Annotated in this window: 50 protein-coding genes and 3 pseudogenes; 39 read left to right on the top strand and 14 right to left on the bottom strand. The window is 57.2% G+C overall.

The window, feature by feature from the left end:
* The 4 genes from AD948_RS06660 to AD948_RS06645 form a co-directional block, all read right to left on the bottom strand.
* Positions 1-1693: recombinase family protein (locus tag AD948_RS06660; RefSeq protein ID WP_061471220.1), on the bottom strand; the 1693-nt coding region annotated here is incomplete at its 3' end.
* 13 nt (positions 1694-1706) lie between these two features.
* Positions 1707-2087, bottom strand: coding sequence for a helix-turn-helix domain-containing protein (locus AD948_RS06655; protein WP_012553877.1), 381 nt, complete (start codon positions 2085-2087; stop codon positions 1707-1709).
* A complete protein-coding gene (locus AD948_RS06650; RefSeq protein WP_048851140.1) occupies positions 2077-2400 on the bottom strand; it encodes a type II toxin-antitoxin system HigB family toxin in 324 nt (107 codons plus the stop codon). Before AD948_RS06650 ends, AD948_RS06655 begins: the two co-directional genes overlap by 11 nt.
* A gap of 100 nt (positions 2401-2500) precedes the next feature.
* Entirely contained in the window at positions 2501-2731 is a 231-nt protein-coding gene (locus AD948_RS06645; protein WP_211264444.1) for a hypothetical protein, read from the bottom strand.
* A 116-nt stretch (positions 2732-2847) separates the two neighbouring features.
* Here AD948_RS06645 and AD948_RS06640 point away from each other — a divergent pair, with 116 nt between their 5' ends.
* The 5 genes from AD948_RS06640 to AD948_RS06625 all read left to right on the top strand — a co-directional run bounded on the left by AD948_RS06640 (position 2848) and on the right by AD948_RS06625 (position 6787).
* Positions 2848-3564, top strand: a complete 717-nt coding sequence (locus AD948_RS06640) for a DUF2726 domain-containing protein (protein ID WP_211264445.1) — start codon at positions 2848-2850, stop codon at positions 3562-3564.
* A 203-nt stretch (positions 3565-3767) separates the two neighbouring features.
* Positions 3768-4448 (top strand): DNA methyltransferase, encoded by a 681-nt coding sequence (locus AD948_RS06635; protein WP_061471217.1) that lies wholly within the window; start codon positions 3768-3770, stop codon positions 4446-4448.
* Between the two features lie 315 nt (positions 4449-4763).
* Positions 4764-5018, top strand: a complete 255-nt coding sequence (locus tag AD948_RS18960) for a transcriptional regulator domain-containing protein (protein ID WP_082782339.1) — start codon at positions 4764-4766, stop codon at positions 5016-5018.
* A 49-nt stretch (positions 5019-5067) separates the two neighbouring features.
* A complete protein-coding gene (locus AD948_RS06630) occupies positions 5068-5553 on the top strand; it encodes a DUF2285 domain-containing protein (protein ID WP_061471225.1) in 486 nt (161 codons plus the stop codon).
* Between the two features lie 328 nt (positions 5554-5881).
* Entirely contained in the window at positions 5882-6787 is a 906-nt protein-coding gene (locus tag AD948_RS06625) for a DNA-methyltransferase (RefSeq protein ID WP_061471216.1), read from the top strand.
* Between the two features lie 10 nt (positions 6788-6797).
* Here AD948_RS06625 and AD948_RS17630 read toward each other — a convergent pair whose 3' ends face one another.
* Both AD948_RS17630 and AD948_RS17625 read right to left on the bottom strand, forming a co-directional pair.
* A complete protein-coding gene (locus AD948_RS17630) occupies positions 6798-7361 on the bottom strand; it encodes a hypothetical protein (protein WP_211264443.1) in 564 nt (187 codons plus the stop codon).
* Positions 7351-7575, bottom strand: a complete 225-nt coding sequence (locus AD948_RS17625; protein WP_082782336.1) for a helix-turn-helix domain-containing protein — start codon at positions 7573-7575, stop codon at positions 7351-7353. Before AD948_RS17625 ends, AD948_RS17630 begins: the two co-directional genes overlap by 11 nt.
* Before the next feature lie 361 nt (positions 7576-7936).
* Between AD948_RS17625 and AD948_RS06620 the strand changes: the two genes are divergently transcribed.
* The 7 genes from AD948_RS06620 to AD948_RS06590 all read left to right on the top strand — a co-directional run bounded on the left by AD948_RS06620 (position 7937) and on the right by AD948_RS06590 (position 13706).
* Positions 7937-8206 (top strand): helix-turn-helix transcriptional regulator, encoded by a 270-nt coding sequence (locus AD948_RS06620; protein ID WP_061471215.1) that lies wholly within the window; start codon positions 7937-7939, stop codon positions 8204-8206.
* Complete coding sequence (locus AD948_RS06615) at positions 8207-9325, top strand: replication initiator protein A (RefSeq protein WP_082782335.1); 1119 nt, start codon at positions 8207-8209, stop codon at positions 9323-9325.
* The gene (locus AD948_RS06610) at positions 9322-9837 is read left to right on the top strand and encodes a DUF2840 domain-containing protein (RefSeq protein WP_061471214.1); all 516 of its coding nucleotides are present in this window, start codon (positions 9322-9324) and stop codon (positions 9835-9837) included. The genes AD948_RS06615 and AD948_RS06610 overlap by 4 nt, the downstream gene beginning before the upstream one ends.
* The gene (locus AD948_RS06605) at positions 9834-10439 is read left to right on the top strand and encodes a S26 family signal peptidase (RefSeq protein ID WP_061471213.1); all 606 of its coding nucleotides are present in this window, start codon (positions 9834-9836) and stop codon (positions 10437-10439) included. Before AD948_RS06610 ends, AD948_RS06605 begins: the two co-directional genes overlap by 4 nt.
* A complete protein-coding gene (locus AD948_RS06600; RefSeq protein WP_061471212.1) occupies positions 10423-10758 on the top strand; it encodes a DUF736 domain-containing protein in 336 nt (111 codons plus the stop codon). Before AD948_RS06605 ends, AD948_RS06600 begins: the two co-directional genes overlap by 17 nt.
* A 4-nt stretch (positions 10759-10762) precedes the next feature.
* The gene (locus tag AD948_RS06595; RefSeq protein ID WP_061471211.1) at positions 10763-11416 is read left to right on the top strand and encodes a lytic transglycosylase domain-containing protein; all 654 of its coding nucleotides are present in this window, start codon (positions 10763-10765) and stop codon (positions 11414-11416) included.
* Between the two features lie 238 nt (positions 11417-11654).
* Complete coding sequence (locus tag AD948_RS06590) at positions 11655-13706, top strand: relaxase/mobilization nuclease domain-containing protein (RefSeq protein ID WP_061471210.1); 2052 nt, start codon at positions 11655-11657, stop codon at positions 13704-13706.
* A gap of 20 nt (positions 13707-13726) precedes the next feature.
* Here AD948_RS06590 and AD948_RS06585 read toward each other — a convergent pair whose 3' ends face one another.
* Positions 13727-14308 (bottom strand): TetR/AcrR family transcriptional regulator, encoded by a 582-nt coding sequence (locus AD948_RS06585; RefSeq protein ID WP_061471223.1) that lies wholly within the window; start codon positions 14306-14308, stop codon positions 13727-13729.
* Between the two features lie 96 nt (positions 14309-14404).
* On the opposite strand from AD948_RS06585, the gene AD948_RS17620 reads away from it, so the two are divergent.
* On the top strand, positions 14405-15472 hold the full coding sequence (locus AD948_RS17620) for a zinc-binding dehydrogenase (RefSeq protein ID WP_169797391.1): 1068 nt from the start codon (positions 14405-14407) through the stop codon (positions 15470-15472).
* A 57-nt stretch (positions 15473-15529) separates the two neighbouring features.
* On the opposite strand, the gene AD948_RS06570 is transcribed toward AD948_RS17620, so the two are convergent.
* Complete coding sequence (locus AD948_RS06570) at positions 15530-15976, bottom strand: winged helix-turn-helix transcriptional regulator (RefSeq protein ID WP_061471207.1); 447 nt, start codon at positions 15974-15976, stop codon at positions 15530-15532.
* A gap of 93 nt (positions 15977-16069) precedes the next feature.
* Between AD948_RS06570 and AD948_RS06565 the strand changes: the two genes are divergently transcribed.
* The 3 genes from AD948_RS06565 (at position 16070) to AD948_RS06555 (ending at position 19029) form a co-directional block, all read left to right on the top strand.
* Positions 16070-17293 (top strand): MFS transporter, encoded by a 1224-nt coding sequence (locus AD948_RS06565; RefSeq protein WP_061471206.1) that lies wholly within the window; start codon positions 16070-16072, stop codon positions 17291-17293.
* A 123-nt stretch (positions 17294-17416) separates the two neighbouring features.
* Positions 17417-18379, top strand: a complete 963-nt coding sequence (locus tag AD948_RS06560) for a LysR family transcriptional regulator (protein WP_082782340.1) — start codon at positions 17417-17419, stop codon at positions 18377-18379.
* Positions 18380-18426: 47 nt separating this feature from the next.
* Entirely contained in the window at positions 18427-19029 is a 603-nt protein-coding gene (locus AD948_RS06555) for an isochorismatase family protein (protein ID WP_061471204.1), read from the top strand.
* A 23-nt stretch (positions 19030-19052) separates the two neighbouring features.
* Here AD948_RS06555 and AD948_RS06550 read toward each other — a convergent pair whose 3' ends face one another.
* Both AD948_RS06550 and AD948_RS06545 read right to left on the bottom strand, forming a co-directional pair.
* Positions 19053-19277: a helix-turn-helix domain-containing protein gene (locus tag AD948_RS06550; RefSeq protein WP_061471203.1), complete on the bottom strand. Its 225-nt coding sequence runs from the start codon at positions 19275-19277 to the stop codon at positions 19053-19055.
* A gap of 49 nt (positions 19278-19326) precedes the next feature.
* Positions 19327-19611 carry a helix-turn-helix domain-containing protein gene (locus AD948_RS06545; protein ID WP_061471222.1) on the bottom strand — a complete coding sequence of 95 codons (285 nt, stop codon included), beginning with the start codon at positions 19609-19611 and terminating at the stop codon, positions 19327-19329.
* 106 nt (positions 19612-19717) lie between these two features.
* Here AD948_RS06545 and AD948_RS06540 point away from each other — a divergent pair, with 106 nt between their 5' ends.
* The 17 genes and pseudogenes from AD948_RS06540 (at position 19718) to AD948_RS06460 (ending at position 38136) form a co-directional block, all read left to right on the top strand.
* Positions 19718-20014, top strand: coding sequence for a DUF2285 domain-containing protein (locus AD948_RS06540; protein WP_061471202.1), 297 nt, complete (start codon positions 19718-19720; stop codon positions 20012-20014).
* A 117-nt stretch (positions 20015-20131) separates the two neighbouring features.
* Positions 20132-22120, top strand: a complete 1989-nt coding sequence (locus AD948_RS06535) for a conjugal transfer protein TraG (RefSeq protein ID WP_061471201.1) — start codon at positions 20132-20134, stop codon at positions 22118-22120.
* A gap of 2 nt (positions 22121-22122) precedes the next feature.
* Positions 22123-22566, top strand: a complete 444-nt coding sequence (locus AD948_RS06530; protein ID WP_427941435.1) for a ribbon-helix-helix domain-containing protein — start codon at positions 22123-22125, stop codon at positions 22564-22566.
* A gap of 172 nt (positions 22567-22738) precedes the next feature.
* Positions 22739-23716: a P-type conjugative transfer ATPase TrbB gene (gene trbB, locus AD948_RS06525; protein WP_061471199.1), complete on the top strand. Its 978-nt coding sequence runs from the start codon at positions 22739-22741 to the stop codon at positions 23714-23716.
* Positions 23713-24045 (top strand): TrbC/VirB2 family protein, encoded by a 333-nt coding sequence (locus tag AD948_RS06520; RefSeq protein WP_061471198.1) that lies wholly within the window; start codon positions 23713-23715, stop codon positions 24043-24045. Before trbB ends, AD948_RS06520 begins: the two co-directional genes overlap by 4 nt.
* Positions 24045-24320: a VirB3 family type IV secretion system protein gene (locus tag AD948_RS06515; RefSeq protein WP_061471197.1), complete on the top strand. Its 276-nt coding sequence runs from the start codon at positions 24045-24047 to the stop codon at positions 24318-24320. The genes AD948_RS06520 and AD948_RS06515 overlap by 1 nt, the downstream gene beginning before the upstream one ends.
* Positions 24321-24333: 13 nt before the next feature.
* Positions 24334-26766 carry a conjugal transfer protein TrbE gene (gene trbE / locus AD948_RS06510; protein ID WP_061471196.1) on the top strand — a complete coding sequence of 811 codons (2433 nt, stop codon included), beginning with the start codon at positions 24334-24336 and terminating at the stop codon, positions 26764-26766.
* The gene (trbJ, locus tag AD948_RS06505; RefSeq protein ID WP_061471195.1) at positions 26763-27536 is read left to right on the top strand and encodes a P-type conjugative transfer protein TrbJ; all 774 of its coding nucleotides are present in this window, start codon (positions 26763-26765) and stop codon (positions 27534-27536) included. The genes trbE and trbJ overlap by 4 nt, the downstream gene beginning before the upstream one ends.
* Before the next feature lie 5 nt (positions 27537-27541).
* Positions 27542-28945 (top strand): P-type conjugative transfer protein TrbL, encoded by a 1404-nt coding sequence (trbL, locus tag AD948_RS06500; protein ID WP_061471194.1) that lies wholly within the window; start codon positions 27542-27544, stop codon positions 28943-28945.
* Entirely contained in the window at positions 28945-29628 is a 684-nt protein-coding gene (trbF, locus tag AD948_RS06495) for a conjugal transfer protein TrbF (protein ID WP_061471193.1), read from the top strand. Before trbL ends, trbF begins: the two co-directional genes overlap by 1 nt.
* Entirely contained in the window at positions 29625-30626 is a 1002-nt protein-coding gene (trbG, locus tag AD948_RS06490; protein ID WP_061471192.1) for a P-type conjugative transfer protein TrbG, read from the top strand. Before trbF ends, trbG begins: the two co-directional genes overlap by 4 nt.
* On the top strand, positions 30623-31810 hold the full coding sequence (locus tag AD948_RS06485) for a TrbI/VirB10 family protein (protein ID WP_061471191.1): 1188 nt from the start codon (positions 30623-30625) through the stop codon (positions 31808-31810). Before trbG ends, AD948_RS06485 begins: the two co-directional genes overlap by 4 nt.
* A complete protein-coding gene (locus AD948_RS06480) occupies positions 31807-32037 on the top strand; it encodes a DUF2274 domain-containing protein (protein ID WP_061471190.1) in 231 nt (76 codons plus the stop codon). Before AD948_RS06485 ends, AD948_RS06480 begins: the two co-directional genes overlap by 4 nt.
* 189 nt (positions 32038-32226) lie before the next feature.
* Entirely contained in the window at positions 32227-33210 is a 984-nt protein-coding gene (locus AD948_RS06475) for an AAA family ATPase (protein WP_061471189.1), read from the top strand.
* A gap of 14 nt (positions 33211-33224) precedes the next feature.
* A complete protein-coding gene (locus tag AD948_RS06470; RefSeq protein ID WP_061471188.1) occupies positions 33225-35687 on the top strand; it encodes a S8 family peptidase in 2463 nt (820 codons plus the stop codon).
* Between the two features lie 347 nt (positions 35688-36034).
* Positions 36035-36394, top strand: a pseudogene (locus tag AD948_RS06465) (hypothetical protein); the annotation flags it as partial.
* A 260-nt stretch (positions 36395-36654) separates the two neighbouring features.
* Positions 36655-38136 (top strand): FAD-dependent monooxygenase, encoded by a 1482-nt coding sequence (locus tag AD948_RS06460; RefSeq protein ID WP_061471186.1) that lies wholly within the window; start codon positions 36655-36657, stop codon positions 38134-38136.
* Positions 38137-38276: 140 nt separating this feature from the next.
* On the opposite strand, the gene AD948_RS18125 is transcribed toward AD948_RS06460, so the two are convergent.
* Together AD948_RS18125 and AD948_RS06455 are read right to left on the bottom strand one after the other, a co-directional pair.
* Positions 38277-39320 (bottom strand): hypothetical protein, encoded by a 1044-nt coding sequence (locus AD948_RS18125; RefSeq protein ID WP_156478969.1) that lies wholly within the window; start codon positions 39318-39320, stop codon positions 38277-38279.
* The gene (locus tag AD948_RS06455; protein ID WP_061471185.1) at positions 39259-40767 is read right to left on the bottom strand and encodes an AAA family ATPase; all 1509 of its coding nucleotides are present in this window, start codon (positions 40765-40767) and stop codon (positions 39259-39261) included. Before AD948_RS06455 ends, AD948_RS18125 begins: the two co-directional genes overlap by 62 nt.
* 468 nt (positions 40768-41235) lie before the next feature.
* Between AD948_RS06455 and AD948_RS06450 the strand changes: the two genes are divergently transcribed.
* Positions 41236-42744 carry an ATP-dependent nuclease gene (locus tag AD948_RS06450; protein ID WP_169797390.1) on the top strand — a complete coding sequence of 503 codons (1509 nt, stop codon included), beginning with the start codon at positions 41236-41238 and terminating at the stop codon, positions 42742-42744.
* 602 nt (positions 42745-43346) lie between these two features.
* Here the strand turns inward: AD948_RS06450 and AD948_RS06445 are convergent.
* Complete coding sequence (locus AD948_RS06445) at positions 43347-44750, bottom strand: aminotransferase-like domain-containing protein (RefSeq protein WP_061471183.1); 1404 nt, start codon at positions 44748-44750, stop codon at positions 43347-43349.
* A gap of 123 nt (positions 44751-44873) precedes the next feature.
* Here AD948_RS06445 and AD948_RS06440 point away from each other — a divergent pair, with 123 nt between their 5' ends.
* Both AD948_RS06440 and AD948_RS06435 read left to right on the top strand, forming a co-directional pair.
* Entirely contained in the window at positions 44874-45308 is a 435-nt protein-coding gene (locus AD948_RS06440) for a UrcA family protein (protein WP_082782333.1), read from the top strand.
* 1 nt (position 45309) lies between these two features.
* Positions 45310-45573: pseudogene (locus AD948_RS06435) on the top strand (PhzF family phenazine biosynthesis protein); the annotation flags it as partial.
* A gap of 47 nt (positions 45574-45620) precedes the next feature.
* On the opposite strand, the pseudogene AD948_RS18650 reads toward AD948_RS06435, so the two are convergent.
* A pseudogene (locus AD948_RS18650) lies at positions 45621-45823 on the bottom strand (transposase); the annotation flags it as partial.
* A gap of 360 nt (positions 45824-46183) precedes the next feature.
* Here AD948_RS18650 and AD948_RS06430 point away from each other — a divergent pair.
* Genes AD948_RS06430 through AD948_RS06420 form a run of 3 tightly spaced genes read left to right on the top strand, consistent with a single transcriptional unit; the run spans position 46184 to position 49573 of the window.
* Positions 46184-47287: an ABC-three component system protein gene (locus AD948_RS06430; RefSeq protein ID WP_211264442.1), complete on the top strand. Its 1104-nt coding sequence runs from the start codon at positions 46184-46186 to the stop codon at positions 47285-47287.
* Complete coding sequence (locus AD948_RS06425) at positions 47280-47765, top strand: ABC-three component system middle component 2 (RefSeq protein ID WP_061471181.1); 486 nt, start codon at positions 47280-47282, stop codon at positions 47763-47765. Before AD948_RS06430 ends, AD948_RS06425 begins: the two co-directional genes overlap by 8 nt.
* On the top strand, positions 47762-49573 hold the full coding sequence (locus tag AD948_RS06420) for a hypothetical protein (protein ID WP_061471180.1): 1812 nt from the start codon (positions 47762-47764) through the stop codon (positions 49571-49573). The genes AD948_RS06425 and AD948_RS06420 overlap by 4 nt, the downstream gene beginning before the upstream one ends.
* Positions 49574-49804 lie beyond the last annotated feature (231 nt).

Raw genomic sequence — 49804 nt, 5'->3', positions numbered from 1 at the left:
ACCTGAAGGCCGCAGGTTCAAATCCTGCCCCCGCAACCACTGATACCGACACTCTCGTGAGCATCGCTCCGTGAGTGTTTCTTTTTTCAGCCTTTCCGATGGCTTGACGCTCGATCCAGGTAAGGATCGTCCCCAGTTCCCCATACAGCATCGCGTCGATCTCGCCCCGGTTCGGGCCGGGCGTCAGCACGACCTTCTCGATCAGCGCCCGCAGTGCCTCGGCAGCTTCCAGCCGTTCCTCGGGCCGGTTGAGGGCGTCGGTCAGGCGTCCGACCTTCCGCGCGTAGACGGCCGAAGCACTTGGCAGCAGGTCCGGCACGTCATCGGGAACGTCGGAGAGTAGCGACGCCAGTTCGGCTTTGCGGGCTTCGAGCGTATCCATCTCCGCCTTCATGCTGGGATGGAACATGCCTTCCTTGATGGCCTCGATGATGCCACGGATCTGTTTCTCGACCTTCACCTGTTCAACCTGCCAGACATCGGCGTTGGACCGACGCTCGCGGTTGAGACGATTGGTCTCTTCGGCATAGGCACGCATCGCCTCGGCCGCGATCTCCGGCGCCATCATCCGGTCCTTCAGGCCGGAGAGCACCCGGCGTTCCAGATCGGGACGGGGGATTGTCCGACTGTTGGTGCAGGAGCCGTTGGTGACATGGCCTGAACAGGCGAAACGGTCTGAACCTCGCAGAGCGTAGGGACCACCGCACAGGCCGCAGAACAGCAGGCCGGATAGCAAGGATTTCGGTCGGCGCGTGCCGTTGAGCCGGTTCCGCTTGTGATGGGCGCGAACAGCCTCGGTGACGTTGACGTATTTCTCGGCGATCTGGCTCTGACGAGCCTTGGTCGCCTGCCAGAGTGCGTCATCGACAATTCGCAGGTCGGGAACCTCTGTTACCACCCATTCTGATTCCGGGTTTAGGCGCGAGACGCGCTTGCCGGTCGACGGGTCTTTGACATAGCGCTGTCGGTTCCAGACCAGCCGCCCGATATACAATTCATTGTTGATAATACCGGTACCACGCTTCAAATGGCCCCGGATGGTGGTGTCACTCCACAGCTTGCCCTCGGGGCCGCCGATGCCCTGGTCGTTCAGGGCTTTGGCGATGGCGCGCGGACCAATGCCGGCCGCAAAGTCGCGGAAGATGCGGCGGATGATCTCCGCCTGATGCGCGTCGATCTCGCGGTCGCCCCGGATCTGTTCGCCTTTGGCGTCGAACTGTCGGACCACGCGATAACCGTAGCACAGCCCGCCGCCGGATTTGCCGTCCTCGACCCGCCCGCGCAGGCCGCGATGGGTCTTGGCGGCGAGGTCTTTGAGGAAGAGGGCGTTCATCGTGCCCTTGAGGCCGACATGCAGTTCGCTGATCTCACCCTCGGCCAGGGTGACGATCGGCACGCCGGCGAATTTCAGGTGCTTGAATAGCGTGGCGACGTCAGCCTGGTCGCGGGAGATGCGGTCCAGCGCTTCGGCCAGCACGATGTCGAACCGCCCGGCCTGGGCGTCCTGCAACAGGGTCTGGATGCCGGGACGCAGGATCATGCTGGCGCCGGAGATACCCGCGTCCTTGTAGGCGCCAATGACTTTCCATTTTTCCCGCTTTGCGTGTTCCCGGCAGATGCGGAACTGGTCCTCGATCGAGGCGTCGCGCTGGTTGTCGGACGAATAGCGGGCATACAGGGCGACGCGGGTCATGGGATGCTCCTTATCAGGCGACCTTGTCCATCCGGCTGGGCCGGATCAGCACCTCGGCCGAGATGCCGAGGCCGTCATGCAACTGGCGGATCATGTCGATCGACAGGCCCCGCTTGCGGTTCAGCACGTCCGCCACCCGGTTGCGTGGACCGATCATCGGCTCCAGATCCTTACGGGTGAGGCCCTGCTGTTCCATACGGAAGCGGATCGCCTCGACCGGATCGGGCGGGTCGATCGGATGGTGCTTCGCCTCATAGGCGTCGATCAGGGTCGCCAGCACGTCAAGTCGGTCGCCGTCCGGCGTGCCGCTTTTGGCACCCCACAGCCGTCCGACCTCGTCGAGGGCCGCGTCGTAGTCCGCCTCGTTGCGGATGGGTTTCAGATCAGCCGTCATGTTCCACCTCCGTCACGTCGATCCTGTCATACGCCTTGTGCGTGCCGATCCATTTGATCCAGACGATGCTCTTCTCGAAATCGACCGCCACGACCAGGCGATAGGCATTGCCCTTGATGTTGAAGACGATCCGCTCCGCGCTGACGATACTGGCCGTCGCATAGAGCCGCTTCACATCGGCGGTGCTCGTCCAGGCGGCCCTGCCGACTTCGGCGAACCAGGCGTCCAGCGCCGCCTTCACGGCCGGCTGGTCCTTCTGGCCTGCCAAGCTGTCGACGAATTCTCTCAGCGTGCGACGGGCGATGATCCTCATTGACTGACCTTATATCACGGGACCATAATGGTCACAAGAACAATGCACGGCTGCCCAGCGACGGGTCTTTCGCCGGGGGAATGCAGCCGGGAAGGGAAGGTTATCGCATGTGGCCGGATCGGTTCTGCCGGGCCTGTTTCCGCTCCAGCGCGCGGGCACGCTCGAACTGCTCTCGGGCCATCTGGCGGCCGATCAGGCGGGCGAGGGATCGGACGGCTTCATCGGACGGGCGGAACGCTTCCTCGGCCGTCTCCGCCTCACTGGTGGGGCCGAACACCTCGATCCTGATCCTGTCGGGTCTGCGTGCCATCCTGTCCACCTTCCGGGTCATGGGGCGACAGGAACGATGAAGGACAGGACAAGAGGATTTGAGAAGACCATGCAACGATTGATGCGGTAATCGGCGGTGATCGCGCAGAAAAGGGAGGCTTATCGACCGTGGAAAAAATGATCATTCTTCTGGCGATTGGATATGCCATTGGATTCTATATCCGGGGGCGTCGTGCGACAGCCGATCTGGCGCAGGCAGGGCAGCAGATTGCCGAGAGGAATGCGCGGCTTCAGAGTCTGGATCGTCAGATCGCTGGACGCGATACAGAACTTTCGTCGTTACGTCGCCGGATTTCCACATTGGAAACACAGGCCGCCGATCAGAAGAAGGATGCAGAGCGTCGGCGGCAATATTTTCAGGACAACGACCTCTCCAATACGCAAAACCAGTTACATTTCATCAGTCAGTGCAGTCTGCGGGCCGTCCGTCCCGTCAATAAAGAGGCTGTGCAGGTGCTCTACGCGCTCGACGAGTGGATCAGGACGTATCAGCCCGACTGGCGTTTCGCCTTCGAGGTTTCGATGGGTGGCTTCATCAGAACGACTTACGACCCGGAAGATCCGCGTCAGAAGCAGGCTTTCAGTTCCTATAGCGGCAAGCGTGTCGATTTCCTGCTGATTGATCGCTATGGACTGCCAGTTCTGGTGATCGAATATCATGGCACAGGCCACGACCTGTCCGGCGATGCGGATGACCGCATGGCGGTGAAGCGTCTGGCCTTGCAGAAGGCCGGTATTCCGCTGCTCGAAATCCCCGAAAAAATGGCCAGGGCGCAAATTATGGCTGCCATTTCCGAGGCCGCCGGGGCGGCTCTCAAGGTAAAAACAGGCTAAGGGCTCCGCCCTCGCGCCGGCAAGGGTGCGCGTCAGCAGGCTGACGCCGCCCGATCGGGTGTCCCCGATCTTCCTGCGCTGCGCTCCGTGCAGACCGGGTGATACCCCTCCCCATCGGTCGCCCTTGCCGTTGCTACCCCGCTGCTCGCCGCGAGGCAGAGGAACAGCGGGGGCTGTTCCTCGCGGAATAAAGGGCAAAGACCATGACCGGTAACACGAACACGGCGACCGATTTCCGTAATACCATCCTCAATGGCGACAGCGTGGAATTGATGCGGACAATGCCGCGCAATACGGTGGATTTCATCCTGACTGATCCGCCTTACCTGGTGAACTATCAGGGGCGTGACGGGCGGAAGGTCCGCAATGACGACAACGCACGCTGGCTTCGTCCGGCGGTTAACCAGATGCATCGTGTTCTGAAATGGGGCGGTCTTGCCGTCAGTTTCTACGGGTGGAACAAGATCGACCTGTTTGCCGAAGCCTGGAAGGCGGTCGGGTTCCGCATGGTCGGGCATATCGTCTTCCGCAAATCCTATGCGTCATCTTCTGGTTTTCTGCGCTACGAGCATGAAAGCGCCTACCTTCTGGCAAAAGGGAGCGTGAGGCGGCCCGGACAGCCGGTGCCGGATGTGATCGACATGCCGTATTCGGGCAATAAACTGCATCCGACGCAAAAGCCGGTGGCCGCGCTCTTGCCCTTGGTGGAAACCTTCTGCCCGGTAGGCGGTCTGGTGCTGGACCCGTTTTGTGGTTCGGGTTCGTCACTGGTGGCGGCGCAGCATCTCGGGCGGGACTGGCTGGGGATGGAACTGGACGCAGACCACGCGGCAACGGCGACCCGGCGCCTGGCCTGGCACGCGGCGAAGAAAATGGCGGCGTAGGGAGTGAACGCCGCAGGGCCGACAATTCGGTTCTGCGGTGCCCGTTTCCTTGGCCTGTCTGTCCGCACAAATTTGCGCCGATCCGACTTCGCGGATCGGCGACGGGAAGATGAAAATAAGCGCCGCTTGCCGGGCGAATGCCCGGCTCGCGGAATATTCTGGCAGACGCGAAGAACGATATAGCGATCGTGATAGCGATCGTGCGATCGTGTTACGAGATCGAAGTATCTCCAAACACAGTCTCCACAAAATCTTCCCATTGCGCATCCTGATTGTGCTGCTGCCAGAAGCAGGCGCAAAAGGAAGGGTAACGCGATGCCGATATCAGATTGGCAGTCGCCGGCCGCTTACGAACACGCAAAAGACATTGCAGCCGCCGGCATGGCCTGGGAATATCTTAGACGTGACGACGAATATCGTCGCGCGTTCCAGCGAACGAAAACGCTTGCGGCTCCGAAGCCAGGGGGCAGCAAAGCCTTTTCCAAACGATGGGGTTTGCGATTTCCCTGTCGATCCGGCGCAGCCTGCCGGCCATACGCCTGTTTTCTGGATACCGGAACTCTCGCCTGACGTGATCGAACTGCGTGAGGCTCTGGCGAATGCGGATGATCCGGCCGTCATGCCGATCAATCTCGCGGAATTATCAGACCTCGTCGCGCGACTGGATGACGGTGATGCGTGGCACGGTTTTTGGCCGTCCAGAGCGTCGGCACATCAGTTCTGGCTTCCGACAAGTCCAGCGAATGGACGCGCCACCTATGTCGTGATCCTGCCGCTCGATAAGCTGCTGGAGCTTCGCGCGGAGGCCGTGCTGCGTTTATGGCGCGCGCTGGTCGGTCGGCCTGAGGGCAGGTGGGCGCATGATTTCCCGCAGCAGACGCGGGACCGGCATATCCTGATGCTCAGGGCGTTGGATGGGAGAGCGGCTGGCGCGAGTTATCGCAAGCTTGCCGAAGTTCTGCTCGGGTTTGGAGGTCGGAAGGGTGACTGGGAAAACGATCCTCGCAAGAATCAGGTTCGGCGCCTTGTTGTCGATGGTCGTTATTATGTTCGTGGTGGTTACCGTGAACTGTTGCGCTATCCGATCCGGTTGTCTGAGCGCTAGACTATGGAAATGCACACCGTTTGGTTAACGACTGCCACACTGGGGGTAACTGCTCACGTGCTTGGCAGAATCGGGCCAAATCGGGCTCCGCACGGCCTCTGGTCTGGGGGGTAGCATATCGATAAGGCGGAACTTACGAACGTTGCAATATCAGAACTAAATCGCGAGCCAGCCAACCATGTAAGCAGTTACCACTGGAGCAGCCTTCCAAGGAAGGCTCAGGGGCTTCGATCATTATAAGGCATCATCAGGGACGGGCTCTCATTGATTGACAATGTGGATAATCCATGTATGATGACTATAAGTATCAAAGGTGGTGTATAATCTAATGCCTGAATCCAGTAGAGTTATTTTTGGTGATGCTGTGGATGCATTAAATGATATTGAGCGCAATTCTATTGCGGCATGCATTACAGATCCTCCGTATAATTATGAGTTCATTGGGCATAAGTGGAATAACGAAGAAATTGAGCGTAGAATGCAGAGGGTGGCTTCTGCAAACAGTAGTACATTAGTGAAAAATATACCTTACGGCAGTCAACTTGCTGGTGGCGTTAGGAACCGGCGTTGGTATGAGCGCGTTCAGGAAAATATTGATGCTTACCAAGAGTGGTGCTTATCTTGGGCCGAGCCGTTGTTTTCATCTTGCATTCCAGGTGCTCCTGTAGCCGTCTTTAATAGTACTCGCACAGCCGCCCACGTTCAAATCGCATTGGAGCGTGCGGGCTTTTATGCAAGAGATATTTTAGTTTATCGAAGGCATAGCGGGATACCAAAAGGATTGAACTTGGGAGCAAAGCTGCGAAAGCAAAATCATCCAGATGCTGAAGAGTGGGACGGTTGGCATAGTTGTTTTCGCAATGAATGGGAGGCTATTGTTCTAGTTCAGAAACCTATTGAAAATAATTACGAGAACAACATAAAAAAATATGGAATTGGTTTGTTTAATACCAAATCTGACGATGGATCATTTTTGTCAAATATAATAGAGGGGGCTTCTTCAAGAAAAAAATCTGTTGAAAAAGCTCTCCATATTAACGAAAAACCTCAAGCACTAATGGATCGATTGATAAAAATGCTTGTTCCTTGCCGTCAGGATCATGTGGTAATAGATCCTTTTTGTGGATCTGGAACTACACTTGTTGCGGCAAAAAAATATGGTGTGAACTATATAGGGATCGACAATGACAAAAAATGCATTGATATTTCTATAGATCGGCTGAATAAAATATAATATTGAATTTTTATATAATAGAAAACGCTCCTTTTTTTAAAAAAAGGTAGTTATATAGATTGAAACCGGTTTCTCTATGAATGAATGCAAACGCAGCTTGTGAATGATAAATATCCCATCCTCCAGATTTGCATGCGGTTATGGCAGCATTTAGATTGTCGCTTCTAACGATTAGGAGGACGGGGGTATATCCAAGCGCTTTTATTCTTGCGCCGTTTTCTCTGAATTTTTTTAGCGTTCCAGCATCTCCCGATCCGATACGGTACTTGGTATCTATAGCATATTGTCCGACAGCTAAATCAAAAGGTTCGTCCGCCCCGATACGAATGGCAGGTTGAAAGTTACTACAGCGCGTTTGACAAAGTGCCGTTACGATTCTTTGCCAGCACATACCTAATTCTCGCCCCCAATATTGTCTATTTTCACGTTTTAATTCTGGTGTAATATTGAAAAGATTCATTATTACGTCGAAATCTTCGTTTCCAGCAGTATGTATTTTGTTTGAGAATGATATTTTATAATTAAAAATTATATTTGAAATGGTAGTATCTAAAATATTTTCATCAAACATCACAAAAAAGTTCCGAAAGTGAGACAGATAAGGCTATAGAAATGCGATGTATATTAACTAGGCTAACATTGCGTTCACCTCGTTCAACTCCCCCAATATACGTCCGATCTAGGTCGCAGGCATCAGCGAGTTCCTCTTGTGACATACCCAAGAGTTTTCTTCGCTTGCGAACACCGTTCCCGAATTTCTTTTGAATCAATGGGGGATCACAATTCATTCCCAAGTGTGATATCTATGATGACCATAAGTCTACGGACTATAAGTATCTTAATTGATGGGTAATCTGAAGGATCACTTAACCTTTCATCCAAATGGTCCTTAAATTTTTATCGCGCGCTCATCTGCCCGCAAGCATCTCATTCTCATCGAGACATCAACGTCCTTTTTTATTTCTGATCATGAAGGGCATTCAACTTATTCTATCACATAGCACTTTATTCTCAATAAATGCCCGCTGCAGGAGTGCTTAAATTAACCCACTTGATTCCGGCACTCTCCAGACCGCCGATCCTCCGCCACGGTTCGCCATGGCCCGCTGTCGTTGCCGACAGTCGCCGAACCCAACCGGAGGCCCGATCATGCTCGATCCCAAGACGGGGTTGCCGCCCCGTTTCCTGCGCACGCCCGATGCGGCGCGCTTCCTAGGCATTTCCATCCGTACGCTGGAAAAGCACCGGACCTACGGCACTGGTCCGACCTATCGCAAGATCGGCGGCCGCATCGTCTATGCCCTCGACGACCTCCAGGGCTGGGCCGCGAATGGTGTCCGCAGGTCTACCACCGATGAGACACCCTGCCGTGTCTTTCCGGCCCGTCCGCTGACCCCGGCCGAGAAGGCGACCCTTTGAATGGCCGGCGTCATGCCACCGCGCGGCCAGCATGCGCGGGAGAGCGAGCGGCTGCGCCTCGACCCCTTCGTGATTGCGGGGGGCGATGCCAGTCCCCGCGACCAGCGCGATTTGATGGAGCGGCCGTTCTTCTCGCTTTCCAAGGCGAAGCGGGTCGCGCCGATCCTCTATGAAGCCGGTGGTCAGCGGGTCGAGATTCACGGCCTGGCCGAGCATGGCATGGCGACGATCTGGGACGCGGACGTGCTGATCTGGGCCGCCAGCCAGATTGTCGAGGCAGAGAATGGCGGCCTCAGGACGTCTCGCTTTCTGCGCTTCACCCCATACCAGCTTCTGACGGCCGTTGGCCGTACCACGGGCGCACGGGACTACCGGCTGCTCAAGGCCGCGTTCGCCCGGCTGCAATCGACCGTGATCCGTACCACCATCCGTAACGGCGAGCATTGGCGCCGGCACCAGTTCTCCTGGATCAACGAATGGGAGGAACGGACGACCCGCGACGGCCGTGTCGAGGGCATGGAGTGCGTTCTGCCGGACTGGTTCTATCGCGGCGTCATCGACCGCTCGCTGGTCCTGACCATCGACCCGGCCTATTTTCGTCTGACCGGTGGTATCGAACGCTGGCTCTACCGCGTCGCCCGTAAACATGCCGGGCATCAGCCGCAGGGCTGGCTGTTCGAGATGGCGCATCTCCATGAAAAATCCGGCAGCCTGGCGCGTGTCTCAGATTTCGCGCTCGACCTGCGTCGCATCGCCGCCCGACAGTCGCTTCCCGGTTATCGCCTCGCGATCCGGTGCGAGGGGCGGCGGAAACTGCTGCATATTCGTCCCGTCAACTTATCCACAGTGCCTGTGGATGACGGTGTGGACGGACACGGGATTTCGGGCGCAGGGACTATCGGGACTTCGGGCGCATCACTATCGGGATTTCAGGCGCACGAACCCCAATTAAGTCTTTGGCCTGAAACGCGGAATCGCGCTCGTAACTTAGAGTCTAACTTAGACTCTAACTTTTTGATGTTGGGGCAACCGGATGCCAACCGTGGTGCCGGTGCCGCCGACAGGCCGGGCGATCCGCACGCGTGTGGTCTTTCTCCCATGCCGGGAGACGGGCCATGATCAGCGCCACAACGGCCCGTGCGCGAGGCCACGCCTTGTTGTTCGCACACGACGCATTGACCCATGTCGAACTGACGCACATCGACAAGCGCGTCGAGAACTGGATCAGGTTCGGTCATGAGGCTCAGGAACAGATCCTCGACCGACGCCGTCGTATCTTCTCCTTCCGGCCTGGCAGCGTTTTCGCCTTTGTCCGCTGGGCGGCCAACGATTTCGGCACGATCGTATCGCGCATCGACATCCTGCGCGCCGTGGCACCGGGAGAACCTTGCCAGACCGTGCCCTTTACCCGGCCCGGCGGTGAAATCCTGCTGCGGGTCGCGGGTTGGCCGAAGGTCGAACAGGTGCTCCGCCATATCGATGCGGTGGAAGACGCCGGCATCGACGCCTGCACGGTTTCGCCCGATTACTGGCGGCATGTCGGCAACCGGCTGAACGCGGGTGAGCAACCGCGCCCCTACACCATGGCACGTCATCGGGCCTGGCTCAGGCGGCGGGAGATCGTGCCATGACCCGCTTCGGCTATGTCATGGTAACGTATTTTGCCGTGATGGGTGTGGCCGTTGCCGCCATCTTCCCCGTGCCGGTGAAGCTGCTATGGAACGCCTCCGCCAGCACGCCCCTCGGCTTCTACGACCTTACCCCGCCGAACGGGCTGAAGGTCGGTGACCTGGTCGCCGTCAGGCCACCGAAACCGCTGGTCGATTTCATGGTCGGGCGCGGCTATATCGGGCGAAATGTGCCGCTGCTGAAGCCTGTCGCGGCGCTGCCGGGGCAACAGGTTTGCCGTGGTGGCCGCACCGTCACCGTGGATGGTGTGCGGCTTGGCGAAGCGCAGGACCGTGACCGGCGGGCGCGCGTGCTGCCGATCTGGCAGGGCTGCCGCCGCATCGCGCCGGATCAGATTTTTCTCATGAACCCGTCTGTCCACGACAGTCTGGACGGCCGCTATTTCGGCCCGCTCCCACGCGCCGCTGTGATCGGTCGGGCGACGCCGCTCTACACCGACGCGCACGGCGACGGTCATTTCGTCTGGCACGGCCTGTTCGCTGACAGGCCGATGGCGTCCTTCCCCAACATCGCTACGGAGACTTCCCATGCCGCAGATCGGTAGCTTCACGCGCGACAAGACCGGCTTTGCCGGACGCATCCAGACCTTCCTCGGTTCCCATGAGATTGCCATCGTGTCGGCCGAGAAATCGGACTCCGACAACGCACCGGATTATCGCATCCATCGCGATGACGAGGATGGTCCGGAGATCGGTGCCGGCTGGAAACGCACGGGCGAGCGTGCCGGTGATTACGTTGCCCTGCTGATCGACGATCCACTCCTGCCGCAACCGTTACGCGCCAATCTGTTCCGTGATGGCGGCAATGGCGGTCTCTGGTCGTTGCACTGGAGCCGCCCCCAAAAGCGCGACGGGCGGGATTGACACCATGCGTAATCAGACCCGGATCGCGTGTCTGCTGGCGGCGGGATGTCTCGTTGTCATGGTGCCGGTCGCTGTATCGGCGCAGCCAATCGATATCCCATATGCCGCCGAGGTCGCTGAGGCTGCGCGGCGTTTCGACATTCCGGCGACGTGGATCAGGGCTGTCATGGGCGCCGAGAGTGCAGACGATCCGGGGGCCGTTTCATCGGCGGGGGCGATGGGGCTGATGCAGATCATGCCCGGTACATGGGCGGAACTGCGCGTTCGGCATCATCTGGGCCGTGATCCCTACGATCCGCGCGACAACATTCTAGCGGGTGCGGCCTATCTCCGCGAATTGCATGACCGCTACGGATCGCCGGGTTTTCTCGCCGCCTATAACGCCGGTCCCGATCGCTACGAAGCGTCTCTGGCGGGGCGTCCGCTACCATCGGAAACGCGCGCTTATGTCGCTTCCGTGGCGCCGCTCATCGGAGGTGGCGGCGATGCTTCCGTCATGATCGCGGCGGCCGATCAGTATGTCTGGACCCGTGCGCCGCTCTTCATCATGCAGCCAGATCGCAGCGCGGCAGGTGCGTCTGCGCGCGATATGTCGGGGATCATGCCGCGATCGGATGGCCTGTTCATGGTGCGTGGCGGTAGGGGATCGCGGCCATGATGACAATGTGCAGGGCAGGGGGTGGAGAGGCGGAAAGAGGGCAGAAGAGGGAGCGCAAGATTAAAGCGGACGGCACCCCATGGGTCCGATCCGCAGGGCAAGCCCTTGTCTGCACATTGTTTTGGGTGGCCCCCCCTTTGAGGGGGTATGGTGCCGCGACAGGCGGCGAAGTTAGTTTCCGCCCCGTTTTTCGCGGCACTCCTGTCTGTTTGTGGCAGTTTCAGGCAGATCAGCGGCCATGAGCGCGGGCGACGACAACCGGTTCCGTCCGAGGCCGGGTCGCATCCGCGCCGACACGCCGAAGGGCGGTCGTGCCAAGAGCTTCCTGACCAGGGTGCGCACGGTCACGCGCCAGCAGCAGGCGGCGACCGGCGGCACCGGACGCCCCCGAGGGGGCAGTCCCGGACGTTCCCCGAAGGGGGAGGGAAGCATCGCGTCCGGGCGTGGTGTGCGACGCGGACGCGGGGCGACGTTCGTGCGTGCCAGGAACCTCTCGAATGGCTGGAGCCATCGTCGGCCGGGCAGCCGCCGCGTCGTCGTCAAATCCCGCTCCGTCCGCGCTGCCGGGCGGAATGGCAAGGCAGCCGCCCATCTTCGCTACATCCAGCGCGACGGCACCGCTCGTGATGGCGAGCGGGGGCAACTCTATTCGGGGACCGAAGACCGCGCCGATGGTGATGCGTTTCTCGATCGCGGCCGCGACGACCGCCACCAGTTCCGGTTCATCGTCTCGCCGGAGGACGCCGGGGATCTTGCCGATCTGACGGGTTACACCCGCGACCTGATGGTGCAGGTCGAAGCCGATCTCGGCACGAAGCTCGATTGGGTGGCCGTCAACCACCACAACACCGGCCATCCGCATGTGCATGTCGTCGTCAACGGCCGCGATGACCTGGGCGAGGATCTGGTGATCAATGGCGATTATCTTGCCAACGGCATCCGCGAACGGGCAAGCGAACTGGTGACGCTGGAACTCGGCCCCGTCACGGAGATCGAGCAGCGCCGTAAGCTGGTTGCCGAGATCGATCAGGATCGTCTCACCCGCATCGACCGGGTGATGCTCGCGGAGGCTGAGGACCGGTTTCTCGATGTGCGCCACGAACCTGACGGTCCGCGCGGCCAGGCGGATCGGACGCTGCGCCTGCGACGGCTCAGCAAGCTGGGCGATATGGGGCTTGCCACGGAACATGCGCCGGGCGTGTGGGAACTGAGCGAGCGGCTGGAGCCGACGCTGCGCGAGATGGGCGAGCGCGGTGACATCATCCGCACGATGCAGAAGGCGCTGTGGGCGGAGGGCGCTGAGCGCGACCCGATGAGCTTTGCGATCCATGATGCGGCACCTGCGACGCCGATTGTCGGCCGCGTCATCGACAAGCATCTGTCCGACGAGCTGGGTGAGGAACTGACGCTGGTGGTCGATGGTGTTGACGGCCGCACGCATCATGTCGCCGGCATCGACCCGGTCCGCGTTGCGGAGGCACGGATCGGCAGCATCGTCGAGATTGGCCCGCCTGATGGCGCCGGGCGCCCCTCCGATCGCGCGATTGCCGGCATCGCCGAGGATGGTGTCTACCGGCCGAGCCGTCATCTCGAACAGGTCCGGTTTGAGGGGCGCGTGCCGGGGGGCGACTATGACGGTTTCGTCGCGTCCCATGTCCGGCGGCTGGAGGCCCTGCGCCGGGCCGGTATCGTCGAGAGGATCGATGCCGACCAGTGGCGTATTCCCGAGGATTTCACTACCCGTGCTGCTGCCCACGATGCGGGGAGGGGCGGTAGGGCAAATATCCGTGTCCTTTCGACCTTCGATCTCGACAGGCAGATCGGCGCGGATGGCGCGACCTGGCTCGACCGGCGGTTGGTCGGAGGTGCTGTGTCCGATCTGGTGCCCGCCGGCTTCGGGGAACAGGTGCGCGAGGCGATGGAGCAGCGGCGAGAGAGGTTGATCGAGCAGGGGGATGCCACCCGCTGGCCGGATGGGCGCGTCAGCTACCGGCGCAACCTGCTCGCCACGCTTCAGGAGCGGGAGGTCGCCCGTGTCGGGGCGGAATTGGCAGCAATGAAGTCCGTGCCGTTTCGGGCAGTCGCGGACGGCGAGATGGTAAGCGGGATGTTCACCGGCACCGCCCAGCTATCCAGCGGGAAGTTTGCCATCGTCGAGAAGTCTCATGAATTCACGCTGGCCCCGTGGCGGCCTGTGATCGAGCGTCACCTCGGTCAGGAGGTGACAGGCGTTGTGCAGGGAGGATCGGTGTCGTGGAACGTGGGACGGCAGAGAGGGATAGAGATTTAATGAAGGCCCGACGAGTTTTACTAGATGCTTCGCATGACTGTGGGAACGATGGCCAGCAATCGCTCTTTCGGCACGCCGTCACGTGCTTGAACAGAAAGGCCGTGGAGAACCGTCGCAAAATAATCTCCAAGAGCCTGCGGATCAGCATCAGGAGGAAGCTCGCCGTCAATAGCGGCTTTCTCCAACCGCTCGACGAGCGAAGCTGTGCGACGGCAGCGAAACGCCGCAAGCCATTCCCGTAATCTGTCATTCTCGCTTGAGCAGTTGGTAGCGGCGGAAACGACCATGCATCCGCGCGGATGATTCGGCTTCGTGTAGGTTTCGATTGCTTCAATCAGGATACGTCGGAATGCGGCCTTTGCCGTAGGCTCTTCAGCAAGCGCTCTTGTGGCGAAACCACCTTCATCTGCGTCATAGAGTGCTATCGCCTGACGGAATAGCGATTCCTTCGATCCGAAGGCGGCATAGATACGTGCCGAAGCCAATCCTAACAGGTTGACTAGATCGGCCATCGAGACGCCTTCATAACCGCGCGACCAAAAAGCGTCGCGTGCCTTCCTTAATGCGGCGTCCCGGTCGAACTCTCTCGGCCGTCCGGCCATGTTGGATCTCCATTGTTGGTCGAACGACAAATAATTTGCTTGACATCGAAAGGCAAGCCTCCATTCTTTGTTGGTCACTAAAGAATGGAGAAAGACATGCGTGCCGCCGTTGTCGAGGAACTGCAAAAACCTCTCGTTGTCCGTTCGATTCCCGACCCTGAATGTCCGCCGGATGGCGCGATTGTCAGGATCGGAGCGAATGGCATCTGCCGTACCGATTGGCATTTATGGACTGACGATTGGGCTTGGCGTGGCCTCTCGATTAAACCGCCTTTTGTCCTCGGGCATGAGTTCGCCGGCATCATTGAGGAGGTTGGTGCTGACGTGCGCCAATGGAAACCTGGAGATCGCGTCGTTTATCCGATGAATCCCGGGTGCGGCACCTGCCTGCAATGCCGAGATGGACAGCAGCATATCTGCGACGAAGGCCATCTTCTTGTTCCTGGCGTGTCTTTCTGGGGAGCGTTCGGAGAGTATTCAATGGTCCGCCACGCAGACGTAAACTTTGTGCGCGTTCCTGAAAGTATGACATTGCTTGCCGCTGCTAGCCTTGGCTGCCGCTATATCGCAGCCTTTCATGCTGTTGTTGATCAGGCGGACGCAAGAGGCGGCGAGTGGGTGGCGATCTATGGATGTGGCGGCATGGGTATATCGGCCGTGCAGATCGCAGCTGCGGTTGGAACTAAGGTCATTGCCGTCGATCCTTCGCCACATGCACGCGATGCCGCCAGAAAGCTTGGCGCGGCCATCGTGATAGATCCTCGTGAAGCGAATCCCGTCGAGGCCATTCGTGAATTGACCGGTGGCGGCGTTCACGTTTCGATTGATGCACTGGGCATTGAGGAAACCTGCCTCAATTCAGTTCTGTCGCTGCGCAAGCGTGGTCGTCATGTGCAGATTGGTCATACGACCCGTGTCGAAGCTGGCTACGTGAGACTTCCGATCGACATCATCCTTCTCAATGAGCTTCGACTTTTTGGTGCTTTCGGGCTTCAGGCACATCGCTATGACACGATGCTCGCCATGTGTGAGGCTGGCGTTCTCGACCCTGGTAAGGTGGTGAGCCAAACCGTGGAGCTTGACGGGATAACCCCGGTCTTGGAGGCAATGGGACGCTACGACACGGTCGGCATCGTCGCTATCGACTTCGCGATCGAGAAATGAGGCATGAATCTATTTCATCGTTTCAATGAAATAGAGGATTCCATCAGTCAATATTTCTCAAGATATTTTCTTTACCAAGGTATCGCGTGCGTCCAGCACTCGGCCGGACGAAGAACGGACACGCAACGGCGCCAGGGATTTTCCAGTTTTGCGTTCTATGAGGATCGAATGAGCCTCTCCCTTCTCATAGCAGAACACCTCGCCCCATTGGCGAAGGGCTACGATCATCGGGAACAGCCCTTCGCCTTTTGGCGTGAGCACGTAATTCTGCCACGCGCTTCCGTCGGAAGCCGGCTCGACAGCGAGAACACCAAATTCCACAAGAGCAAGGAGTCGGCTGGTCAGGATTCCCTTCGAGATGCCGAGACTCTTCTGAAATTCGCCGAAACGGCGCATGCCATCGAACGCATCGCGAACGATCAGCAAGGACCACCAATCGCCGATCACATCAAGAGACCGGGCGACTGGGCAGTCGGCCGCCTTCATGCTGACCCGTTTGACCATGCGGTGCTCCTTTCCGAATTTGGTTCTAAAATAAGACTGGACAGGATTCCATTCAATAGGTTCTATTATAGAACCATCAATGGAGTCCGATTGATGCTCCTGCCCCCTTCAGAACAACCTTTATGCGTCTCCTCTCAGCCTCCTTTGAGCGGGGTGATCGTGCTGTTGCTGGCAGCCGCGTGCGGCTTGAGCGTGGCGAATGTCTATTATTCGGCGCCGCTCCTGGATCAGATTGCTCGGGATTTTCACGTCGCCCCCAGCATGATCGGCAGCGCGATCACGGCGACGCAGATCGGCTATGGATTTGGGTTGCTCGCTGTCGTCCCGCTCGGTGACCTGTTGCCATCTCGTCGTCTCATCCTCTGGCAAGGAGTGGCAGCTTCTATCTCGGTGGCAGGCGTCGCGCTGGCACCATCCTTTGTCTTCCTGCTCATCAGCCTCTTCGCGGTCGGACTGCTCTCCGTTCTCGTGCAGACCTTGGTGGCTTATGCCGCAAACCGGGCGGCTCCCACCGAACGTGGCCGGGTGGTTGGGCAGGTGACGAGCGGCGTCGTGATCGGAATCTTGTGCGCGCGCATCATCGCCGGTGCTCTGACCGATCTCATCGACTGGCGGGCCGTCTATGCGGTTTCTTCCGTGCTGACGGTCGTGATGGCAGTTACACTCACTGCAGTTCTGCCGAAACAGGAGGCTCCAGAGGCACAACTGTCCTACCTCGCGCTGATCCGCTCGACTCTCTCGCTCTACCGCGACATGCCGATCCTGCGAGGGCGCGGAGTCATGGCATTTCTGATCTTCGCGATGTTCAACGCGCTATGGGCGCCGCTCGTCCTGCCGTTGAGCGCGCCGCCGTTCTCCCTTCCCCACACAGAAATCGGGCTGTTCGGCTTTGCCGGGCTGACGGGCGCGCTCGGCGCAGGAAGGGCTGGCGCCTGGGCCGATCATGGATACGCACGGCGCACGACGATCCTATGCTTCCTCCTGGCAGTCGTCTCATGGGTTTTTATCGCGGGACTGCCCTTTTCGATCTGGTCCCTAATCATCGGTGTTCTGCTTTTGGATTTTGCCATTCAGGCGATTCACGTCACCAGCCAGAGTCTCATCCTAGCAAACGCGCGCGGGGTGGGGAGCCGCATCGTCGGCGCATATATGGCTTTCTATTCGCTAGGCAGTGCCATAGGGGCCGTTTTGTCCACAATGATCTATGCTTATGCAGGTTGGATCGGAGTGAGCCTGTTCGGTGGACTTTTGGGCCTAGTCGGCTTCTTCATTGCGGCTTCAAGAAAGTCTGAAAACCGGCAGCAGGGAGAAGGGTAATGCCAAAATCTCCTCCTCATTATGGCAATTCAGGTGCTTTAATTCATTTGGTCTTGAGAAAATAGAATGAGGCGCTGCGAGAGAGCTGAAGCCCGATATACGTCTTTGGGGGCACAGTTTCCTTTGCGTTCTCTTGTTCAGGCTTTGGTCGTCGCGGAGCATCTGAATTTCCGACATGCGGCTAACGCGCTCGGTGTTGCCCAATCGAGCGTAAGCATCCGGATCAAGGCCCTGGAAGAGACATTGGGCATCGTCCTGTTCGAGCGGCGTCATCGCGGTGTCCGGCTGACCGAGGCCGGACACCGTTTCGTCGCAGAGGTTTCCGCAGGGATGGAGCAGATCGATCATGCCGTTAGGACGGCAGGCGCAATTTCTGATGGTACAGTGGGGCGGCTCACGATCGGGCTACACGGTTCGATTGCAACCGGTTTCCTCGCTGATCTGCGCCAGCGCTATCGCGCAGCCCATCCGGCAATTGAACAGAGCATCGTCGAAGGATCGTCTTCACATACTCTTGCCATGATCCGCGAGGGCAAACTCGACGTGGCCTTCATCGTCAATGTTGCCAATGTGCCGGATTGCCATTGCCGACATCTCTGGAACGAGACGCTGGTGATCGCTCTTCCTGCTGCACATCCGCTTGTGAGGCTAGAATCCCTTGCGTGGGCAGATCTTGCGGCAGAGAATTTCCTTGTGCGGCAGGGCGGCGCAGGGCCGCAGGTTCTCGAACATATCGTCCGGCGTGTGGCTGAACATGGACGATCGCTGCGCCTCCATCGGCGCAATGTAGGGCGGGATACGTTGATGCACATGGTTGCCGCAGGAGAGGGGATCACGCTGACCCACGAGGCGGGGAGCTATGTGCCATTTCCCGGTGTCGTCTTCCGTCCGATCGATGACGAAAACGAACAGGCCCGGTTCAGCGCCGTCTGGTCGCCTCAGAACCGCAGCCCTGCGCTGCGTAAGCTTCTGGAGCTTGCCACGCATATGAGTCGCATGGATGGTTGGACCATGCAGGCTCAAACCATGCCATCCTCGTTTCCAGTCAAGACACCGGGACATCACGAAACAGGCGGCGCACCCTGATGAAGCGCCGGCTGTCAAAATAGCTTGTTATCAGGAGGAAAATCCCCATGACCCTCGAAACCTTCCGCCAGATCTACGGTCTCGACGACAGCCCGTCGCCGCTTGACCGGTCGGTGCTGGTCCTGATTGACATCCAGCGCGAATATCGCGACGGACGGGTGCCACTTGCCAATGTCGATGCGGCGGCGGATGAGGCCGGGCGGCTTCTTGCCCTTGCGCGTCGCAATGGCGTGCCGGTCATCCATATTGCCCATGACGCAGGACCAGGTGCTCCCGCCTTCGCCAGCGATAGTCCGTATCGCGATTTCCTGCCCCAGGTGACGCCCCGCGAAGGGGAGACGGTTCTGTTCAAGACCCATGCGAATGCGTTTATCGGCACCGGGCTCGCGGACCGGATCAAGGAGACAGGTCGGAATGAGGTCATCATTGCCGGGGATACGGTGGGTGTCTGCGTGTCCACCACGGCCCGCGCGGCGGCGGAGGAATACGGTCTGCGCGTGACCCTTGTGGCGGACGCCATTGCCGCACGTGATGTCGCTGATCCGCTGGGCGGAACGATCGCGGCCGAAACCGTGCGCCGCGTTGCGCTGGCCGAACTGGCGGATATGTTCGCTGTCGTCGTGAAGGACAGCACCGCGTGGAAGGACTGAGGGCGTTTTTTCCCCTCAGCCGGTCAGCGCGGGCTGGCCAGGACAGCTTTCAATAGCGCCCCCGGTTCCACGTCCAGTGCCTCCGCAATCTTTCCCAGGATCGTAACGCTTGCCGAAACATCCGCGCGTTCGATCGCTCCGATATAGCGGGTGCTCAGGCCGGCGCGATCGGCCAGCTCTTCTTGCGTCATGTCCCTGTCATGACGCATCCGACGCAGGTTGACCGCCATGACCTCCTTGAGGTCCATGCCATCATCGAGACCTGCGTCGGAACGATCATTCCAGGAATGATCGTTCCTATTCGTCCTGGACCGTGGTATCCTTGCCCTCTGGCGGGGGCTTTTCTGCGCCAGGCGCGAGACGAACGAGAAGATCGGCGCCGGAAACGCCAAGGGCGGCTGTTATGTCAGCGAACTCAATGACATCGATTCGTCGCTCGCCATTCTCGTATTTGGCGACGAAGGATTGCGGTTTGCCAAGTGCGGCGGCCAGTTCCGCCTGCGTCATACCCCCGGTCTTGCGCGCTTCTGTAAGAAGCGATTGCAGCAAAAGCTGCCGGGGTGTGCGCAGGGATTTCTTCACGCGGAACAGCTCTCCGACGGGCAAGGGGAGCCGTTCCGATAATCCTGATTTAGGATTATCCCATTTTAGGATATGGTTGACTGCAATCCTGCTGGAGGGCTGTCGGATGACAGCAAGACCCGAACTGGACCCCGATGTCGATGACCTGGCCCCGACCGTGCCGGAGATCACGACCTATGACGAAGTGCATTTCATCACCTATCTCCGCCTGCTCGATGCCGAGGCGGATCGGGCCGACTGGGCGGAGGTGGCGCGGATCGTGCTGCATCGTGATCCGGCGGACGCAGAGCGCACGCGCACTTGCTGGGAAAGCCATCTCGCCCGTGCGCAGTGGATGACGAAGATCGGTTACCGGAAGATTCTCGAGCAGGCCGTGATCGACGCCCGCGCAACCCGGCACTGACCGTCCTTTTTCTACGCCATGGTATCCGGCGGTACGATCGCGACTCATTATATATTGCCTGCCGCTGGGTCGCCCCTTCTCTGATCGGTTTCATTCCCCAAGCCGATTGGAGCCCCGATGTCCGGAAGCCGTGTCCTGTGGGGGCAGGTTGCCCTTGTTCTGCTGATCGTGTTCGTCTCCATCTGGAGTGCCACGGAATGGACAGCCTGGCGTCTCGGCTTTCAGCCCCAGCTTGGCGCTCCTTGGTTCATGGTGGCAGGCTGGCCGTTCTACGATCCGCCGGCCTTCTTCTGGTGGTGGTATTTCTACGACGCCTACGCGCCGTCGATTTTCGTGACGGGCGGATATATCGCGTCGTCCGGTGGAATTATCGGCAGCGTCGTTGCCATCGGCCTGTCCATCCTTCGGGCGCGGGAGGCCCGGAATGTCGCCACGTATGGCTCAGCCCGCTGGGCTGACGTTGGCGAGGTGACGGAAGCCGGGCTGCTCGACCCTGACGGTGTGGTGCTGGGCCGATGGGATCGGGACTATCTCCGGCATAATGGTCCAGAGCATGTCCTGTGCTTTGCGCCGACCCGTTCGGGCAAAGGTGTCGGGCTGGTCGTGCCAACGCTGCTGACCTGGCCGGGCTCGGCCATCGTTCATGACATCAAAGGCGAGAACTGGGGGCTGACCGCCGGATTTCGTGCCCGGTACGGGCGTGTGCTGCTGTTCGACCCGACCGATCCGGCGTCCTCGCCCTACAATCCGCTGCTGGAGGTTCGGCGTGGCGACAAGGAGGTACGCGACGTCCAGAACATCGCCGATATCCTCGTCGATCCCGAAGGCGCGCTGGACCGGCGGAATCATTGGGAGAAGACCTCGCACTCCCTGCTGGTGGGGGCGATCCTGCATGTCCTCTACGCCGAGCGGGACAAGACGCTGGCCGGTGTCGCCAATTTCCTCTCCGATCCGAAGCGGCCGGTGGAGGCGACGTTGCGCGCCATGATGTCCACGCCGCATCTCGGCAAGGCTGGTGTGCATCCGGTCATTGCGTCGTCTGCGCGGGAGTTGCTGAACAAGAGCGACAACGAACGATCGGGCGTCCTGTCCACCGCCATGTCGTTCCTGGGCCTCTATCGCGACCCCGTGGTGGCAAAGGTGACGGCACGATGCGACTGGCGCATCGCGGATCTCGTGTCCGGCCGCCAGTCCGCGAGCCTCTATCTCGTCGTACCGCCATCCGACATTGCCCGCACCAAGCCGCTGATCCGCCTGATCCTGAACCAGATTGGCAGGCGGCTGACGGAGGATCTGCATGTCTCCGCCCATCGGCATCGGTTGCTGCTGATGCTTGATGAGTTTCCCGCCCTCGGTCGGCTGGATTTTTTCGAGAGTGCGCTGGCCTTCATGGCGGGGTATGGGATTAAATCCTTCCTGATCGCGCAGAGCCTCAACCAGATCGAAAAAGCCTACGGCGCGAACAATAGTATTCTCGATAACTGTCATGTCCGTGTTGCCTTCGCCACCAACGACGAACGCACCGCCCGGCGGGTGTCGGACGCGCTCGGCACCGCGACCGAAATGCGTGATTCCACCAATTATGCCGGTCACCGGCTATCGCCCTGGCTCGGGCATCTCATGGTGTCGCGACAGGAAACGGCACGACCGCTGCTGACGCCCGGCGAGGTGATGCAGCTTCCGCCGACCGATGAACTGTTGCTGGTCGCGGGTGTGGCCCCCGTTCGCGCGAAGAAAGCCCGCTATTACGAAGACGCACGGTTCATGGAGCGTGTCCTGCCGCCCCCGGCTACTGGGACGAAACGCCCGTCCGCGCCCCCGTCCGATGACTGGTCTGCGCTGGAGGTAGGGGTTCCATCAGGAGGGCCAGCACCGGATGGCAGTAATAGGGCTGGTGACGATCCGGCCAATTCCGGTATTCGCCGCGAACCGGAATTGCCAGAGCATGAGGACGTCGCGCCGCCCGAGCGGCCGGGTATGCAGGAGTTCGATGTGCTCGACGACGAGCCGGATGTCGATGCGGCCAGGGCGCGCGCCATACGCCAGCAAGCCCGCTCCGTTGCGCGGCAGGCGACGATGGACCCGGCCGACGGTCTCGATCTGTGAGGATGCCCATGTCCAGCAAGACCCGCATGAATGTGTATTTCGAGCCGGAGCTTCTGAAGCAGGTCGAAGCGCTGGCGTTGCGGCGCAACGTCTCGAAGTCAGCGGTGATTGAGGCCGCTGTTGCGTCCTTTCTTTCGGCCGACGCTTCAGAGCGGTTGGAGGCGGTGTTCGCCCGCCGCATGGACAGGATCGACCGCCAGATTGCCGGGATGGACGAGGACCTCGCCATTATGGGCGAGACGCTGGCATTGTTCATTCGCTTCTGGCTGACCGTCACCCCACCGCTGCCCGACAGTGCCCAGGCATCGGCCAGGGCGAAAGGCGTCGAACGGTTCGAGGGTTTCCTGCAATCGCTCGGGCGGAAGCTGGCGACGGGAGATCGCTTTCTCAGGGAACTGTCGCGGGACATCGACACGCGGCGCAATCGTGGGGAAGACCCCCAGTAATCGTCAGATTGCGTGGGGCTGCCAAAAGGATTCGTCAATCCCGCCGATTGCCGCCGTTTCCACGCAATGGCCGCACGGTCCGCAATAGTTGTTGAATCGAGCCGAAATGGCCCTCTTTTAATCATCCCCGTGTGGGGACCATCTGTTCCGGTCCCGTTCGAGCGGGGATTAGATGGCGGTTTCGCACCATAATTCGGAAAGCCAGGCACGCGGCATCTCGATGCTGCGCACGGCGATGGGACCGGCGATCGCGGGGCACCTTGCCGATCCCGCCGTGGTCGAGGTGATGCTCAACCCCGACGGGCGGTTGTGGATTGACCGGTTGTCTGAGGGACTATCCGACACGGGCGAAACCATTACCCCCGCCGATGCCGAGCGCATCGTGCGTCTGGTCGCACACCATGTCGGGGCGGAAGTGCATGACGCAGCGCCACGCGTATCGGCGGAACTGCCGACCGGGGAGCGGTTCGAGGGGCTGTTGCCACCCGTGGTGACGGCCCCGAGTTTCGCCATCCGCAAGCCCGCCGTCGCGGTGTTCACCCTCGACGATTATGTCGCCACCGGGATCATGACGGTGGGGCAGGCGGATTTTCTGCGCCAGGCCGTTGCCGAGAGAAAGAACATCCTGGTCGCCGGCGGGACATCCACGGGCAAGACCACGCTGGTCAACGCCCTGCTGGCCGAAGTCGCGAAAACCGACGATCGCGTCGTGCTGATCGAGGACACGCGCGAACTGCAATGCGCGGCACCCAATCTGGTGTCCCTGCGCACAAAGGACGGCATCGTCACGCTGTCCGAGCTGGTCCGTTCGGCCCTGCGGCTGCGGCCTGATCGTATCCCGATCGGCGAGGTGCGCGGTCCCGAGGCGCTGGATATGCTCAAGGCCTGGGGCACGGGTCATCCCGGTGGGATCGGCACGCTGCATGCCGGCACCGCCATCGGTGCCCTGCATCGCATGGAGCAACTGATCCAGGAGATCGTGGTCACCGTGCCCCGCGCGCTGATCGCCGAGACGATCGACGTGATCGCTGTCCTGTCCGGGCGGGGCACGCGGCGCCGGTTGTCCGAACTCGTCACCGTGGACGGGCTCGATCACGCCACAGGCGCTTATTGCATCCATCCCTTCCAGCATTCGGGAGAATCCCAATGAACCTCACGCTGTTCCGCGTGCGTCGGCACGCGCCGCTCCTTTCCGCCGTGCTGCTACTGTCCATCGCATGGTGCTCCTCGGCCTTGGCGTCCGGTTCGGACATGCCATGGGAAGAACCGCTCAACCAGATCCTGGAATCCGTGCAGGGACCGGTGGCGCGCATCGTGTCGGTGATCATCATCACCGTGACCGGCCTGACCCTGGCCTTTGGCGAAACCTCGGGTGGCTTCCGTCGCCTGATCCAGATCGTCTTTGGCCTGTCCATCGCTTTTGCGGCGTCCAGCTTCTTCCTGTCGTTCTTCTCCTTCTCCGGGGGAGCACTGATCTGATGGCGGGATATGACGATGATGCCGTGCCGGGTTTCCATGTCCCGGTCCATCGGTCCCTGACTGACCCGATCCTGCTGGGCGGGGCTCCCCGTACACTGGCGATTGCCAACGGCACGCTCGGGGCCGCGATTTCTCTGGGGCTGCGGCTGTGGCTGGTCGGCGCCCTGTTCTGGATCGTCGGCCACGGGCTCGCGGTCTGGGGAGCGAAGCGCGATCCGCTGTTCGTCGAGGTGGGCCGGCGGCATCTCCGCTATCCCGCCTGGTTGCGGGCATAGGGAGGGCAGGGCGATGATGTCCCTTGGCGAATATCGCAACCGTGCTGCCCTCCTTTCGGATTTCCTGCCCTGGGCCGCTCTGGTTGCAAAAGGCGTCGTGCTGAACAAGGACGGTTCCTTCCAGCGCACAGCAAAGATACGCGGCCCCGATCTCGATAGCGCAACACCCGCCGAACTGGTTGGGGTCACCGGACGGCTGAACAATGCCCTGCGCCGTCTTGGCTCCGGCTGGGCCGTGTTCGTGGAAGCGCAGCGCGTTCCCGCCACGCTCTATCCCGAGAGCGATTTCCCCGATGCCGCCAGTCAGATGGTCGATCTGGAACGCCGGGAGCAGTTCGAGGATGAGGGGGCGCATTTCGAGAGCCGGTATTTCCTGACCCTGGTCTGGCTGCCACCGGCGGAGTCTTCCGATCGGGCTTCGCGCTTTCTCTATGAAGGCCGGGAGCGTGACGGGCCGGACCCGCACGGCATGCTTCATGTGTTCGTGGATCGCTCCGACCGGATGCTGGCCCTGCTGGACGGGTTCATGCCCGAGGCCGCCTGGCTCGATGACGGCGAGACGCTGACGTATCTGCACAGCACCATTTCGACCCGCAACCAGCGCGTCAGGGTGCCGGAAATTCCCATGCATCTCGATGCCCTGCTGGTGGACCAGCCTCTGTCGGGTGGTCTGGAGCCAAAGCTGGGAGATGCGTACCTGAAAACCCTGACCATTACCGGTTTCCCGTCGCGGACCTTTCCCGGAATCCTGGATGACCTGAACCGGCTGGCCATGCCCTATCGCTGGTCCACCCGCGCCATCCTGCTCGACAAGACCGACGCCACCAAGGTTCTGACGAAGATCCGGCGGCAGTGGTTCGCAAAGCGGAAATCGATCGCGGCCATCGTGCGCGAGGTCATGACCAACGAGGCGTCCGTCCTCGTGGACAATGACGCTGCCAATAAGGCGGCCGATGCGGATCTGGCGTTGCAATCCCTTGGTGCTGATGACGTCGGACAGGCCTATCTCACCGCCACCGTCACAGTCTGGGATGGCAGTGCCAGCATCGCGGCCGAGAAACTGCGTCTGGTCGAGAAGATCATTCAGGGGCGGGACTTCACCTGCATGACGGAAAGCCTGAATGCCGTGGAAGCCTGGCTGGGGAGCTTGCCCGGTCATGTTTACGCCAATGTCCGCCAGCCGCCGGTCTCGACACTGAATCTGGCCCATATGATTCCGCTCTCTGCCGTCTGGGCCGGACCGGAGCAGGATGGGCATTTCAACGCCCTGCCGCTGTTTTATGGCAGGACGGCAGGAGCCACACCCTTCCGGTTTTCCCTGCATGTCGGGGATGTCGGTCATACCCTGATTGCCGGCCCGACAGGGGCCGGAAAGTCAGTGTTGCTGGCCCTTATGGCGTTGCAGTTCCAGCGATATCAGGGCGCACAGGTTTTCGCATTCGATTTTGGCGGCTCGATGCGCGCCGCCACGCTGGCGATGGGCGGGGATTGGCACGATCTCGGTGGTGGCCTGACGGACGGGGATACAGAAACCGCGCCCGTCGCCCTTCAGCCCCTGGCGCAGATTGACGATCCCGATGAGCGCAAATGGGCCAGCGAGTGGCTGGGGCAGATCCTCGTTGGCGAGGGGGTGACGCTGACGCCGGACGTCAAAGCCCATCTCTGGTCGGCCCTGAATTCCCTCGCGTCATCGCCCGGCCATGAACGCACGATCTCCGGTCTGGTAGCACTCCTCCAGTCCAACGCCCTGAAGCAGGCGCTGGCCCCATACTGCCTGGGTGGTCCTTATGGCCATCTGCTGGACGCCGATGCCGAACGTATCGGGGATGCCGATGTGGTGGTGTTCGAGACCGAAGGGCTGATCGGCTCCGGCGCGGCATCATCCGTGCTGTCCTATCTGTTTCATCGGATCGAAGGCCGTCTGGACGGCCGCCCGACGCTGCTGGTGATCGACGAGGGCTGGCTGGTTCTCGATGACGGAAACTTCTCCGGTCAGTTGCGGGAATGGCTGAAAACCCTGCGCAAGAAGAACGCCAGCGTCATCTTCGCCACGCAATCCCTGTCGGACATTGCCAACAGTCCAATCGCACCTGCGGTGGTGGAAAGCTGTCCGACGCGGATATTTCTTCCCAACGAGCGCGCCATCGAGCCGCAGATCATGGCGATCTATCGGGATTTCGGTCTGAACGACCGGCAGATCGCCATCATCGCCCGTGCGGCGTCCAAGCGGGAATATTACTGTCAGACCCAGCGCGGCAACCGCCTGTTCGAACTGGGCCTCGGCTCGGTGGCGCTGGCGTTGTGTGCCGCGTCGGGGAAGGACGATCATCGACTGATCGATAGCGTGCTGGCGGAACACGGGCGGGACGGTTTTCTGTCCGCCTGGTTCGAGGTACGCGGTGTCACGTGGGCGGCGGACCTTCTGCGGGAAGGGGGCGTGCCATGATGGAAAAACTTTTCCGTATCCGGGCAAAAGATTTCCACCCTGGATGTGTCGTGGCCATGGGAACGGCTCTGGTTTTTCTCATGCCGGTTGTGTCTGCATCTGCGCAGTGGGCGGTCTATGACGGCGCGAACCACGTCGAGAACGTGTTGATCGCCGCCCGCACGCTCCAGCAGATCGACAACCAGATCACGTCACTGGCCAATCAGGCGCAGATGCTGGTCAATCAGGGGCGTAATCTGGCGAGCCTGCCGCTATCGACATTGTCATCGCTGCAATCATCGATTTCCCAGACCACGGCACTGCTCGCGCAGGCGCAGAACATCGCCTACAGCGTCCAGTCCGTCGAGCAGCAGTATCAGCAGGCGTACACGTCCGTGTCGTCCGGTATGTCCGATAGTACCCTGTTCAGCCAGGCACAGACACGCTGGCAGTATTCCGTGGGCGGGTTCGAGGACGCGCTGAAATTGCAGGCGCGGGTGGTGGGCAACATTCCCTCTGACAGCAGCGCCATGAGCCAGCTTGTATCGGCCAGCCAGACCTCCACCGGAGCGTTGCAGGCCGCGCAGGCGGGAAATCAGCTTCTGGCCCTGCAATCGCATCAGCTTTCCGACATTCAGGCCGAACTCGCCGCCAACGGCCGCGCCACGGCCCTGCAACAGGCGCGTGATGCCGCGACGGAAGCGGAAAGTGACACGCAGTATCAGCACTTTTCGCAGCATGACGCCTATGCACCGGGAACGGTGTCCATGTTCGGCAGCAATGGGAACTGACGGCCATGGCCACCAACGACGTGGGCGTTATTGATACCTTCCTGAACACCTTCACGACCACGATCGACAGCGGTTTCGGCCTGCTGAAAGGAAATGTGGTTTCGCTGGCGGGATCGCTGTCTGTGCTCGATATCGCGTTGGCCGGGCTGTTCTGGGCTTGGGCGGCGGACGAGGACATCATCCAGCGTCTGGTGAAGAAGACGCTGTATATCGGATTCTTTGCTTTTCTGATCAACAATTTCGATCATCTTGCGAAGGTGGTGTTCGACAGTTTCGCCGCCATGGGCCTGAAGGTCGGGGGTGGCAGTCTGGCACTGTCGGATTTCCTCCGTCCCGGCCGACTGGCCGCGACGGGGTTCGATGCGGCCCAGCCGCTGCTGGACTCTGTCCACAACCTGCTGGGTCCGGTGGCCTTCTTCAAGAACTTCATCCAGATTTTTGTGCTGTGCCTGTCCTGGCTGATTGTGCTGGCGGCGTTCTTCATTCTGGCCGTGCAGCTTTTCGTGGCCCTGATCGAGTTCAAGCTGACCACGCTGGCAGGCTTCGTGCTGATCCCCTTTGCCCTGTTCAACCGGACGGCCTTCCTGGCGGAGAAGGTACTGGGCAATGTCGTCTCCTCCGGCGTGAAGGTGATGGTGCTGGCGGTGATCTCCGCCATCGCCTCGGTGCTCTTCCGGCAGTTCAACATCTCCTATGGCGATGCCGTGCCGACCATCGGCCAGTCTGTCTCTGTCGTGCTGGCCTCGGTATCGATCGTGGGCCTGTCCATTTACGGCGGCAGCATTGCCAATGGTCTGATCTCCGGCGCGCCACAGCTTGGCGCGGGCGCCGCTGTTGGCACAGGCATGGCGGTTGGCGCGATGGGCGCTGCTGCTGTTGCCGGTGTCGGGGCTGTCGCATCCGGTGGCGCCGCAGCCCTCGGCGCCACGGCTTCTGCCGCGCGTGGCGGAGCCACGATCGCGGGGGCCGCCAATACGGCTTATTCCATGGGTGCCATGAATGCCGCTGGCGAAACTGCCGGTGCCCGCATGGCAGCCGGGCTGGGCGGTGTCGCCCGGGCGCCGGGCAGCGCTGCCGCAAATGCCGTGAAGAGCAAAATGTCGTCTGCGGCGAACACCATGAAACAAAGCTACGGCGAGGGCGCGCGAGGGGCTTTCACCGCGACAGGCGGACGCTTCACAGGTGGGGCATCGTCCGATGCGAACGGCGGGCAGTCTGGTGGTTCGTCCGGTAACGGCGGAGGGGGTGTTGCCGGCGGCAGTTCTGGCCCCGAGGGTACGCCACCCCGCTGGGCGCGAAGCATGAAGCGCCGCAACGCAGCCACCCATGCTGCCGAGGCCGCCCATATCATCCGCTCCGCCGATGGCGGTGGCGGGTCCACCTCCATCGATCTCTCGGAGAAAGAATGATGTTCCGTCGCTCCACAACACGCTACGGGACCACGCCTGAGCCCGTCACTCCCTATCAGAAGGCAGCGCAGGCATGGGACGAGCGCATCGGCTCCGCCCGCGTGCAGGCCCGCAACTGGCGGCTGATGGCGTTCGGTTCTCTGTTCCTGTCCGCCGGTCTTGGGGGCGGGCTGGTCTGGCAGTCCGCGCGCGGCACCATCACGCCGTGGGTCGTGCAGGTGGACCGGCTGGGGCAGGCGCAGGTCGTGGCGCCGGCCACGTCCGGCTACATGCCCGCCGATCCGCAGATTGCCTGGTATCTGGCGCAGTTCGTCCACGACGTGCGCGCCCTGTCATCCGATGCCGTCGTGGTCCGGCATAACTGGCTGCGCGCCTACGATTTCACCACCACGTCCGGCGCGGTGGCGCTGAACGATTATGCGCGGCTGAACGATCCATTCTCGCGCATCGGGCATGAGCAGGTCGACGTGGACATCGCCTCGGTGATCCGGGCCTCGCCCGGTAGCTTCCGGGTCGCCTGGACCGAGCGCCATTACCGCGACGGCGCGTTCGCCGGCACCGAGCGCTGGACCGCCATCGTGTCGGTTGTTCTGCGCACGCCGCGCGACGCGGATCATCTGCGGAAAAATCCGCTCGGTATTTACGTCTCTGCCATCAACTGGTCTAAGGAACTCGGACAATGATCCGCACCCTCACGCGCGCCTTGCCGTTGCTGACCCTGCCGCTGGCCGGATGCGCGCAGCATTATCATCCGCCGGTTATTCGTTATGATGACGCGGCTCAGGCCGTGCGCCAGCCCGATCCGCCGAAGCCTGTGCAGGTGGTGGAAGTTCCGCAAATCCTTCCCCTGCCGGGCCAGCTCAAACCGCTTCCGTCCTTGCGGCGTGCCCATGTCGTGCCCGAAGCGGCTGATCCCACCGTGCGCGTGACGCAGGCCAATCTTGCCGCCCGCATCCAGCCGACACGAGGCGGCTATGTGAACGCGGTGCAGGTTTACCCCTACAGCGCGGGTGCGCTCTATCAGGTCTATGCTTCGCCCGGCGAGATCACCGACGTTATGCTGCAACCCGGCGAGAAGCTGGTCGGCACTGGGCCGGTCGCGGTGGGCGACACCGTGCGCTGGATCGTCGGCGATACCACCAGTGGCGCGGGTATGACCAAACGGGTGCATATTCTGGTCAAGCCGACGCGGCCGGACCTGACCACCAATCTGATCGTCAATACTGATCGGCGGACTTATCTCGCCGAATTGCGGGCGACGCCTGCGACCTACATGGCGTCTGTGTCCTGGGACTATCCCGAAGATGACCTGATTGCCCTGCATCGGCAGGACAGTGACGCCGACGAGGTCACCCCGGTGGAATCGGGGCTGAATCTCGACACGCTCAATTTCCGCTACGCGATCGAAAGCGTGAAAGGTGGGATGCCGCCTTGGATGCCGCTGCGGGCGTTCGATGACCGGCGAAAGGTGTTCATCGCGTTTCCGTCCGGTATCGGGCAGGGCGAACTGCCCCCGCTCTTTGTGCTCGGGTCCGATGGCGGGCCGGAACTGGTGAACTATCGGGTCCGGCAGAACTGGATGATCGTCGATCGCCTCTTTGCCGCCGCCGAATTGCGGCTGGGCGACAAACATTCCGAGCAACGGGTTCGGATTGTCCGCACTGACGGCAGGAAGTCATGAGCGACACCGAGGAGCGCAAGGATGGAGGAGGGGGCGTTGCTGGAAACGGAAGCGCAACGGGACCGTCCCCCGATCTGCGGCTGCGCGCGCAGCGTCCGCCGGTCGTAAAGCTCTCGCGCCCCGTCATCTGGACATTGGGTGCCGCCGGAGTGCTCGCCATCGGCCTCGCGCTGGGCTACGCGCTACAAAGCAACACGCAGAAAGGGCCGATTCAGGCGGCGCAGGACACGGACGCACGGGCCTCGGCCGACGGGCTGTCGGCACTCCCCAGCGACTATACCAATACACCGAAGCTGGGGCCGCCTTTGCCCGGCGATCTGGGCAGGCCGATCCTCAACGCACAGCGGCAGGGCCGCGCGGGACCGCTTCCCGGCATGGGGGATCGTCGCGGTGACCAGGAGATCGAGGCGGCGCGGACCAGCCGGCTCTTCGCGCAGGTCGAGGCGCGAGAGGGGCAGGGTGCGCAGACAATTCCGGTCATGGCCACCGCTCCCGGAGCACAGGCATCACCGACCAGCCCCGATCAGCAGACCGGCAATCGCGCCTTTCTAGCAGGTCCGCCCGATCGTGCGATGGCCAGCCCCGATCGCATCATGCCGCTGGTCTCGCCCTACGTCCTCCAGGCTGGCACCGTGATCGCTGGAGCGCTGAACACGAAGCTCAGCTCCGACCTGCCCGGCCAGATCGTCGGGCATGTGACCCAGAACGTCTATGACAGTCCGACCGGCCGGTTCTTGCTGATCCCGCAGGGTAGCACCCTGTTCGGGGCCTATAACAGCGGCATTTCCTTCGGGCAGCAGCGCACCCAGATTATCTGGATGCGGCTGATCTACCCGAACGGCGACAGCCTCGTCCTGGAAAAGCTGCCCGGCGGCGACGCCATCGGCCAGTCGGGCCTGTCGGATGAGGTGAACAACCATTGGGGCCAGCTCTTCAGGGCAGCGCTGGTCACGACTCTCCTCAGCGTGGGCTCCGAAGCCGGGACGTCATGGAACGAGAACAATCTCATGCAGGCCATCCGGAGCGGTGCAAGTAACGGTTTCTCCATGGTCGGCAACCGTCTGATCGATCGCAGCCTGAACATTCAGCCCACTCTGACCGACCGGCCGGGCCTGCCGTTCACGCTCATTCTGAACCGCGATCTGGTTCTAAAGCCTTGGACACAGGAGGAAATCCACCCATGACGAAGCTGAAGCTCGGTCCGATCGAGGATGACAAGCCCGTGAAGGTCACGCTGGAGTTGCCGGCCACCCTGCATCGTGATCTTGTCGCCTATGTTGAAATCCTCGGTAGCAGCCCCGGACAGAGTGCCCCTGATCCCATGCGTCTCATCGTGCCCATGCTGGAGCGTTTCATCGTCACTGATCGTGGTTTCGCCAAGGTGCGGAGACAAAACAAGGCGATCAGATAAAATGCACGATTTGAGATACGCTATCACATTACAACATTGATGCGGGTGAGTTTGATCGATTTTCAAGCCGTCGGCAGGGGGCGGATCTGAGCGAATAGCTTGACGAGAGCATCTTTCTAATTCAGACCGCATTATAGCGTACTAGGATCGTCAGCCAATGGGAGGCGACCGCCCCCACTGAAGGAACCTATGACCACTGCGCGTCACATCGTTGCCCTGCTGCAAAGCCATATCGCTGGAGACGAGCAACGCTTTCTCTCCGTTGCGACGCAATTGGCCGCTCACGAGGCGCGTCAAGGGCATGGCAAGCTTGCGCAGGAATTGCGAGAGTTGGTTGAGGCAGCAAAAGGTAAAGACGCGACAGTTGCCCGACGCGGTGCTGGCCCCGTGCCTATCGCGCAACCTAAGGGCGAACTTACAAACCTTCTTTCTGCGCGTTATTCTAACATTCGCCTCAACAGCATGGTGCTGACACCAGCACTCGGAGAACGAATTCGCCGAGTGCTGACGGAACAACGTCAACAGGAGCGGCTTCGTGCGCGGGGGCTTACTCCCCGTCGAAAGATCCTTCTTGTTGGGCCGCCAGGCTCCGGTAAAACCATGACGGCTGCCGTCTTGGCAGGCGAACTTAAGTTGCCATTGTTTACAGTCCTTTATGACGGGTTAATCGGGAAGCTGATGGGGGAGACGGCAAGCCGCCTTAGACTAGTGTTCGATGCCATTGCCGTTCAGCGCGGTGTCTACTTCTTTGATGAATTTGACGCTGTCGGTGCTCAGCGCGCTGGCCCAAATGACGTTGGCGAAATCCGACGTGTACTTAATTCATTTCTTCAATTCATCGAGAACGATGATGGGCCGAGTCTCATAGTGGCGGCAACAAACCATCCTGAGCTGCTCGATAAGGCACTATTTCGTCGATTTGATGATGTAATTACTTATGGGCTGCCAGATACTAAGATCGCGCGCGGAATTCTGGAATCACATTTGGCGACATTTAAATTGAAATTGATCAATTGGGATCAAGTGCTTAAAGCCACAGATGGTCTCAGTCAGGCGGAGATCGCTCGTGCCGCAGAGGATGCGGCCAAGATGGCCGTTCTTGGTGGAACCGAGAATGTTGACCAATCTATGCTGCTCGCTGCGCTCGCGGAGCGTAAGGCGGCTACGTTTTGATTTTTTAGAGCGCTATGGTGGATATGAAGCGAGATCGACCGCACCTGTATATGGAAGGGGGCGGAGAGAAAGAACTTTATACTTCGCCGAAGCGAGGAGACTCAGGCTTGCCGCCTGCACGAGTTCGGGCCGCGCATGCCCATAAGCTTGAACAGGCTATTGGTAATGCGCTCTCAGAGGCTCGCCGTAAGTTGGCAACGCGCGATGAGGCCGTAGCCGAGGGCGAGCGTGGTTTTTACCTGGAGTTTGAGATTCCCGCAGCCGAGCGAGCTGCTGTAGACGGGTTGGAGAATAAACCCAAGTCGATCGAATTAGTTGCGGTAAGACTGCCCGAGGACGGAGAAGATCTGATTTCAGCCACGGTATTTGTGCCGGAAAAGTCTGCTGATTTTTTTGTCAAGAAGATCGAGGCCTATCGCGACGAGGACACAAAAACGGGCAAGCCAAAAAACGAAGCTCTTGTTGCTCGGATTGAAGATATTCGTTTGGCTGCTCTTCGTTCTCTTTTTACCGATGATATGACGTTGTTTCCTCAGGCCGAGCGTCAGGCTTGGTGGGAAGTGTGGTTGCGTGAAGATAGACTTGGGACATTTCGGGCGGTTGCGGAACGCCTGAATGTCGTTCTGAAAGAGCACATAATCAGCTTTCCAGAACGGGACGTTGTGCTGGTACTTGCGAACGAAGCCACAATGGTGCGGTTGGTTGGAAATACCGATGCAATCGCTGAATTAAGGATTGCGAAGGATACTCCATCGCTATTTCTTGAAATGGGTGCCGTTGAGCAGGTTGAATGGGCGGCCGAACTTGCTGAGCGGGTCAACCCGCCATCAATTCTGGCACCTGCGGTCTGTGTTCTCGATAGCGGGACGACCCAAGGGCACGTTCTCATTGCGCCAGGCCTCGATCCTGCGGATCAGCACGCTTACGATAATTCATGGGGCGTGGGGGACAGTGCTTTTTGGAACGGCCATGGCACTGCAATGGCTGGCGTCGCGTTGTATGGGGATCTCGAAGCGGCACTGAGTGAAAACGCTGCCATCAATTTGCAGCACCGTTTGGAGTCCGTGAAGATTTTGTCGCCCAGTGATCAGAATGATCCTGAACTTTATGGTGCCATAACAGAGGTAGGGATCACCAAGGCAGAGACGTGTGCACCGCGCCGACGGCGCGTGTTTTGCATGGCGGTGACTAGTGACATCGGCTTGGGACGTGGCCGTCCTTCTTCATGGTCAGCGGCTATCGATCAGCTTTGTTATGGCAACGGGATTCATCGTCGTTTAATAGTTTTGGCGGCAGGAAACTTGCGAGGCGATATTGTCGCTGCGGAATATCCTGACGCGAATGACCTTGCAGAGGTTGAAAGCCCAGCTCAAGCATGGAATGCGCTTGTCGCTGGCGCTTACACGGATAAAATTACCATTACGCATCCGGACTATGCCGGCTGGGAAGCTATTGCACCTGCGGGAGACTTGGCACCAACTAGTCGCACGTCAGGAATATGGGATCGGCAGTGGCCGATCCGTCCCGATGTGGTTTTCGAGGGCGGTAACCTTGCCTATGACGGAGTTAATCCGGCCTCGGCAATCGACGATCTTCAACTCATTACAACGCATTTTCGGCCGAATGTTCGCTTGTTTGACGTATTTGGTGATACCAGTGCGGCAGCGGCCTTAGCGGCTAATCTATCGGCTGGTATTATCGCCGCCAGGCCTGAACTGTGGCCGGAGACGGTACGAGGATTGGTGGTTCATTCGGCTGAGTGGACACCGGCAATGCAAGGTCGCTTTAATGCCGCCGTCAATCAGACGCAGAAGATGGCGATGTTGCGTCGTTATGGCTGGGGTGTACCAGATCTTGGACGAGCGTTGATGAGTGCCCTAAATGATGCGACTCTCATGGTGGAGGACGCTCTACTACCCTTCCGAAAAGACGGCTCAAACATTAAAACAAGGGATATGAATTTACATCATCTACCGTGGCCGCGTGATGAGTTGCTTGCGCTCGGTGATCAAGATGTGGAATTGAGAGTGACCCTATCTTACTTTGTTGAGCCTAATCCTGGCGAAAGAGGTTGGACGCGAAGGCATCGTTATGCTTCCCATGCTCTTCGTTTTGCTGTGAAACGCTCCCTCGAAAGTCTTCAGCAGTTCCGGACACGCACTAATAAGGCTGCCGAGGCGGAGGAAGCTGGTGCAATGGGGAGCGCGCCTGGAGGAGACAATTGGGTATTGGGCTCGATACGGGATCGTGGCTCAATCCACTCCGATATATGGCGTGGAAGTGCGGCCGCACTTGCGGAGCGTGATGCTGTTGGTGTGTTCCCGGTCAGTGGCTGGTGGAAAGAGAAGCCTGGTTTGCAGCGCTGGGATCGGTCGGTACGATACGCACTTCTGGTGTCGATCCGTGCGCCTGGCGCGGAAGTCGACCTTTATACAGCAATCGCCAATAAGCTGGCTGTAGCAGTTCCCGCTTCTTGACCAGAGTTATACGGCTGTTTCCATTATATTTTTGTGAGTAAGCGTCACGACTAAACAGCAAACATTAGTGATTGTCGGTATCGGGGGCTGCGTGCCCCCGCAACCAAGCATAAACGTCTGAAAAGACAAGAGAAAAGCCACCCTCAAGGGTGGCTTTTTTTGTGCCTGAAACACAACGCAGGAAACACATAGGAAACAGACGGAAAGGTAATCCGGCGCATTTTTGTCGAATGTCACAAATGCGTGAAGGTGGGAAGGGGCATCCCGCTGCCTGTTTCAGGGTATGATCCTGCCTTGTCGAGTCAGGACAGTCTTGCTGTCCATAACTGGAGTATCAGGAAAGCCTCATGGCCGCAGACGAACTCACGGGACTGATCAGATATCTCGGTCAGGATGACTGGCAGGACCGTTTCGCGGAAGTGCTTGGCGATCACATCGGTCCGGCGCTGGAAGCGGGCGACATCACGTTCGAGGATCTGGCGGAGATGATCGGTCCCGACGTCGCCATGACGCTGTGGGGCTGTGCCTTCGAGGATTTTCTCGGGCAGGACCGGGACGATGGTCGGAACATCGTTGACGTCTATCTGAAACGCCGGGGCTGGAAGGAAGGGCCGCGCAACAGCGCCTATATGCGTGCGCTCAGGGCTTCGGTCATGAGCCTGTATGAAGTTTCGGACATCCGACCCGGCCAGAGCCTGATGGCGCGCGCCCGGAAAAATGACGGCGCGGGGGTTGCCTACGATTTCGGGTGGATGTGGCACGAACTCGGGATCACCATGCTCCGGAAATAGGCCGCTTTCGCCTCATTTCCGCCGTCCGGAAGACGATTGCCCGACCGGCAAAGCGGTCATTGAAATCATGCGATCTATTACATCTGAGCAAACAGGAACAGGCAGGATACGTCTGGCGTTAAAATGATGACGCCTGCCCGTATGTCCGGACAGGTCTGTTCCTTTGGATAAAAACCATGTCGAAGCCCGTTCTCGTTATCGGTGCAGGGCCTGTCGGCCTGACCATGGCCGCCGAACTGGCCCGGTACGGGACGCCTGTCAGGGTTATCGACAGGTTGCCGGCCCGCACCACCCAGTCCCGAGCCCTAGCCGTCTGGCCCCGCACACTGGAACTGCTTGACGCAGCGGGCTGTGCGGATGCGTTTATGGCCACCGGGCTATGTGCAAACGCTGTCAGCATTCACGCTGGCAACAGGACACTTGCCCGGATCCCGTTCGGGACGATCACCTCTTCTTTCAATTACCTGCTACTGATTCCACAATCGGAAACCGAGCGGTTACTGGAAGAACATCTCAGGACTTTTGGTAAGACTGTCGAACGCGGAACTGAACTGACGGACTTCGTTAACAGGGATGACGATGTTTCATGCACACTTAGGCATGCTGGAGGCAGGATCGAGAGCCTGGAAGCTGCGTGGCTCATCGGGTGCGATGGGGCACATTCCTTTGTTCGCAGCAGGTTAGGCCTGGCATTCGAGGGAGACACGCTGCCCACGGGTTTTGTTATTGCTGATGTGCATGTGACGGGTCTTGCCATCTCGCCTGACGAACCGGCAATTTTCTGGCACCCGGACGGCGCTGTCATGTTTTTTCCGATATCGCGGGACCGTTACCGTATTATCGCCGATCTGGGTTCGGTTCCACTGCATACGCCGGACCTTGAGGAAATGCAGAGAACTGTCGACCGGCGGGGACCGGGCGGGGTCGCCCTGTCCGATCCGGTATGGCTGTCGGATTTCGGGGTCAACGAACGCAAGGTCCGGAACTATCGCAAGGGTCGCGTATTTCTGGCTGGCGATGCAGCCCATATCCATAGCCCTGCCGGTGGCCAGGGCATGAACATGGGCATGCAGGATGCCTTCAATCTCGCCTGGAAGCTTGCGCTTGTCGAGCAGCAGGAAGCAGGGCCGTGCCTGCTGGATAGCTACAGTATCGAGCGTAGCGGTGTAGCGCTGCAGATATTATCGGATTCCAGCCGTATGACCAGGATTGTCCTGCTCAGAAGTCATCTGGCGCAGAAGGTACGCAACTTTATTGTAAAGCAGATTTTCTGCATTTCGGTGATCCGTCGCGCCATCGCCAACCGGCTTTCCGGAATCATGATTGGTTATCCCGATAGCCCCCTCAACGTGGGTTCCGCTCGTGGATTGCGTGTCCCCCAACCGGGACAGCGGATGATTTCAGCACGAGGTTCTGAGGGTGGTGGTATTCCCCGCTTTATACTTGCCGCCAGAGACTGTGCTGAAGCGCGGGCCATGATCGCGCGTCATGCATCCTTACTGATGTCCGAAGTGCGCCGGCCACCGGATGAAAATGGCATCTGGCTGGTGCGACCCGATGGCTACGTCGCTGCTACCGCAAAAAGTGGGAACTGGGCGGTAATCGATATGGCCCTGAAAGGAATGGCAGCCGAAACATCCACACTGATGAAGAATTGAAACACGTTGATAATATCATGCCATGAAACCGGACAGGCAGCATCCGCCTCTTTTCAGTCGTCCACAACGCCTAGCGCGAAGAAAAAAGCAGACAAAAAAATACGAAATTTTTATGTATTAAAATAGATGTTGTGAGTTATTTATAGTATTTGATAGCTCTGGGAGCATCTCTGCAATACACCTTCAATATTATTTCTGAAGGAGCCATCGTCACTTTGCATAGCACATGAAAAATTCTCTTCGCAAGAAGATTTTTCAAACAAAGATATGCCTTTTCCAATGGAAGTAATAATATTGTCGAATCTAAGGAATCGATCGTGAGCAACTTTTGAAAAATCACTATCTTTCAGAGCATATAATCTAACAGATCCAATGTTCTTTTTACTAACTTTTAGTTGTTTCTCTATTAATTTACATATTTCAGAAATCTCCGTGTCTCTTCTGGATGTATATATAGATACACTTTTCGTTTTGATTTTTCCAGGTATTTGACTTAACAGTTTTATAAAGTAAGTAACTCCTGACAATCTACCTTGCGAGTAGCATTCAGATATAGATTTTCCACAGTATCGATCAATAATAGATATATGCTTCGCAAAAGAAGACAAGCTGAGAAAGCGATCAGTCCAAATTTTATCGCGTTCAGTACCTATTGGGATAATTCCATCCCATAATATTTTAAGATTTGTAAGATGTTTTGAAGTATCAATACAATCAAAGCGGCAGACCTCCAAATTGTCTCCCTCAATGAATCCACTCCACTCATCGTCTGAGCAATATTGTAAAATTGTACTGTTTTCCAAACATGCGATATCAACATCTTGAGAAAAACTCAATAATGATGGCTGATTAAAAAAAGTGTCTTCCGTATATTCGTGACCACATTCAAATTTTCTAAAATAATCGCTTATCAAAGCATTTTTCCATAATTTTCGTGTTGCCATAGGCATTTCTTGTAAAGCTTCAATAATTGGCTCGTTATTAGGACTCATAAAAAAAACCCCATATCTTTTCCAAAATTCTAAAAATCGAATGTTATTAGATCTCTCTCTTGCCGGATCTGAATGGGGCTGAGGTTGAGGCCAAAGTGCAGACGGCTGCAGAACAAATCTAATGGTCATCTTATCGCCTGTTAATAAATATTTCTTGGAAGCTTTCTTCGAAAAAGCCGTTGGGCCACTCATCCAAAAACTCACCGTCAGTATCAAGCCGAAGATGCAAAACCTGCGAACCTTCGTCCGTTGGCTGAACATATAAAACTGTCACGAAGTCAGGTGGAATATTCTGTTTTTTTATAAGAGTTTGTAGTCTGAGAATTAATGCCTCACTGTGACTCTCTACAATCCATTGGTTTCCCCCAAAAGGTTCTGCTTTACCACTCTTTTTTTCTTCTCCGTGAACTTTGGATGTATTGAAAAAGAAGTCTGCCAAATGTCCTTGCAATCGAGGATGAATATGGATTTCGGGCTGTTCCACACAGATTGTTTTACCGCTTGAGACAGTGCCTTCAACAAGGATTGGCATGAGCTGACCAATCCCGAAACCTACATCTGAGGGGCTCACCACCACATTGTGAGCATCTGTCAAAGACATGGCTATAATGTCACCGGTCAAACTATCACCAGCATTTGAGACGTTTACCTTGTAAGGAATTTGAAATTGCTCGAGTTGATCGTTTAAGCGAGGGATCAATTTATTTTTTCGCCGATAAAGCAATTGTGGCATCCGTTCTCCGCGCTGCCCCACCGAACCTTTGTCGCTACCTGATACGATATAATGACGAGCAGGAGGGCTTCTTAAAGGACCTAGATATGAGACGTTTGCAAATTCCGCCAACAACCCCCTTCTAATGGAATCAATTGGAAGAGAACCAATAAAAAGGTGTTCGAAAAGCCCTAATTCGAGTATTTCTTTATGATTTTCAATCAATTTTTTATTTAATAGTATCTGACCTGGCATAGATGCCGTGGGAATAAAATTCAATTCCTTCCATATCTTATTTATTTGATTTCCAAGCAAATCAAATTTAGATCCCATGCTATTTTTTTTAGAATTATTTGTATTTTTATCTATTGATGATATCATTCTAGATAAATTAATGGCTGAATCTAAATTTTTTATTTTATAAAGTGTATTAACGTTATCATCTAAATCTTTTGCAGGATTTTCAGTTTGAGCGACTCTTACAAGAGATGTGGTTTTGTCGAAAATGCCGAAATCAATCTCTTCAATCCAAGCATCCCCATTTTTGTCCTCTTCCGAATCCGGAATTGTATTGATGCTTACATCCACGCTCTTTAATGCAGACCGAGAAATATTGTGCCTTGTCGACGCACTTCGAGAATTTGGAGAATCGAAGGAAAACCCAATGCGTATTTTCTTGGTTACATCATGCTTATAAATGGCTGACTCGAAGTTTCCTAAATCAACGTCTTCCCCTCGGAATACAACTTTATTTTCACTTGTCGGCGTTGATTCGAGTATAGTAGATTGCTTCATTAGTAATATAGACTGTATTATTGAGCTTTTTCCAGCAGAATTTGGCCCGTATATCAAGGTTATTTTCCCTAAAGGGATTTTTTGTAATTTTCCGAATGCTTTAAAATTACTTATTCGTATTTCTTTTAACATTTTTTAACTCATTCATGAGGAGAATATATTTTGTATTGTGTCGCAATAATCATTATGTTGCAAGGTATTGAGGCCCGTTGTTATCGCCGCACCGGCGTTTGTCGGACATTCCGTTGTCCCCCCTTAACCGCTGGTCTGCTCAGTGATGCCGGAGCAGACCAGCGGCAGACGCCTCATCTTGGACGAATGAAGCACATTTTCTCATTCCCAGAAGCGGACATGATTCAATCCCTAATCCGGTATGTCCTTGATACTGTAATCCACACCGTCAAACCCCGGGGCAAAACACATAGGATGCGGGGAAATGGCTATCTGAATTGGTATTGGTATGAGTTTAAAGTAGAACTCGAACATATTTGGCGTATGCGCATATGCAGCTAAGGGAGAAAACTGTTGCACATAGAATATTTCATGTTGGCCGGCCTACGAAAGCTCGAGTATACAAAACCTATTGATTTCGTGACGTGGATGAATAAAGCAGAAAAATTTAAAACAGGAAGAATAAATATTTTCATTGGTCAAAATGGATCTGGAAAATCAACTGTTATTGATGTTATCGATAGCTTCAGAGAATCAAGAAAAATCTCAAATTTACAACGGGAGAATTTGCCAGTTGATCATCTATCATGCTTCGTTATAAAAACTGATGATAATATGTTTGTCGGCCTATTTAGCATGCATGGCTGGGATGAAATCAAAACAATACAAGTAAAAGATTTTAAACATAACGTCTGTAGTACGGACGAAGTTCCGTGGCGAGACCACGCAATGACGCCATGTAAAAATTTTCAAACAAAAATAATAGATAAATCAAAATTAAATATTGAATATTATGATAATTACAATAATAAAATAGATAATCTTGAGAACTTGGTAGGGGAACTCAATAAGATATCGAGGGACTTACCTGGACTTGTTTCCAGCAGATGTAACGATCCGGAACAACTTTGTATAGATATTCATACTTTAGAAGCGCGAAAAAACTCTCCAATTAGTGTCTCTGAAGCAGATGGTTATCTAGATATTTGGTTGGACGACGATGACGCTCAAACCAATACGGTGCGCGCTATAGATCTTCCATCTGGATGGAGAGCTTACGCGTGTATATTAAGCTGGTTAAAGAACCTTCCACAAAATTCAATTGCTCTTTTAGAAGAGCCGGAAACTCACCTCCATCCAATTTTACAAAGGCGACTTGCGCAACGCGTTGGAGTTATTTCTGAAGAAAAAAATATTCAGCTATTTATCACAACACATTCTCCTACATTTATAAATGTAGAAAAATGGGGAAGTTTTGAGCCAAATTTATTCTCTGCACAAAACAGTAAACTTTCTTGTGTGAAAAATTTCAGCCAGACAAGAAATATTCTTGACGAAATGGGGGTAAAAGCAAGTGATATTTTACAATCAAATGGTGTTATCTGGGTTGAGGGGCCATCCGACAGAATATACATAAATACTTGGCTAAGAGACTGGTGCAAAAAGAACAATAAGAGAATATACACTGAAGATATAAATTATTCTTTTTCATTTTATGGTGGATCTATATTATCAAATTTTTCAATGATTCCGTCTTGCAGTCATATAAATATTCTTAATATAAACCAGAATTTCTTTATGGTGATCGATAGAGATCTGAGTTTTGAAGATGGTAGCGATGTACCGAAAAATGTAATTTCAACAAAATCGAAGATTATTAACGAAATAAATCAAATAAATAGAAAAACCTGTGGATATTGGATTACAAAGCCCTATACTATAGAGGGGTATCTTCCAGAAGATGTATTATATACTTACTTTATTATTGATGAGAATACTACAAAAATTACATTAAAACCAGAATCCCCTCCAAAAACAAAAATTGCCACTATTTTTTCTAACCTCTCATATGAACAAAGAATACGTGTTTTTGATGAAGAAGAATTGGCAAAAAAAATAGAAAATGTTTATGAATTTATAACATTGTGGAATAGATAAGATCTTGTTTGAAAGTCATCGGCGCGCACTTCTTATGATTAAATTAGCAGGAATTGTAACAAAGTTTGTCGACGCTGAAACGCGTCAATCGCTACTTCATCGACGACTACCATGCGAAGCAACGCGCCGAGGATCGGCATATGTATAGTTCGCTAACTGCTTATGGTCGTACGCACCCAAATGCGTGGGCATAAATGTTAAGCTGCGGCCTATATTAAACCGCTGTTGCGGTCGAGCTATCGCGTGATCTGGGAAAGGGCTTGTAATTAATACACTTGTTGGTTAGTTGACTCCTGATGCGTGCCGCAACTGGACATTCGCGATACAATTGTCCCGTGGGTCAGCGCTTTGTCATCTCTGCCCACGGAAGATAGCAAGCAACCAAGCACATCAGTTGACGCCCTCTAATTGCTCGAGAATAGCTGCCGCCTACTAAAAACACTTTTCTGCTGGCTCCATGGGAGCGTCTGCCGCGCTCGAAGGCTCCTGTTAAATCAACAACCGAGCATCAAGGGCGGCTTTCGTAGAAAACTAGTCGATAAGGAGACATTCTGATCTCCCCCATATGCCGTCTGGCGCACATCTTTGTGTAACGTTAACGATCATATAATTCCGTCGCGGTCGGCTCCTCCATGTCCTTTGACCACCTCGGCTATGACCGCGACCGCACGGGCGAGTATTTCCCGGTCTTCCGGCGCGCCTAGGCATAACCGCAGGCCCGTGTCTGCCTGGGGAGAGACTAACGACGCATCCGGAGGCGTAACTTCAACGCCAGCGCGAAGCAGCCGTGCCGTCACGCGTTCCGCCTCGAGTGCTGACATCGGTAGCCACGCATGGGCCGAACGCCTGGCCCCCGCTGGCGCGACGAGATCGCCCAACACCGAGCGCGCCAGATCCCACCGGACGGTTGCCTCCGCCTGAACCGCCTGTGAGATGGTATCAATCCGACCGTCCGCGACCCACTGGCTGAACACCAGAGCCCCCAGCGAGGGAGGGCAATACCCCAAGGCACGGATGCCCTGCATGAGCCGCTCCCGTGGCAGATTGGGAGGAAGCGCGAGAAACGCCAGACGGAATCCCGGACAAATACCTTTGGAAAGGCTGGCGAGATAAAGTGTTCGCTCGGGCGCATAAGACACGATCTGGCGCGGACGCTCAGAATATGCGTAATAGGCGTCATCTTCCAGAATCAGCAGATCACGCGCCCGTGCGACAGCCGCGATCTCCTGCCGACGTTGTTCCGACATCGTTCGTGTCGTCGGATTGTGCAAAGTTGGCAGCGTGAAGAGTAGGCGACTGCCGGTTTCCGCAGCTGCCCGATCAACGGCCTCAGGCAGTAGCCCTTCGCCATCCATCGGCAATCCCCGCAGTTTCAGACCCAAATGGTTGGCCGCCATGCGTGCGCCGTAAAAAGTCGAGGCCTCACAGAGAATGGTATCGCCGGCAGAACAGAACGATGAAAAAACCAGTGCAATGCCATGCTGACCACCGTTGCATTGAATTAGGTCACCAGCGTCGAAGTCCAAACCATACTGCCGCGTGAGCCATTGCGCCCCGGCCGCTCGGACATGCGGTAAACCGGCCCCCTGAATGTAATGCACGGCGGGGTCGAGCGCTTCACGCGCCATCAGTGCGACCAATGCGGCATTCAGGTCTACCATCAGGGGAACAGGCGGTGGCGTGTTGCACCGCAGGTCGATCGGTCCGCTCCTGTCTCGTCCCAAGGCTACAGCGTGTTCGATTGTGGGAACGTCTGGAACGGTTGGCAGTGTGCCGCGCACAAACGATCCGCGGCCGACATGCGCTGACAACAGTCCTCGCCGCTCGGCCTCGGCGTAGGCCCGCGTCACGCTTCCCACGCTGACGCCCAGCCGGAAGGCCAGATCACGCTGCGGCGGAAGCTTGGTACCGGGCGCAAGCTGACCTGTCTGGATATCGCGCGCCATCGCCACGACAAGCCGCTCATAGATCGGCAACTGGCTCGACTGTAGTTCAGGGTGCCACATCTCCAGCTCCGTCAGTACAATTGGAATAGGACAATATAGTGATTGAACTCTTTCCTGAAGTTGTCAATCTAGAACAATCGAATCGATTCGTCTCTATTGTACTATAACAATAAGGATTGACCTATGTCGCGGTCAGTTGCGGACATCACCTGTTTACGCCCTAGTCCCCACGCATCCAGCGACATTCGGGAATGGGTAGAAGTTTTGTGCCTCGCAGGCGCTATCCTGGCTGGACTGGGAGTGCTCATGGCCATTCATGAACCTGCCGTGGCGCAGGAAGTGGACGAACGTACCGAGCAGATTTCCATTCCGTATGTCCCGAAAGATCTGAGCGATCCTGTGCGGGCCCGGCATCTGCTGATGCGGATCGACGCGGCTGCGCTGAAAGCCTGCGGCGACATGGGCGGTCTGTCCATTCCGACGCAGGAAATCATCGAATGGTCGGACTGCCACCATGAAAGCTTCACCCGCGGGGTGGCGGCTTTTCATAGTCCGACACTGACACGCATGGCCGATACAATCGATCCCGGGATCGGCTCGACGGCGCAGAAGCACTGAAATCGAACTCACTTTCCGGCAGGTTGACGTCTTTGCCGCCGAGCCTTTCCGGGGCAATCCGCTCGCCGTGGCGGTCGGGGCTGATGGATTGTCCGATGCTCAGATGGCGCAGATCGCAAATTGGACCAATCTCAGCGAGACAACCTTTCTTCTCAGACAGACGCATCCCGATGCTGATTATCGTGTGCGTATCTTCACGCAGCAGACAGAACTTCCTTTTGCCGGACATCCGACTCTTGGAAGCGTATACGTGTGGGGAGAAGCATTGGAGGAGTGAGCCGATGCGTTTCCATATTGTCTCAGCGGATTGCTTTGCGGCTTTTCGCAGCAAAGTCTTGAGCTTGGCGAAGACCTGTTCGATCGGATTGAGATCGGGACTGTAGGGCGGCAGGAAGATGTTCCTCGCCCCGACAAGCCCGAATGGCCTTACGAGCCGGACCGCCCGTGTGGCTGCCGAGATTGTCGAGCACGACGATATCGCTTGGCTTGAGTGTTGGAACCAGAACCTGCTCGACACGCCCTAACAGACAGGCAGCAGACGCCTCAAGTCAGACATCGAAGTGGTGATGGTGGCTGCCCGAAAGCGGACGTTTTTAGGTGAACCGCGATAAACCGCGTTTGGGACCTAACCGCCCGACAGCTTCGGAGCGCCTCGCCGCAAATTCCGGACGCTACACGGAAGTGATTAGCGATCCTTTGGCGCCTTCATTCCGCACAGTGCGCGCCCCGGAGGTGGGACATGATCACCGCCGCTCGTTCAGCCTTATCGTCCCCTTTCATTGAGATCACCAACACAATTGATCTCTCGGGAGCCCATCTTGCGATAACTTTGTTTGTAAGCGTATGTTATTTCTGGTTTAAAGGGGTGCGGGGGATTGGCAATTTTGATTGCAAATTCTGATTTTAAGTCGATCGCGCCGAAAGCGATTTCGGAAGTCGCTTCAGCAGATCATGTGCAGGCCGGTCTACCGATCCCGAAAGCCATCCGTGTGCAGGTCTTTTCTCCGGATGACTGGGAAGGCTTCACGGAGGAGTGGGCGAGTTCGCTCAAGGGTTATGCGATCGTGCGACGCTTTGCGGGCGCTGGCGACATGGGGCTCGACGTCACCGGTTTTACCGCCGCCGCAGGGTTCAGCGCTCCATGGGACAATTACCAGTGCAAGCGTTACGATCATCCGTTACGTCCTTCAGATATTCATGTCGAAATCGGGAAGATCATTTACTATTCGTGGCTCGGTGAGTTTACCGTGCCGAGAAAGCACTACTTCGCCGCAAGCAAAGACATCGGCACAACCGCTGCAAAACTTCTCCTTGACCCGATGAGTCTGAAGGAGAGCACCCGGGACGCCTGGGAAAGGCAGTGTCGGCACGAAATCACTAAGACGGCAGATGTGGCACTTACGGGCAGTCTTCTCTCCTACTTCAATGCGTTTGATTTCTCGATCTTCGGGTCCAAAAGCGTATTGGAACTGATCGCCCAGCATGAAACCACCAAGTTCCATGCGATCCGTTTCGGCGGCGGCCTTCCACCACGCCCAGCTTCACATGTTCCGCCGGCTGAGCCTGCTGAACACGAGAGCCGGTATATTCGGCAACTCCTCAATGCCTATGGGGACCACCTAGGTGAACAGTTGCCGGACGTTGCCGCCCTCGCTTCGAAGCAACCGCTTCACCGTGACTTCAGCAGGCAACGTGAACGCTTTTACAGCGCGGAAGCGCTAAGGAATTTCTCGCGGGACACCGTGCCTGAAGGGACGTTCGACGCTTTGCAGGAGGAAGTCTTTCAGGGTGTCGTCGACATATGCGAGGGTTCGCATCTAACAGGGTTCGAGCGTATGAAGGCGACCGTGTCGCAAGCGGCGCAGGTTGTTTTAACGTCCAATCCATTAGCCCCCGCCACACGCGTTCAGGACCGGCAAGGCATTTGCCACCAGCTTGCGAATGAAGACCGGCTTTATTGGATACCGACTGATGAGTAAGCGGCTGAGCCCGTTTAACAGCCCTTTGGAAACGGGCGTGCGCGCCCTTGCGATCTTGGAGGCTGCCCACCCGAATGGCTGCGATTTGCAGCGGCTTGTCGAGCTTGATTACCTTGTTGTGCATTCCAGCGACGCTGGAGGTCCAGACAGCCTGCACGTGCCATTGCCGATGCGCGCTGGCGAACTTCTGGTTCGTAGGGAAATCATTGAAAAGGGATTGCTTCTGATGGCGAGCCGGGGGTTGGTCGAGCGGGTAGCGCGCCCAGATGGGATACTTTACCGTGCAGGCGAGGCTGCGGCACCTTACATGGCAGCATTGAGTGCACCATACTCGGTTGAGTTGAGGGCGCGAGCGGCCTGGGTTATTCAAGCATTTGGCCATATGACCACCGATGCGATCCGCACGATTACTCAGCGTTTCTTTGAGAAATGGACTAGCCAGTTCCAGCCTGGTCAGCTTCGAGGGCCTCGCGTATGAGTGGCTATCTCCGTCTGGACAAACTGGGTTTTTCAGGCCCCTCTAAGCGTGCTGAGATTAGCTTTTCTGGTGGCGTCAACGTTATCTGTGGTGCATCGGACACCGGCAAATCCTTTCTTGCTGAGGCGATCGACTTCATGCTCGGCGGCTCCGACCTGAAGGAGATCCCGGAAAGGGAGGGCTACAGTGCTTTATATCTGGGTCTGTCCGGTCCCGAATCCGAATCATGGACTTTCGAGCGCGCGATCTCGGGCGGGAATTTCATTCTTCGCCAAGGCGATACCGCACATACGCTACGTCAAGCGCATGCACATGAGCGCATTGATAATGTGTCAGGATTTCTGCTCGAAAAAATAGGCCTCCTCGGCAAGCGGATCCTGAAGAGCAGCGCGAAGAGCACGACCAACAGTCTCAGCTTCCGCAACCTAGCCCGCCTCGTAATTGTGCAAGAAGGTGAAATTCAACACAAGGGATCGCCATTCTGGGGTGGGCAGTACACCCTTAAGACGGCCGAACTCGCCACCATCAAGCTGTTGCTAACTGGGATCGATGATTCCGCTGTTGTGTCCGTCACGGCTGACGAGCCAGACCAGACAGGACAGATCATGCTGCTCGACGAACTAATCGCGGATCTCGCGTCGGAAATTACCGATATGGGAGAAGAGAAAGCCGAGCTGGAAGCGCAACTCGAAAGGCTCGAAACCTCCGCAGCTGAACATCGGGACAGCGTGGCAGACGCGCAGCTGAACCTCGAAGATCGGATGTCTCAGCGCCGCGAGCTGGCAAACCAATCGCGTGAAATTACCGACCGGCTCGACGAGATTGGTGAGTTGCTCGCCCGCTTCGAACTTCTTCGGGAGCATTACGCAGTTGACCGTGATCGCCTGCAGGCAATACAAGAGAGCGGCACACTATTCGCCTACGTCGAGCGCGTGGCCTGTCCGCTATGCGGAGCAGGGCCCGAAGCTCAGCATGCCGACGCTGATTGCGACGGAAATGTCGCGGAAATCGTTGAAGCGGCGACGGCCGAAATTGGAAAAATCGAGCGACTCTCTGAGGAACTCGCCTCCACAGTAACCCAACTGCGGGCCGAACAAGATCACCTCGAAGATTTGCAGGCAACGGTCGTAGAAGCCTACGCTACCGTCGATGGCGACATCCGGCAGACTATGGCGCCCGAAGTGGAAGCTGCTCGAGCAAAGTTCACCGACATCATCGAGACGCGGTCAGCCGTCCGTGGATTTTTGGCTCTTTTTGATCGGCGAGACAAGCTCGAAGCACGCCGCGCAGATCTGGATGATGTCGCGGCCGAACCTGCTGAGAAGACCAAGGTCGCAGTCGGATTCTCAGAGGTTGTCGCCCACCGATTCTCGTTGAAGGTCGAGCAAATTCTCAAAGCGTGGAATTTTCCTGGTGAATGCCGTGTCCATTACGACAAAGATGCAAGTGATTTTGTCATCGACGGAAAACCAAGAGGAAGTCGCGGTAAGGGCTTGCGTGCGATAACGCATGCCGCCGTTTCGATCGCCTTGCTTGAATATTGTCAGGAACATGGTCTGCCGCATCCAGGCTTCCTAGTGCTGGACTCCCCGCTTCTAGCCTACTTCAAGCCTGAAGGCGATGAGGACACCGCGCTACAGGGTACAGATCTGAAGGAGCGGTTCTACAGCTATCTTAAGGCACACCATGGCGATGGCAGCCAAGTAATAGTCATTGAGAATCAGCATCCACCTGACAGCGAACTCGAGGGGTTGAATCTTACGATATTCACAGGAAACCCGACCGAAGGTCGCTTCGGGCTTTTGTGAGTCAGACTATCGACGAACGTTGGCCGTCGCGCAGTCGTTGCTGTGTGATCGGGTATGGAAGCTGCAGGTCCGCACTTGGGAGCTCACAATTGGACGCTAAACGAATGGGATGGACCGGTAAGCTCCGTGAACCTGAGTGCTGCGAATGACTGCTTTCGGCTATTGCTTCCCGATATCAGACATTCCGTTCGCCTGAAGGGTTTCGGGCGCCGCGAGGCGTACGAAAGTCTG

It is taken from the genome of Acetobacter senegalensis (genome assembly GCF_001580995.1).
GTDB classification, from domain to species: domain Bacteria; phylum Pseudomonadota; class Alphaproteobacteria; order Acetobacterales; family Acetobacteraceae; genus Acetobacter; species Acetobacter senegalensis.
Note: the sequence above shows the minus strand (reverse complement) of the source record. Positions and strands in the feature narration are given on the sequence as shown.

Bases quoted from the DNA above. Each gene is read 5' to 3' on its own strand.
- AD948_RS06520 (WP_061471198.1), top strand. From the start codon at position 23,713: ATGAACCTCACGCTGTTCCGCGTGCGTCGGCACGCGCCGCTCCTTTCC.
- AD948_RS06570 (WP_061471207.1), bottom strand. From the start codon at position 15,976: ATGGTCAAACGGGTCAGCATGAAGGCGGCCGACTGCCCAGTCGCCCGG.
- AD948_RS06585 (WP_061471223.1), bottom strand. From the start codon at position 14,308: ATGGCCGGACGGCCGAGAGAGTTCGACCGGGACGCCGCATTAAGGAAG.
- AD948_RS06515 (WP_061471197.1), top strand. From the start codon at position 24,045: ATGGCGGGATATGACGATGATGCCGTGCCGGGTTTCCATGTCCCGGTC.
- AD948_RS06625 (WP_061471216.1), top strand. From the start codon at position 5,882: ATGCCTGAATCCAGTAGAGTTATTTTTGGTGATGCTGTGGATGCATTA.
- AD948_RS06460 (WP_061471186.1), top strand. From the start codon at position 36,655: ATGTCGAAGCCCGTTCTCGTTATCGGTGCAGGGCCTGTCGGCCTGACC.
- trbF (WP_061471193.1), top strand. From the start codon at position 28,945: ATGTTCCGTCGCTCCACAACACGCTACGGGACCACGCCTGAGCCCGTC.
- trbG (WP_061471192.1), top strand. From the start codon at position 29,625: ATGATCCGCACCCTCACGCGCGCCTTGCCGTTGCTGACCCTGCCGCTG.
- AD948_RS06425 (WP_061471181.1), top strand. From the start codon at position 47,280: ATGAGTAAGCGGCTGAGCCCGTTTAACAGCCCTTTGGAAACGGGCGTG.
- AD948_RS06475 (WP_061471189.1), top strand. From the start codon at position 32,227: ATGACCACTGCGCGTCACATCGTTGCCCTGCTGCAAAGCCATATCGCT.
- AD948_RS06620 (WP_061471215.1), top strand. From the start codon at position 7,937: ATGCTCGATCCCAAGACGGGGTTGCCGCCCCGTTTCCTGCGCACGCCC.
- AD948_RS06650 (WP_048851140.1), bottom strand. From the start codon at position 2,400: ATGAGGATCATCGCCCGTCGCACGCTGAGAGAATTCGTCGACAGCTTG.
- AD948_RS18960 (WP_082782339.1), top strand. From the start codon at position 4,764: ATGCCGATATCAGATTGGCAGTCGCCGGCCGCTTACGAACACGCAAAA.
- AD948_RS06605 (WP_061471213.1), top strand. From the start codon at position 9,834: ATGACCCGCTTCGGCTATGTCATGGTAACGTATTTTGCCGTGATGGGT.
- AD948_RS06615 (WP_082782335.1), top strand. From the start codon at position 8,207: ATGGCCGGCGTCATGCCACCGCGCGGCCAGCATGCGCGGGAGAGCGAG.
- AD948_RS06450 (WP_169797390.1), top strand. From the start codon at position 41,236: ATGAATAAAGCAGAAAAATTTAAAACAGGAAGAATAAATATTTTCATT.
- AD948_RS06540 (WP_061471202.1), top strand. From the start codon at position 19,718: ATGACAGCAAGACCCGAACTGGACCCCGATGTCGATGACCTGGCCCCG.
- trbJ (WP_061471195.1), top strand. From the start codon at position 26,763: ATGATGGAAAAACTTTTCCGTATCCGGGCAAAAGATTTCCACCCTGGA.
- AD948_RS06565 (WP_061471206.1), top strand. From the start codon at position 16,070: ATGCTCCTGCCCCCTTCAGAACAACCTTTATGCGTCTCCTCTCAGCCT.
- AD948_RS06610 (WP_061471214.1), top strand. From the start codon at position 9,322: ATGATCAGCGCCACAACGGCCCGTGCGCGAGGCCACGCCTTGTTGTTC.
- AD948_RS06630 (WP_061471225.1), top strand. From the start codon at position 5,068: ATGCCGATCAATCTCGCGGAATTATCAGACCTCGTCGCGCGACTGGAT.
- AD948_RS06595 (WP_061471211.1), top strand. From the start codon at position 10,763: ATGCGTAATCAGACCCGGATCGCGTGTCTGCTGGCGGCGGGATGTCTC.
- AD948_RS06470 (WP_061471188.1), top strand. From the start codon at position 33,225: ATGGTGGATATGAAGCGAGATCGACCGCACCTGTATATGGAAGGGGGC.
- AD948_RS06420 (WP_061471180.1), top strand. From the start codon at position 47,762: ATGAGTGGCTATCTCCGTCTGGACAAACTGGGTTTTTCAGGCCCCTCT.
- AD948_RS06455 (WP_061471185.1), bottom strand. From the start codon at position 40,767: ATGTTAAAAGAAATACGAATAAGTAATTTTAAAGCATTCGGAAAATTA.
- trbB (WP_061471199.1), top strand. From the start codon at position 22,739: ATGGCGGTTTCGCACCATAATTCGGAAAGCCAGGCACGCGGCATCTCG.
- AD948_RS18125 (WP_156478969.1), bottom strand. From the start codon at position 39,320: ATGAGTGGCCCAACGGCTTTTTCGAAGAAAGCTTCCAAGAAATATTTA.
- AD948_RS06555 (WP_061471204.1), top strand. From the start codon at position 18,427: ATGACCCTCGAAACCTTCCGCCAGATCTACGGTCTCGACGACAGCCCG.
- AD948_RS06590 (WP_061471210.1), top strand. From the start codon at position 11,655: ATGAGCGCGGGCGACGACAACCGGTTCCGTCCGAGGCCGGGTCGCATC.
- AD948_RS06445 (WP_061471183.1), bottom strand. From the start codon at position 44,750: ATGTGGCACCCTGAACTACAGTCGAGCCAGTTGCCGATCTATGAGCGG.
- AD948_RS06440 (WP_082782333.1), top strand. From the start codon at position 44,874: ATGTCGCGGTCAGTTGCGGACATCACCTGTTTACGCCCTAGTCCCCAC.
- AD948_RS06480 (WP_061471190.1), top strand. From the start codon at position 31,807: ATGACGAAGCTGAAGCTCGGTCCGATCGAGGATGACAAGCCCGTGAAG.
- AD948_RS06485 (WP_061471191.1), top strand. From the start codon at position 30,623: ATGAGCGACACCGAGGAGCGCAAGGATGGAGGAGGGGGCGTTGCTGGA.
- AD948_RS06640 (WP_211264445.1), top strand. From the start codon at position 2,848: ATGATCATTCTTCTGGCGATTGGATATGCCATTGGATTCTATATCCGG.
- AD948_RS06655 (WP_012553877.1), bottom strand. From the start codon at position 2,087: ATGACGGCTGATCTGAAACCCATCCGCAACGAGGCGGACTACGACGCG.
- AD948_RS06530 (WP_427941435.1), top strand. From the start codon at position 22,123: ATGCCCATGTCCAGCAAGACCCGCATGAATGTGTATTTCGAGCCGGAG.
- AD948_RS06535 (WP_061471201.1), top strand. From the start codon at position 20,132: ATGTCCGGAAGCCGTGTCCTGTGGGGGCAGGTTGCCCTTGTTCTGCTG.
- trbL (WP_061471194.1), top strand. From the start codon at position 27,542: ATGGCCACCAACGACGTGGGCGTTATTGATACCTTCCTGAACACCTTC.
- AD948_RS06635 (WP_061471217.1), top strand. From the start codon at position 3,768: ATGACCGGTAACACGAACACGGCGACCGATTTCCGTAATACCATCCTC.
- AD948_RS06600 (WP_061471212.1), top strand. From the start codon at position 10,423: ATGCCGCAGATCGGTAGCTTCACGCGCGACAAGACCGGCTTTGCCGGA.
- AD948_RS17625 (WP_082782336.1), bottom strand. From the start codon at position 7,575: ATGAATTGTGATCCCCCATTGATTCAAAAGAAATTCGGGAACGGTGTT.
- AD948_RS17620 (WP_169797391.1), top strand. From the start codon at position 14,405: ATGCGTGCCGCCGTTGTCGAGGAACTGCAAAAACCTCTCGTTGTCCGT.
- AD948_RS06645 (WP_211264444.1), bottom strand. From the start codon at position 2,731: ATGACCCGGAAGGTGGACAGGATGGCACGCAGACCCGACAGGATCAGG.
- trbE (WP_061471196.1), top strand. From the start codon at position 24,334: ATGATGTCCCTTGGCGAATATCGCAACCGTGCTGCCCTCCTTTCGGAT.
- AD948_RS06550 (WP_061471203.1), bottom strand. From the start codon at position 19,277: ATGGACCTCAAGGAGGTCATGGCGGTCAACCTGCGTCGGATGCGTCAT.